Raw genomic sequence first — 56,413 nt, forward strand, 5'->3', positions numbered from 1 at the left:
ACGACGACGTTGATAGGCCGGATGTGTAAGTGCAGCGATGCATTGAGCTAACCGGTACTAATGACCCGTGAGGCTTAACCTTACAACGCCAGAGGCGTTTTTGAGAGACGCGACAGATTTTCAGCTTTGTTCACCGGATTAAGTCCAGTGGATTTTGTGCTGTGACAAGGCGGCAAATGAGACGATGTGAAGGAGCATACATGAGTATGTGACTGAGCAGCGCGAATGCAGCAACGCAGTCAGAGTGCAAAATACGCGGACGAAAACAGAATACGCCTGGCGGCTTTAGCGCGGTGGTCCCACCTGACCCCATGCCGAACTCAGAAGTGAAACGCCGTAGCGCCGATGGTAGTGTGGGGCCTCCCCATGCGAGAGTAGGGAACTGCCAGGCATCAAACAAGTGAAGAAGCCCTGAACGGAAGTTCAGGGCTTTTTTACGTCTGCAGCCAGGGCCTTTTACGCCTGAAATTCAGCCAGCCCCGCAACAACCTCCCCGCTTACCGGCCCGTTTTCAGCCAGTTTTCGATAAAATCAGTCACGATAACCGGTTGATTAATATCGAGAAGAGGGCGGTCGACCGTTAATTTCTCATCGCTGACCAGCGCAATAACGTATTCATCCAGTAAATCAGCCACTTCACCTTTGATACCCCGCCGCCACAGCGCGATTTTGGGTACAGGCTCATCTTTAAATCCTTCAACCGGTGCTGAATAATTACTCTAATTTCACCCCAAAATCCCTTTCTAATCACAAATTAGCACCTCCAACGTCATCCAATTCCCGAAACGGCTTAACACATGCTTTACTGAATCCTTTGGCATTAATTTATCGCAAGGAAATGAGGTAAGACATGACCGACTCACTACAACAAAAAGTGGCACCATCTGAATCAACGATAAACAGCAAACAACGCATCTGGGCGATTGTTGGCGCATCATCAGGCAACTTGGTCGAATGGTTCGATTTTTACGTTTACTCCTTTTTCTCACTCTATTTCGCGCATGTATTCTTCCCAGCAGGTGATACCACCACGCAGTTACTGCAAACCGCAGGCGTATTCGCGGCTGGATTTTTGATGCGCCCAATTGGTGGATGGCTGTTTGGCTACATCGCCGATCGCCATGGACGTAAGAACTCAATGCTGATTTCTGTTTGCATGATGTGTTTAGGATCCTTGGTGATCGCCTGTTTGCCAGGATACGGCGAAATCGGCGTGGCGGCACCAGTGATCCTGCTGCTGGCGCGTATGTTTCAGGGGCTGTCAGTGGGCGGAGAGTATGGCACCAGCGCCACTTACATGAGTGAAGTCGCTTTAGAAGGCCGTAAAGGTTTTTATGCTTCATTCCAGTATGTAACACTGATTGGCGGCCAGCTGTTAGCCGTACTCACCGTAGTGGTGCTGCAACAGATCCTCAGCGACGAAGAGTTGCGCAGCTGGGGCTGGCGTATCCCCTTCTTCCTTGGTGCCGTGCTGGCCGTCGTTGCACTGTGGCTGCGTCGCTCACTGAACGAAACCTCCGAGAAAAAGAACCGGGAACATAAAGATGCGGGCAGCGTTATGGGTTTGCTGCGCAATCACTCACGCGCATTCCTGATGGTATTGGGCTTTACTGCCGGTGGTTCACTGAGCTTCTACACTTTTACCACCTATATGCAAAAGTACTTGGTCAACACGGCGGGGATGGATGCGCGCAGCGCCAGTGGATTAATGACAGCTGCATTATTCGTGTTTATGTTGATTCAGCCGATCGTCGGGGCGCTTTCAGACAAGATTGGTCGTCGATCCTCGATGATGATCTTTGGTGCGGGAGCTGCGATCTGTACCGTACCGATCCTGATGATGCTGCAAAATGTGCAGAGCAGTTGGGCTGCATTTGCGCTGATTATGCTGGCGCTAATTATCACCAGCTTCTACACCGCTATCAGCGGCATTCTGAAAGCGGAAATGTTCCCTCCGGAAGTGCGTGCGCTAGGCGTCGGCTTATCTTATGCGGTGGCTAATGCGATTTTTGGTGGCTCAGCAGAGTATGTTGCTTTACTGCTGAAGAAAGAGGGAATTGAAACCAGTTTCTTCTGGTATGTGTCGGCGATGGGGGCTTTGGCCTTCCTGATTTCCCTGATGCTCCATCGCAAAGGGAAGGGCATTGCACTGTGATTATTGGCTTAAATTCCACAATGCAACGCCAGTGGCCGCTCCAGCTACATCATAACTGAGATCCTTCCAGCTCCAGCCGCTCCCTGAGGAGCGGCTGTCATATAACTCTTTTCCTACGCCAAAACTCAGCGAGAACAAAAAGCCAAAACGTAAGTTTTGCCCACGGCTTTGATGCTGATGTTGGGAGATTTCACTGCCGGCAGCAGCCAGTACGGCAGAAGAGAAGAAGTGTTCGGCTTTGTCTTTACCGGTCCAGTGATCTTGCGCCACATGCGCACATCCACTACAAAGTAAAACTATGCAGAGGATGAGCGCACGCATCGGCTAGAGTAAACGACTGATAAGACGGTCAATACGGATACGGCGTAGACGACGGATTAACTTACGTACTTTCGCCGGATAATCAGAAATACTCTCTAATTCGCGGAAGTGCTCAACCGTCGTGGTATGTTCACGAATCAGCGCCAGCTCTTTCTCGCGCTGTTCTGCCAGCTCATTCTTAGGATCGTGGATCAGCACCGCATTTTCCAAATCCAGTCGCCAGGCGCGCGGATTAAGGTTATTGCCAGTAATCATCATCCACTCGTCATCCACCCAAATACCTTTCAGGTGATAACTGTTTTCGCCGTCTTTCCACAAACGCACCGTCAGCTGACCGTTATTGACGTAGTACTGCAAACGGCTCAGAAAACGTCGCAGATTGATCTCATACAAATAGGGCAGGGCGCCGATGATCTTAAACGGCTGCTCAGGCGGGATGTAAAAGTCATTAGCCGTTTTATCTCCGACAATGATCTCGACTTCTTTACCCTGACGCAGCAGATGGATCAGGTTGCGCACCAAGATCGCTGGCAGGTTAAAGTAGGGCGTACAGAGCGTGAGTTTGCGCTCGGCGCATGGCATTAAATGGAAGATGGTTTTATTCAACAGGCTGCGTTTGCCAAGCCCCACCAGAGGGGTCACGGCGAGCGATTCATTGCCCGTATTACCGGTGAACTGATAATTGAAACTGCGCAAATCCTGACGGAACTGGCGGGTTTCATTCTTGATCTCGGGGCTTGAAGGACGCTCAGTCTGATCAAGACGATTGACTGCATCGGACTGCTTAAGATTCTCGCAAATCCACGCATACATGGTATCGGCTAACTGCGGGTTGCGGATTAGCTGATAGCGGTCATAGCGGTATCTATCATGTTGATGTAAATAAACATCGTTGAGGCTGGCACCGCTATACAGCAGCGTATCATCAATGATGAAGCCCTTCAGATGCAGCACGCCGAGTGCTTCACGCGTGTTGACGGGAATGCCATACACTGGAATAGCGATATCGGGATGCTGTGCTGCCATTTCGCAATACCAGTCGGCATTGGTCAGCCCACGTGCGGCACCAATCCTGCCACGCTGCGCGCGATGCCAATCAACCAGAATGCTGATATCCAGCTCTGGCCGTGCCTGACGCGCAGCGTAAAGCGCCTGCATAATGCCTCGCCCACCGTCGTCATTCTCAAGATAGAGTGCCGCGATGCAAATGCGTTTTTCGGCCGCAGCGATTTTCGTCAGCAGGGTCTCACGGAACTCGGCAGGCGAGTAAAGCGTGGTCACATCCGACACGGATTGTGACAGTTTAGGCAGCTGTGCGAGGTGTTGTTGGTGTTTATTACGTTTAAATTTAGACAACATCACAGTGCACTTCTTCTCTGTTCATTGCATGGCCTTTTGCCATCAAATCATGATCCTAACGGTAAATAATAACATCAACCAGCCTGATAAGGAGGATTTTTACCTTTCTGTACAGGATATCATCACGCCTCGCCGAGCGGTAAATTCAGGCTGACAATGCCATCATCCAATTGAATATTCACACGAAAATTCAGTTTTCGTGCCAGCGTAATCATGCCGGTGTTGTGTGGCATGGTGATACCGTTCAATTGTTGCAGGCCATGATCGCGCGTGTAGCGAATCATCTTTTCCAGCAATCGTCTGCCCATGCCCAGACCTTTCAGGTCGGATCGCACTAATACAGAGAACTCAGCATCAATGTTGTCGGCGTCAGAGATAGCTCGCGTCACACCAATAATTTCATCATTCCCGTTGTGCTGCCGCACAGCAACAATGGCCATCTCTCGGTCATAGTCGATTTGGGTCATGTTGGCGAGATCTTCATGCGTGAACTCATTGATCTCACTGAAATAACGATAATAGAGGTCTTCCTTCGTCACCTGAGCGATAAATGCGCGCAACTGCGGTTCATCTTCGGGCAGGATTGGACGGAACAGGCAATATTGTCCATCTTTCAACTGCACCTGCTCTTCAAGATGGTGCGGATAAGGGCGAATCGCCAGGCGTGCTTCGTTATCACCGGTAAATGGTGCCAGTTGCAGTGTGACATCCAGTAACGTGAATTCATTTGCTGAGGCCAGCAACGGATGAATATCCAGCCGCTGAATCTCCGGGCAGTCCACCACCAGGTTAGAAACCTGCACCAGAAGCTGGCTCAGGCCCGCAATATCCAGTGGACGCAACGCACTACGATTGCGCACTTTGCCGCTCTTCATCGCCTGAATCACCAGGTAACGTGCTAGCGTCATATTCAACGGGGGTAATGCCACTGCAGCCTGCTTATCCGGTTGCCACTCCACTCCGCCTTCACCCAGCATGATAATCGGACCAAACAACGGATCTTGTTCCACCACCACACGTAATTCTTGTGCGCCGGCACGGTTTGCCATGCTTTGCACCAGCAAGCCATCTATACGCGCTTGTGGATGTGTATTGCGCACACGATCAAAAATCGCCTCAGCGGCCTGCTCAACTTCCACAGCGCTGCGCAGATAAAGCATTACCCCCTGAACTTCAGACTTGTGTGGGATATCAGGTGAACGCAGCTTGAGCGCTACGGGATAGCCAATCTGATCGGCGATACTGGCGGCCTCACGGCTGTCACCCGCAATCCACGTCGGCAGCGTTGCTAATCCATAGGCTTGCAGCACCGGCTGTACTTCATGGGTATCCAGGGTGTTAATCCCCTGATCCAGCGCTTGTTGAATCAGTTGGTGCGCCTGCGCGCTGTTTTGCGTCAGGCCGATCGGTAAGGCGGGTGTTTCACGCAGTTGTTTTTGGTTACGGCGATACTCAACCTGATGCATAAATGCAGTTACGGTGCCTTCCGGTGTGCGCCAGGTGGGGATGCCGGCCTGAGTGAAAGCACGACGAGCGGCTTGTGAAGAGTATTCGCCACACCAGTTGGTGAGCAGTGTCACCTGCTTGCCGCGCGGATGTTTAGCCACGGCCGCGATAATTTGTTCCGCCGTTTCACTGGCGGGAGACACGGCGCTAGGGGCATGGATAATCATTAATGCATCGAGTTCATGGCTATCCAGCAGTTGTTCTATGCAGGCAACATAGCGCGCGGGTGTGGCATCGTCCTTGAGATCCAGCGGATTACCGCGCCCAACGCCTTCCGGCAACAATGTGGCCAAGGCTTGTAAGGTCTCATCACTCAGCGTAGCCAGTTTGCCATTACGCGCGTACAGCTCATCCAGTGCTAAGGCTGCGGGAGCTGCGCCGTTGCTGATGATCATCAATCTATCCCCTCGCAATGGACGCATATGGCTAAGCGATTCCACTGCTGAGAACAGTTCATGCGTATCCTGTACGCGCAGCAAACCGGCACGCTGAATCGCGGCATCCCATGCGGCATCCAGCCCGCTGTGGGTGCCAATCATCGCCTGTGCCTGGTGACTACGACCGCTTTTGATCACCAGAATCGGTTTATTGCGTGAGGCGCTACGAGAGGCCGAAACAAAGCGGCGCGCATCACTGAGATGCTCAAGATAGAGCAGAATAGCGCTGGTCTTACCGTCACGTGCCAGGAAATCCAGCAAATCATCAACATCAATATCCAGACTGTCGCCCAAAGCGATAAACCAGGAAAAGCCAAGGTTACGCTGCTGAGCCCAATCAAGAATGGTGTTGGATACCGCAGCTGACTGGGAAATAAAGGCGATACGCCCTTTGGCGATCGGCACCGGCGAGAAGCTGGCGTTCAGCCCCTGCCACGGCGCTAACAACCCAAGACTATTCGGGCCAAGCAGGCGAATTTGCCACTGACTGGCACAGGCTTTTAGCTCTTCCAACTGACTGGCGGGCGCGGAGAGAATGATGCAGGCTTTACAGCCTTTTTCACCCAACTGTTGCAGCAGCTCTAAATTGCGTTTTGCGTGAGTACAGATGATGGCGAGGTCAGGTGGAAAGGGCAGGCTGTCGATGTTCGGCCAAGCCAGTACGCCGCTCACGGCTTTGTACTTCGGTGTGACCGGGAGCACTGGGCCGCTGAATCCCCCCGCCAGCAGGTTACGCATCATAAAGTAGCCGGCGCGCCCCGGTTTTACCGACGCGCCAATCACCGCGATTGATTTAGGCCGTAACAGTGCTTCCAGTCCGCGTTGACTCATCATCCACTCCCGACATCAAGATTGGCATGATTGTAAACGCTTTTTAGTATGCTTGCCGACTCGTCGATCGCAGGATTTAGATTTCGCCAGGCAAAAGCGCTTCCTGATAATGCACAGGATGATGCGGTTTACCTGCCAGATAAGCGTGACGGAAATGCTCAAAATGCTGCTGTAACGCGCTTGCTGCCTCAACATCGCCAGCCTGCTCCAGCAACGCGGCGGCCACTTCAGCGGTACAGTGCTGCCCCTCGCCGTGCGCTTCCCGCAGCGTGTAGCGCGACGGTGTGGATACGTTGAGTGACATCACCGGGAACGCATCCAGCCAGGGGCTTTTGCGGAACATCTTGCGCGCTTCAGTCCAGGTGCCATCCAGCATAATAAACAGCGGCGGTTTACCGCTGGTGGGCGGGGTGGTCAGCACTTCTCGGCCTGCGTCAGCGTATGAGGCTGGGAACACCACCATCGGCTGATAATTAGCGGTTTGCACGGCTGCGAGCATCGCGTCATCAGGTTCGGTACGCGACCAGCCAAACGCCAGCGTATCAGGCAGGATATCGGCAATCAGGCGTCCGGTATTGCTCGGTTTCATCGGCTCGGTATCGAACATCACCAAGCAAAAACGGCTCCGTGCTTGCTGCGGTTGCAGCGTGGCACACAGGCAATTTTTTTGTGGCAGCAGGCAACGCTGGCAGCGCAACACGCGATTGCCACGGGCAAGAAATGGGCGTGTAGCGCGTGCTAAACGTTGCGCACGTAAGCGCAGAACGGCATTTTCAGACATAGAATCGCAGGCAGGAAAAAACGCCAGTTTAATAGAAGGCTAACGGCAAGGCCAGCACAGGGGCTGGCCTGAGGTGCTTAAAGTGATTCGTCGAGCCACTCATTAAACGGCGCTTTGGGCATTGCCCCGTTTAACATGTCGACCATCTCACCCTTTTTGAACACCATAATGGTCGGAATACTGCGGATACGGAAGCGTGAGCTGAGTGCCGGTTCGGCTTCCGTGTTCACTTTCACAAAGCGCACTTTACCGCGGCGTTCGTCAGCGACATCCTTAAAAACAGGCGCGAAGTTCACGCATGGGCCGCACCATGGCGCCCAGAAGTCGATCACCACGGGCAGATCGTCCTGTAAATATTTATCCAGCGTGGCTGCGGTGGCATTCACGACTTCACCATTGAAAAGCTCGTCGCCACAGCGACCACACTTGGCGCCATCGGCAATGCGTTCCTCGGGAACGCGATTAGTTGCCTGACAGGAGGCACATACAGTATTCATCGTCACCTCAAACCGGACCTGTAAATGTTATGATTGCCGAACATTATGAAAAGGTTGAGTGCTATGCTCAATCTGGATTGCCCAATAGGTTCAATAGTTGATAGCTAAGCTCCAGCACATCAGGTAATCTTCGCGCTCTCAATGCAGGAGGAACAAATGAACGACGAATTTAAAGGCAAAAGCGGCAAGGTAAAAGTGATGTATGTACGTGATGAGGATGGCGGTCAGAAGCCGAATCCCCGTACCGGCAAAGGCGGCCGTCCTGCTGCGCGCCAGGAAGATAATCGTCGTTCTGGTCCTCGTACTGCACGTAATAATGAAGAAGGTGGTCGCAGCAGTGCAGGTGGTCGCGGAACGCCAGCGCGTGATGCACGCAACAGCGAGCGCGGTCGCAGCTTTGGCCGTCGTGACGATCGTGGCGATGACAACCGCAGCTTCGGTGATTCACCGTGGCGCACCGTTTCACGCCCACCGGTAGCGGACGATAGCCAGATTGATGAGGCAGCGAGCAACAAGCCGGTCATCGACCCCGAGCAGATTCGCCGTCAGCGTCAGGAAGAGACGCGCGTTTATGGTGAAAATGCCTGCCAGGCGCTGTTTGCCAGCCGCCCAGAGAGCATCGTGCGTGCTTGGTTTATCCAGAGCGTAACGCCACGCTTCCGCGAAACGCTGCGCTGGTTAGCGGCCAACCGTAAAGCCTACCACGTGGTGGATGATGCCGAGCTGACTAAGGCTTCAGGCACCGAACACCACGGCGGCGTGTGCTTCATCATCAAGAAGCGTATGGGCATGGAAGTCTCTGAGTGGCTGAAAAAAGCTGATACCAAGGATTGCGTGCTGGCTTTGGAAGATGTCAGTAACCCGCACAATCTCGGTGGCATCATGCGTAGCTGCGCGCACTTCGGTGTGAAAGGCTTGTTGGTTAACGATGCTTCACTGCTGGAATCGGGTGCGGCAGTACGTACTGCCGAAGGTGGCGCAGAACATGTGCAGGCGATCAGCGGTGAAAGTTTTGCCAGCGGTCTGGAAGCCTTCCGTAAAGCGGGTTACACCATCGTGACGACTTCAAGCCATGAAGGCACGCCGCTGGCGAAAGCTGAGCTGCCAGCCAAAATGGTATTGGTGCTTGGTCAAGAGCGTGAAGGTTTGTCCGACAGCGCCTTCCAGCAGGGTGATATCAGCCTGTCGATTGGCGGTACTGGCAACGTCGAGAGTCTTAACGTATCGGTTGCGACCGGTATCCTGCTCGCCGAGTGGTGGCGTCAGAACGCATAAAATGAAAACGGGCCGAAAGGCCCGTTTTTGTTTCTACTCTTTAGTGCGCGCCACCGCCGCCACCGCCCGCACCAAATGGCGGACGTGCAAACCACACCAGAACCAGCAAAATCAAAAATACCCCCGCTGATGCCCAGAAGATCTCATTCGCTGAGATAATCAGGCCTTGATTGGTAATTTGCTGTGCAATATAGGCTGAAGCTTGCTGCTGCGTCATGCCCATGCTTTGCAGTTGGTCATACATCTGCTGAGAATTCGGGTTAAATGGATTCACCGATTCAGACAGATAGCTGTGGTGCATCGATTCGCGATCCGTCCACATGGTGGTGGTGATCGACGTACCGATTGAACCGGCCAGCGTACGCACAAAGTTCGACAGGCTCGATGCTGCTGCCATACGCTCTGGCGGCAACCCTGACAGCGTAATGGTGGTCAGTGGCATAAAGAAGCAGGCCACGGCAAAGCCCTGAATAAACTGCGGCCATGCCGACGCACCAAAATCCATCCCCGGCTCAAACGTATACGCGCGCCAGTAGAAGCACACCGCATACATAATAAAGCTGAAGGTCACGAGCCGCCGCATGTCCAGTTTGTGGGCAAAGCGGCCAATGATGGGCGACAGGATCACCGGAATGATGCCGACCGGCGCTGACGCCAAACCTGCCCAGGTGGCAGTGTAGCCGTATACCTCCTGCAGCAACTGGGGCAGCAACACGATCGAGCCGAAGTAAAGCATGTAAGCCAGACTGATCGACAAACAGCCGATAGTGAAGTTGCGCTTTTTAAACAGCGACAAATCGACAATCGGATGGTCGTCCGTTAGTTCCCACACCAACAGCACCGCCAGCGCCACCACGGCGACTACCGTGAGTACAATGATTTCCGTGGAGCCAAACCAGTCGAGTTCTTTACCCCGGTCGAGCATCACCTGCAGCGAACCAATCCCCACCACCAACAGCACCAGGCCGACGATATCAATCGGGCGGATCTCGGTTTTGGTTTCGCGTCCTCGCAACGTTTGCAGAGTCAACGCGACGACGACCACACCAATGGGAACGTTGATAAAGAAGATCCAACCCCAGTGATAGTTATCACTGATCCAGCCGCCGAGAATCGGACCGCAGATCGGCGCAACAATCACCGTCATCGCCCACAGCGAGAGTGCCACGCTGCGCTTTGCCGGCGGATAGTTATTCAGCAGCAAACTCTGTGACAGCGGAATCAATGGACCGGCAACCACACCCTGAATGATACGGAAGAAGATCAGCATCTCCAGGCTTTCTGACATGCCGCACGCCCATGAGGCCAGCACGAACAGAATGGTCGACCAGGTAAACAGCTTCACTTCACCGATACGTTTGGCTAACCAACCGGTAATCGGTATCGAGATGGCGTTTGCCACCCCGAATGAAGTAATCACCCAAGTGCCCTGTGAGTTCGAGGCACCAAGGTTCCCGGCGATGGTCGGAATCGCCACGTTAGCGATGGTGGAGTCGAGTACCTGCATAAACGTCGCCAATGATAAGGCGATGGTCATCAGGACTAACGGCGCACCCTCAAGCGGTTTTTGTGCCATGACAGCCTCCCGCGGAATTAATCGGCGTTGGCACGAACGATGTCAGTAATTAGCTTGTTAACCGGCGCAAGGTCGATTGCCAATGCGTTACTTTCATATGCCGCTTGTGGGCGCACGCTGCTTGCCAGTGTGGCACCGTCTTTATTTTGGGTATCAACTTTCACCAAGGTGGAGAGGCCAATACGCAGCGGATGGTCTGCCACTTGTTTTGCATCTAGCTCGATGCGCACAGGCAAACGCTGCACCACTTTGATCCAGTTACCGGTGGCATTCTGCGCAGGCAACAGGGAGAAGGCGCTTCCGGTGCCCATATCCAAGCCCACCACCTTACCGTGATACTCCACGTCATCACCGTAGATATCACTGATGACCGTGGCTGGCTGGCCGATACGCACACCAGAGAGTTGGGTCTCTTTGAAGTTGGCATCGATCCACAAGTTAGTGGCAGGTACCACCGCCAGCAGTGGGGTGCTGGTGGAGATCTGCGAACCAACCTGTACGCTGCGACGTGAAATATAACCATCAATCGGGCTACGAATTTCAGTACGTTGCAGTGCCAGCCATGCATCACGCAGTTCGGCAGCGCTTTGTTTGACGGCCGGTTGCTGTTCAAGGTTGGTATTCAGGATCATCGCCTGGTTAGCGTTGTACTGTTGTACTGCGACATCCAGTTGCGCTTTAGCGGTAGCAACGGCATCCCGTGAGTGCTGCAGCTCTTCACGACCAATCAGGTTTGAAGCACCCAGCGGCTCACGACGTTTCAAATCGGCTTCAGCCTGATCCAGCGCTGTCTGTTGCAGCTTAATGGTGGCTTGATACTGCTTACCGTTAATCATCAGCTGGTGCGTCTGACGCACGCTGGTTGCCAGCGCGGTCTGCGCTTTTTCAAACGCCTGCTCCGCATCGGTTTTATCCAGCGAAACCAGGACATCACCTTTCTTCACAAAGTCGGTATCATCAAACCAGACTTTGTTTACGCTACCGGAAACCTGTGCCATCACCTGCACTTGGTTGCCAGCAACATACGCATCATCGGTTTCCTGAAAGTGGCGCAACACCAAATACCAGTAGGCCAGATACGCCACACCAATCAATACAAACACGATCGCCAGCAGGATCAGCACACCTTTGCGCTTGTTCTTTTTATTAGCTGGCTGTTGCGGGCTTTGAGCCTCCGCGGTCGCACTCATGTTGTTCTCCACGTTTTCCATTTGGTCGGGATGTGTCGGTCCATCGTCACGGATGCCCGAGTCGAAAAAGCCAGCGCTTTAGACGCTGGCCGGATAAAAGGGGATTAAAATAGCGATTTCGGAAGGTGATTGTGTCGCACTTCTTGCTATTAGCGCGACAGGGAAGCGATAACCTGATCTTCATCCATTTTATCAAGACGGTTAAGCAGCTTGCGCGTAATCGCTTCCAACTGGTCCTGCTCAGAGGTGGAGAGTGAAGACCACAGATACTGCAGGCTCTGATGCTGTGGTGGCAGCAGTTGACGTAAGAATTCGTTACCTTTTTCTGTCAGATGCAGATGCAGGCAGCGACGGTCGTTATCACTCTCACGACGCTCAATCCAGCCACGTTTTTCCAGCTCATCGGCAATGCGTGTGGCATTGGTGCGTGAGGAACCCAGCGCAGAACTCAGTTCTGATGGCTGAATACTCTGGTTTTCTTGCGCGTCCAGAGTGATCAGCGCCATGAATAAGGTCTCGTTAATTCCCTGCGCCTTCAACATCTTGTTGCGGTTATCCAGCAGTTTGCCCTGCATATGCATGCACAGGCGAGTCAGGATGATTTCCTGCAACGGAAAATCTTTATGGCGGTTAGCACGGATGTTCAGCATCTGTTCAATGGGAGTAAACGAACTTTCCATTTTAAAAAAAACCTCTTAGTTGCAACTGGTATAGTAAAGATGGTGACAGATTAAGCGTAGTCATATTTTACGCCAGTGATTGTTCGTACGATCACATTGTCAGCATCTGGCGTTCCAGGTCGTTCCGTAACCCTGGGCGCATCGTCCCGACAATTCGCCATTCTTAATGGTCACATTGCCATCAATTCGCCTCGCGAAATCTTTTTATAGATAAATAATTTCGCGAGAAAAAATAACCGTGGTGAATAACTGTGCTGCTAACCATAACAAACCCAATCATCAATGAACAGTCTCACTCAATCGCTTGGGCTCGTCTTTACGCTTTCTAAACACTTTCTAAGTGGGAATTACGCCACCAAATCAATATGTTAATTAATGTTACTGTAGCGCCAGCCGTACAAACACCGTACCAGCCGAAATGATGAAATGCGTTCGCCGAAATGATTGAGCCCAACGCACCGCCAATAAAGTAACTGGTCATATAGCCGGAGGTGAGGCGATTACGTGCTTCTGGCATGTTGCGATAAATGACGCTTTGATTAGTAATGTGCACGCCTTGTACTGCCAGATCGAGCAGCAGGATCCCCATAATCAGCGCCACTAAATTGTGCGCGCCGAGCGCAGTCATCCCCCAAGACCCGAGCATGATGATTAAGCCTACGCTGGTGGTAAGTTTGGCTTTACCTTTATCAGCCAGGCCGCCAGCTTGTCGCGCCGCAAGTGCGCCAGCCGCACCAACCAACCCCAGCAGGCCAATTTCACCCTCGTTGAAGTTATAGGGGGCTGATGCCAACAGAAAGGCCATCGATGTCCACAACATGCTGAAATTTGCAAAGCTCAGGCAGCCGGTCAGGGCGCGGGTGCGTAAGACGCGATGGCTGGCATAGAGGCTGAAGATTGAGCGCAGCAGCTGCGAATAATTGAGCGTTACTGCCTGTTTATAGCGTGGTAGAAAACGCCATAGCGCCAAGGCCATCAAAATCATCAGCACGCTGGCGGTCCAGTAAACGCTGCGCCAGCCAGCAAACTGTGCCAGTGCGCCGGCTACCGTACGGGCTAGCAGAATCCCGAGCAGCAAGCCACTCATCACCGTCCCCACGACTTTGCCGCGTTTTTCCGGTGCGGCGAGTGTGGCGGCCAGCGGCACCAACAGCTGTGCGACGACGGAGAACAAACCGGTAAGCACCGTACCCAGCAACATCATCGCCAGGGAAGAGGAGAGAGCGGTGATCATCATGCCGCCAGCAGCCAGCAGGCTCATTGAGACAATCAAGGCGCGCCGTTCCAGCATGTCGCCAAGCGGCACCAGCAGCAGTAAGCCAAAGGCGTATCCAAGCTGGGCGGTAGTGACGATAAAACCCGCCAGGCTAACGGAGAGATTGAACTGATGAGCGATGGTGTCGAGAAGAGGCTGGACGTAGTAGTTACTCGCCACAGCTAAGCCCGTTGCCACGGACATCAAGGCAACTAACGCAGAATTGAGTCCCTGCTGGGGAGATTTCATAGTGGGTACAACGGGGCAATAATCATATGCGGGTAATAGTAACCCAAAAAATTATTTCAATGATGTGTTAATTAACAGGACGTACCAGTGCGTTATAGCGCACATCGTGAGAAATGACGTGTAGGACTGGGGCGCAAGCCAGCGCGGCCCAGCCCTATTTTCGGATTACTTCGCCGCCGCCTGTGCGTCTTTCACCCATTTATCAAACTCGGCCTGGTGGCCTTTAATCCAACCGTCAACGTGGCTGTTAATGTCGGCATCGGAGGCATGGCCTGCGTGCATCGCTGCGTTTTCCGCGTTGATATCAGCCAGTGGCAGTTTCATCTCCGCAAACAGTTTTGCCGCCGCCGGGTTTTTCTCAGCCCAGGCTTTGTTAGCCACGATATGCATGGTGTTGACCGGGAAGCCATAGTTCATGCCGTTAGGCAGTTTGGTATCCACTTTGCTCTGCGCGCCCGGCATGGATGAGAACGGCACCTGCAGCCACACCACATCTTTACCCGGCTTGAGCACGTCGCTGACCCAATACGGTGTCCAGGTATAATAGAGGATAGGTTTCCCCTGCTTAAAGCGGGTGATGGTGTCGGCGATCATGGCGGAGTAGTTCCCCTGATTATGCTCAACGGTATTACTCAGCTTATAGGCTTCAATCTGATGATTAATCACCGCTTCACAGCCCCAGCCTGGCGTACAGCCGGTGAGGTCGGCTTTGCCATCCCCGTTGGTATCAAATAGCTTGGCGATCTTCGGATCTTTCAGCTGTTCAATATTGGTGATGTGGTACTGCTCAGCGGTTTTCTTGTCAATCAAGTAACCTTGCGCCGCGCCGGTTACGTAGGTGCCCTCACGGTAGAACTTCTGGTCGCCACCTGCGGCGGCATACATATCATCGTGCAGCGGTTTCCAGTTGGTGGCCATAAAAGTGGCATCACCGGCCGCGATGGTGGTGTAAGCCACGTTGTAATCCACTTCACTTGGCTTATCGACGGTATAGCCGAGTTTTTCCAGCGCGCGGCTGACCAGCAGCGTCTGGAAAGTCTCTTCGGAAATGGTGCTCTGAGCGGGTTTAACCGTAATGCCTTTACCGGGCAGGTCGGCGGCGGACACGTGCGTCGCGGCAAACGTCGTCAGGACGGCGGCGAATAGAGCTGTCTTGCGCATAGTCATTCCTTATTTTACGTGTTGCGTCGGAGACGGACGGCCACGGCGGGCCGTCCAAAGAAATCAGGCTTTTTTGCTGAAGGGGCGCAGCAGCAGGCCAATTGGCCCGGTGTTGTACCAGTGGCGACTGCCGCGGCTACGGCTGTCACGACCGACCGATTGCGTCAGGCGATCGAGAATGATGGCAAGGATAACAATACCGACACCGCCGACACTGGCGAGGCCCATATCCAGACGGCCAATACCGCGCAGTACCATCTGACCAAGGCCACCAACAGCGATCATTGAGGCAATGACGACCATCGACAGCGCCAGCATCAGCGTTTGGTTTACCCCAGCCATAATGGTTGGCATCGCCAGCGGCAACTGCACTTTGAACAGCATCTGACGCGGGCTGGCACCAAAGGACTCACTCGCTTCAATGAGATCCGCAGGCACCTGTTTAATACCGAGAATGGTCAGGCGCACAATCGGCGGCAGTGCAAAGATAATGGTCACTACCACGCCAGGCACATTACCGATGCCAAACAACATCACAATCGGCACCAGATACACGAAGGCTGGGGTGGTTTGCATCGCATCCAGCAATGGGCGCACAATACGCGCGGCACGCTCACTGCGTGCTAGCCAGATACCGAGCGGCAATCCAATGATGATGCAGAACAGCAGGGCGGTCAGCACCAGCGCCAGCGTCACCATCGCCTGAGACCAGGCACCAATCATGCCGATCAGCACCAGTGAAATCAGGGTGGCGATACCCATCGCAGGTGTAGCGATCTGCCAGGCAATCAGCGCGAACAGTACAATCGCCACTGGCGCGGGCATGCCCATCAGCAGTTGCTGGAAGGCGCTGAGAATATAATCCACCGGTACGCGGATGCCCTGGAACACCGGACGGAAGTGGTTCACGACCCAATCGATGCCTTCGGTCACCCAATGATCCAGTGGGATCACCGTGTTGTGGAACGGGTCCATGATATTGAAATGTTCCGGCTTCGGTGCTGGCGCACTGCTCAGCCAGTCACTGTTACTGGCAGCCGAGGAGGCCGCATCATGCCCTGCATTGGAGGCGGCATCTGAACCTGTGCTTGAGGCATTGCCCCAGGCGTCAGCAGAACCGGCGTTCGAACTGGTACTGCTGTCTGCGGGTGCAGCACTACCGCCCCAGGGATCGCTGCTGCTGGCCGCCGCGCTGTTATCAGCCGTGGCAGGTTGCTGTGTGGTCTGGCTGGCGCTATCCCACGGATTACTGGTTTGTTCACTCATGACTGGGCTCCTTCACGATCTAAAGCGCGCAATAGCATGCTTTTGGAAATGATACCGACGTACTGATTGTCTTCACCGACCACCGGCACCGCGCAGGGCGCCTGGGCAACGTGGGAGAGCAAATCATTTAGCGAGGTATCCGCGGGAACCGCGAGCGGCATCTCAAGTAAAGCGTTATCCAGCCCTTCTCCGGCAGCTAACGCCGCCTTAAGGGAGTCAGTCGACACCACGCCGACAAACTTCTGTTTTTCCAGCACATAGCCGAATTCGCGATCTTCATCCTGCAGCAATTTGATGGCCGAGCGCGGGCCAAAGCCTGCGGCTTTACGGATCAACGCGCCAGCACTGCGGCGGGCAATATCTTTGGCACTGAACACATGGCTAATGTCGACGCCACGGAAGAAGGTGCGGACATAATCGTTGGCCGGATTATTGAGAATTTCGTCCGGCGTGCCGACCTGCACCACTTCACCACCTTGCATAATGGCAATACGGTCGCCAATGCGCATGGCTTCGTCGAGGTCATGGGAAATAAACACGATGGTACGCTGATGTTTTGCCTGCAGTTTTACCAATTCATCCTGCATTTCGGTACGAATTAAGGGATCCAGTGCCGAGAAGGCTTCGTCCATCAGCAAAATATCAGGATTGATTGCCAGTGCGCGGGCTAATCCGACACGTTGACGCATCCCGCCAGAAAGTTCGTCCGGGTAGGAATGCGCGTAATTATCCAGGCCGACCTGACGCAGCGCATCCAGCGCTTTTTCCTGACGTTCCTGTAACGGCACGCCGGCTAATTCCATGCCGAAGGCCGTATTATTCAGCACCGTCATGTGTGGCATTAATGCGAAGGACTGGAATACCATGCTGATCTTATTTCTGCGTACTTCACGCAGCTCAGCATCCGATATTTTCGCAATGTCGACACCGTCAATGATCACCTGGCCACGAGTGGGCTCGATCAGACGATTGAGAAGGCGAACCATGGTAGATTTCCCCGATCCGGAGAGCCCCATGATGACGAAGATCTCGCCTTCTTCAATGGCCAGACTGGCATTTTTGACGCCGAGTGAGAGACCGGTTTTTGCCAGAATACTCTCTTTGCTTTCGCCTTTCTCAATCAGCTTAAATGCCTTTTCGGGGTGATCCCCAAATACCTTATATAAATTCTTTACTTCGAGTTTAATTGCCATGCAGTAATTAAGTTCCCGGTTAAATGTTTAACTATTTCTTGTTGTGGTCTCGATTAAATTTAAGCGCTCTATAACCTAGCATAGTGAGAATATCTGACAACCCTAAATGGGAATATTGGCTGGGCAGACGTGGCGCGGATTGGCGATAATTCCAGTGCTCACAAGGGATGAGGGCGAATCAATTTTTTCTGAATTTTTTGTGAAATTAATGCGGTTTCAGAGTAAATGCTCGGTGAAACGGTAATAAATTGCGCTTAAGTGGGAGGAATATTGGACAAATGGCTGGCGCTAAAATGACAAAATAATGAAGTCAAAAAGGTGAAGTAATCGGGAAATATTGAGCAGTGACGCGGGGGAATATCAAGGTATCACGGGAGCGAGTCAGAACGCGCTCCCGCATTGATTTACCGGTTAGAAATTCCAGTCCTCATCTTCGGTTTCCACCGCTTTCCCCATCACATAGGAGGAGCCGGAACCGGAGAAGAAATCGTGGTTTTCATCAGCATTTGGCGACAAGGCTGAGAGAATCGCTGGGTTCACCGTCGTCAACTCCGCCGGGAACAGCGCTTCATAACCGAGATTCATCAATGCCTTGTTGGCGTTGTAGTGCAGGAAGGTTTTCACTTCTTCTGCCCAACCTACATCGCCATACAGCGCCTCGGTGTACACCACTTCGTTTTCGTACAGCGCCAACAGCAGCTCGATGGCGAATTGCTGCAACTCCTCACGGCGCGCATCATCAACGTTTTCCAGTGCCTTCTGGTACTTGTAGCCGATGTAATAACCGTGCACCGCTTCATCGCGGATGATTAAACGAATCAAATCGGCGGTGTTAGTTAATTTGCCACGGCTTGACCAGTACATCGGTAGCCAGAAACCGGAGTAGAACAGGAACGATTCCAGGAACACACTGGCGATTTTCTTCTTCAGCGGGTCTTCGGCACGATAGTGCTCCAGCACAATCTTCGCCTTGTTCTGCAACGCCTCGTTTTCTTCACTCCAGCGGTACGCCGCATCGACATCGGCGGTGTTGCACAGGGTAGAGAAAATCGAGCTATAAGAACGCGCATGCACCGCTTCCATGAAGCTGATGTTCGACAGCACCGCTTCTTCATGTGGCGTAATGGCATCTTCCATCAGACCTGGCGCGCCGATCACGTTTTGGATAGTGTCGAGCAGCGTCAAACCGGTAAACACGCGGATGGTCAGCTGCTGTTGCTGGTGGTCCAGCGACTGCCAGGCTGGCAGGTCGTTGGACAATGGCACTTTTTCCGGCAGCCAGAAGTTGCTGGTCAGACGGTTCCACACTTCGAGGTCTTTTTCGTCCTGGATTCGGTTCCAGTTAATCGCTTGAATTTGTTTAAGTTGCATAGTTTTCATCACAATGAGCAGGAGACGCAGCCCTGGACTTCGGTGCCTTGCAGCGCCATCTGGCGCAGACGAATGTAATAGAGCGTTTTGATGCCTTTCTTCCACGCATAAATTTGCGCTTTGTTGATGTCACGCGTAGTGACGTCATCACGGAAGAACAGCGTCAAAGACAAGCCCTGATCGACGTGCTGCGTGGCTTCGGCGTAGGTATCAATAATCGCTTCCGGACCAATCTGGTACGCATCCTGATAGAGATCGAGATTCTCGTTGGTCATAAACGGCGCCGGATAGTAAACGCGGCCGGTTTTACCCTCTTTACGGATCTCAATGCGCGACACGATCGGATGAATACTCGATGTGGCATGATTGATATACGAGATCGAACCGGTTGGCGGCACCGCCTGTAAGTTCTGGTTAAATAAGCCGTGTTGCATCACCGATTCGCGCAATGCCTGCCAGTCTGCCTGCGTCGGTAACGCAATGCCTGCATCGGCAAAAATCTGTGCCACACGCGCGGTGCGCGGCAGCCAGGCGCGATCCACATACTTATCGAAGTAGTGACCGTTGGCGTACTGCGATTGTTCAAAGCCATCAAAACTCTGTTTACGCTCTTGAGCCAGCAGGTTCGAGGTGCGCACCGCGTGATAGGTGACGCAGTAGAAGTAGAGATTGGTGAAATCCAGTGCCTCTTCCGAGCCATAAGCCATGCCTTCACGCGCCAGGTAGCCATGCAGGTTCATCTGACCCAGGCCCACTGCATGTGAACGACGATTGCCTTCCGCGACCGACGGCACCGAATTGATTTCGCTCATCTCAGAAACCGCCGTCAATGCGCGCACGGCGGTTTCAACGGTCTGCGCCAGATTGCGGGAATCCATCGCATGCGCGATGTTCAGCGAGCCGAGGTTACAGGAGATATCTTTGCCGACGCGACGATAGCTGAGATCGTCATGGAACTCGCTGGCGCTGTTGACTTGAAGAATCTCCGAACACAGGTTGCTCATATTGATGCGGCCGGCAATCGGATTGCTGCGGTTCACGCTGTCTTCGTACATGATGTACGGATAGCCCGATTCAAACTGAATCTCTGCGAGCGTCTGGAAGAAATCACGCGGTTTAATGTAAGTCTTGCGGATGCGATCGTCCGCCAGCATTTCCTCGTATAGCTCGCTGATGCTGATGTCGCCAAAGGCTTTACCGTAAATGCGTTCAACATCATAGGGTGAGAACAGCGCCATATCGCGATTGTCTTTGGCGAGCTGGAACGTGATATCGGGGATAACGACACCCAGTGACAGCGTCTTGATACGAATCTTCTCGTCAGCGTTTTCGCGCTTGGTGTCGAGGAAGCGCAGGATATCGGGATGATGCGCATTCAACCACACTGCGCCAGCACCCTGACGGGCACCCAGTTGGTTAGCATACGAGAAAGCATCTTCCAGCATTTTCATCACCGGAATCACGCCAGACGACTGGTTTTCGATGCGCTTAATCGGCGCACCGGATTCACGCAGGTTAGAGAGCAGGAACGCCACGCCACCGCCGCGTTTAGACAGCTGCAACGCGGAGTTCACCGCACGACCAATCGACTCCATGTTGTCTTCGATGCGCAACAGGAAACAGGACACCAGCTCACCGCGTTGTTGTTTACCGCAGTTGAGGAAAGTTGGCGTCGCAGGCTGGAAGCGACCACTTAGCATTTCTGCCAGCAACTCACGTGACAGTTGTTCGTTACCGCGCGCCAGCGTCAGTGCCACCATACAGGCGCGCTGCTCGAAGGTTTCGAGATAACGCTTACCGTCGAAGGTTTTCAGCGTATAGCTGGTGTAAAACTTCCAGGCACCCAAGAAGGTGTGGAAATGGAAACCCCAGGCATCGGCTTCATCATGCAGTTGGCAGAGAAATGAAAAGTCATATTGATTCAGCACTTCGGCTTCGTAATAACCTTCTGCCACCAGATAACGCAGGCGCTCGCCCGTCGAGGCGAACTGCACGGTATTCGGCTCAACGTGCTGCAAGAAGAACTGACGCGTGGCCTCATGATCTTTGTCGAACTGAATGCGGCCATCGGCGTCATACAAGTTCAGCATCGCGTTGAGTGCGTGATAATCCAGCTGCGTGCTGTTCAGGGTGTCTGTCGTTGCCAAAATTGGGTTACTCCCGCTTTTACATTAGCGATATCGTCGGGGGTTCCCATCAGCTCAAAGCGGTAGAGATAGGGAACCTGACATTTCTGCGCAATGATGTCGCCCGCGAGGCAATAGCCTTCACCGAAGTTGCGGTTACCGGCAGCAATCACCCCGCGAATCCCGCGTCGGTTGGCATCATCATTGAGGAATTGGATCACTTGTCTGGGCACCGCACCCCGTGCACCGCCGCCGCCGTAGCTCGGCACCACCAGGATATAGGGTTGGTCGATATTGAGACGCTGCTTGCCATCCACCGGAATGCGGCGGGCAGGCAGGCCCAGACGAGTGATGAATCGGTGCGTGTTTTCCGACTGGCTAGAGAAGTAGACCAGTGGGAACATCGCCTTATCCCCCGACAGCAGCGAGCTGGCGCAGGCTGGCAATTTTGTCAGGGCGGAAGCCGCTCCAGTGATCGTCATGCGTCATGACAACGGGTACCTGGCGATAGCCGAGGGATTTAAGATTGTCGATGGCTTCAGGCTGGGTATCGAGATTGATCAGCTGATAGTCGATACCTTTACGGTCCATAGCATTTTTTGTCGCGTTGCACTGGACACAGTTGTTTTTAGTGTAAATAATAATGCGCATGATTCGTATTTCCCTTTGATTGCGGTCAGATTGCGAGATACGAAGCAAAATCCTGTTTGCTGCGAACTTCGTCCTTGACGACATCTGGTAGCGAGTTGATGGGTTGAATACTAGATGTAGTGTTGGTGGCGGTCAAGCCCACCAGATATAGGGATTTTGTATTTTGATCTTCGGATAATCGCTAACACCAGAGATCATGCGCCTTACCGGCCGAAAAAAAATTTTGTAAAGGCGGAGGGCGTGAAATTTAGGTCAAATTTTGTGCGTATTCATTCACTACAGACACAAAAAAGCCCCGCAATCGCGAGGCTCTCTTTAAACGCTAATGACGGTTAACGGCGTGACATCAACAGCGCACCTAATACCAGCCCCACGGCTGCACCGACACCCACGCCATGCCAGGGTTTATCATGCACATAGGCATCGACCTGATAGCTGGCGTCACGCGCTGCCTGAGAAACACGGCTGTTACCGTTATTCAGTTTTGCGCGGGTTTGCTTTAGCAGCGACTGTGCTTTGCTGCGTGCGCTATCCACTTCATCTTTGGCTTCGCTGCCGTAAGATTTAAGTAATGCTTCGAGCGAATCTGCCAGCTCATTCACATCCTGATTAATATCAATGTCATCGTTTTTGCTTACGCGATTGAACATTTTTTCGCTCCCTTTGATTTAACAAGTAATACTGAGTGTAGACGAAACGTGACTAAACGCAGGCGTATGCCAGGCTTTAGGGAAATTCCGAATGTCCTGCATAGTCGCCTGTTGTAAGGTTGCGGGGCTGTGAGAAGAGAGGAGCAAGCATGTATTTACGTCCGGATGAGGTAGCGCGCGTACTGGAAAAAGCAGGGTTTGAAATGGATGCCCTGACGCCAAAAACCTACGGTTATCGTCGTGGTGACAACTATGTCTATGTCAATCGCGAAGCGCGTATGGGCCGCACGGCGTTGATTATTCACCCTACGCTGAAAGAGAAAAGTCAGCACTTTGCTGAACCCGCTTCAGAAATGAAAACTTGCGATCACTACACGCAGTTTCCACTTTATCTGATGGGGGAGTCACAAGAGCATTACGGTATCCCACACGGTTTTAGCTCGCGAATTGCGCTGGAGCGTTACCTTCAAGGCGTATTCGGCGCCTGAAAATGTGCCCCGTGATGGCGGGGCCGCACCTTTTTTGATAAATCCCTATCCTTTGCCACGTTGCAAATTGGCACGCTGGCGCGTATAACCCTGTGTCCATATAGATGTTCAGACGTCCATACGGATAAAAATAATGCAAACGCAGGAAACGCCTTCGCAGGAAAATTTTAAACGCACCATGAAAGTGCGGCATCTGGTGATGCTGTCGCTGGGGGGTGTGATCGGCACCGGACTGTTCTTCAACACCGGCTATATCATCTCAACAACCGGTGCGGCCGGCACGCTGCTGGCCTACCTGATTGGTGCGCTGGTGGTGTGGCTGGTGATGGTGTGCCTGGGTGAATTAGCTGTGGCGATGCCAGAAACCGGTGCTTTCCACGTCTATGCCGCGCGCTATCTTAGCCCTGCAACCGGCTATACGGTGGCGTGGCTCTATTGGTTAACCTGGACGGTGGCGCTCGGTTCCAGCCTGACGGCAGCGGGATTCTGCATGCAGTACTGGTTCCCGACGACCCCCGTTTGGCTGTGGTGCCTGGTGTTCTGCATCGCCATCTATCTGCTGAATATCGTCTCCACGCGCTTCTTCGCGGAAGGCGAGTTCTGGTTCTCCATCATAAAAGTTATCACCATCATCGCCTTTATTATCCTCGGCGCTGCGGCGATGTTTGGCTTTATTCCAATGAAGGATGGCAGCCCAGCACCAGGTCTGCACAATCTGACCGCTTCCGGCTGGCTTCCACACGGCACCCTGCCGATTCTAATGACCATGGTAGCGGTGAATTTCGCCTTCTCCGGTACGGAATTGATTGGTATCGCCGCTGGGGAAACGGAACAGCCACAAAAAGCCTTACCCTTGGCGATCCGCACTACCGTCGCGCGATTGATCATCTTCTTCATTGGCACGGTATTTGTGCTGGCGGCGCTGATCCCGATGGATCAAGCGGGCATCGTCAAAAGTCCGTTTGTGCTTGTGTTCGAGAAGATTGGCATTCCCTATGCGGCCGATATCTTTAACTTTGTGATCCTCACCGCCATCCTGTCAGCGGCCAACTCCGGGTTGTATGCCTCGGGTCGTATGCTGTGGTCGCTGGCAAACGAAAACACGCTGCCACGCTGTTTTGCCGGGGTAAATCGTCGCGGTATTCCAGTGTTGGCGATCACCGTCAGTATGCTCGGCGGCTTGTTGGCGCTGTTCTCTAGCGTGATCGCGCCGGATACGGTATTTGTGGCGCTGTCTGCCATTTCAGGTTTTGCGGTGGTGGCGGTATGGCTCAGTATCTGTGCATCACACTATGTGTTCCGTCGTCGCCATCTGGCGGCGGGCGGTTCGCTGCAACAGCTGGCCTATCGTGCACCACTCTATCCGCTCACGCCGATTCTTGGTTTTCTGCTGTGCCTGCTGGCATGTGTGGGGTTAGCCTTCGATCCTTCACAGCGAATTGCGCTTTGGTGCGGCATTCCATTTGTGCTGTTCTGCTATGCCGCATACCATGTCACGCATCGACGTAACCTGAAGGCCGAGGAGGCCAATGATGTCGCGTAATCCTGTCGCAGAAGCGTTAACCCAACACGACACACTGATTCTGGATGGTGCACTGGCCACCGAACTGGAGGCGCGCGGCTGCAATCTGGCAGATGCGTTGTGGTCTGCCAAAGTACTGGTGGAAAACCCTGAGCTGATTTATCAGGTGCACTACGACTATTTCGCTGCTGGTGCTAATGTGGCGATCACCGCCAGCTATCAGGCGACGCCGCAAGGTTTTGCGGCGCGTGGCCTGGATGAAGCACATGCGCTGACGCTCATTGCCGAAAGCGTTAACCTGGCAAAGCGCGCACGTGACGATTACCGTGCGGCATCCCACAGCCAAGCCGCTCTGCTGGTGGCCGGTTCCGTTGGACCTTATGGCGCGTTCCTGGCCAATGGTGCTGAGTATCGCGGTGATTACGCCTTGCCAGAAGCGGAGATGAAAGACTTCCATCGCCCGCGCGTGAAAGCCTTGCTGGATGCTGGGGTGGATCTGTTGGCGTGTGAAACACTGCCGTCGTTTGCCGAAGCGCAGGCGTTGGTGAGTTTGCTGGCAGAGTTCCCGGACAGCAGCGCTTGGTTCTCCTTCACGCTGCGTGATGCGCAACACATCAGTGACGGTACACCGCTGAGCCGGGTCGCTGAGCTGGTGAATGCCGCACCGCAGGTGGTAGCGATTGGCATCAACTGCGTGGCGCTGGAAAGTGTGACGCCGGCGCTACAAACCTTGCAGGCGTTGTGTGCCAAGCCGCTACTGGTCTACCCGAACTCTGGCGAGCAGTACGATGCCAGCAGCAAAACCTGGCATTCGGCACCTTCTGGCTGCACGCTGCATGATAAATTCCCCGAGTGGCAGCAGACAGGCGCAAGGCTGATTGGCGGCTGCTGCCGTACCACGCCACAAGATATCGCGGCGATTGCCGCCTGTTGTCAACCGCAATAAAGCGCAGAAAAGCGCCACTGATAGCGCGATTGAGGCGAGTGAAAAGCAGAAGAGGGCAGTTTAGACTGTCCTCTCTGATTCTGAAGCGGACCTGCTATGAACCTGCGACATCTACTTCCTGCCACTGCACTGCTGCTGAGTGGCTGCGCCACTATTGTTGGCACGGAAACGCAGCCGGTAAAAATCGACTCTGTGCCGCAAGGTGCGCGTTTCACCGTGCAGGATGAGACGGGACGAGCAGTGGCGCAGGGCTACACGCCACAAACCGTTGAGCTGGCGAAATCCACCGGCAATTACTTTGGTAAGAAGCACTATCAGGTGATGCTGGAGAGTCCGGGCTACGTGCCGGTGACGTTGCCGATCGAGGCCAGCGCTAACCTGTGGTATCTGCTGGGCAACATCCCACTGCTGGGTTTCCCCGGCTGGCTGCTGGTGGATCCCTTCTATGGCGGCATGTACGACCTGAAACCCGAACATCCTCAGCCGCGTTTAAACGTGGTGGGCGCGCGCGGCGGTTAATGTCGGAGGGCGGCAGAAATGGCGTGATGCCGCTCACTTAAGCCGATGAGTGCGTATTTAACCCAATGCGCATTGATGCGCACCGCATTAAAGACCGCACAAGTTTTATTGCGCAGTCGGCTTCACCATCGCCACACCGGACTTATGCTGCGCCAGGTACTGTTGCTGGAAAATGCACATACGAATGGTGTTGCGATACTCGCCGTTGATGAAAAACTCATGCTTGAGCACGCCTTCCACTTCAAATCCCAGCTTGGTGTAGATGTGAATCGCTTTCTCATTCTCCTGGTCAACGATCAGGTAGAGTTTGTAGAGATTTAGCACCGAAAAGCCGTAATCCATCGCTAATTTGGCCGCCTGGCTGGCTAAGCCTTTACCCTGATGCCCCGGATCGATAATGATCTGAAATTCAGCACGCCGATGTACATGGTTGATCTCGACCAGTTCAACCAATCCCGCTTTTAGGCCGTCATGTTCGACAACAAAGCGGCGCTCGGTTTGATCGTGGATGTGTTTGTCATAAAGATCCGATAGCTCAACAAAGGCTTCGTAGGGTTCCTCAAACCAATAACGCATCACGCTGGCGTTGTTATCTAACTGATGCACAAAGTGCAGATCTTCCCGCTCTAACGGACGCAATTTCACCGACATACGGTGTTCCTTCTGTAGAAAAGTTGGCATGAGTATAGCGCCGTCGCCAGCAGGTTGCTTTCGCACCAGTGTGGTTAACCCTGCCGTATTTATGCACCGTTGAAGTGCGAAGTTGCGCATAACGCTCCCATCAGAACAGGGTTTGACGTTCTGGCACAGCCATTGCTTGGCTTGTATAGATAAGACTATACAACCGTTGTTTTTCATCACCTTTATCAGGAGTGGAAGATGGGCAAGCCAGTGAAACACGTTGTTCTTGCATTAACCGCCGCCGTACTGTGTGCCAGTGCTATAGCAGTACAGGCAGCCGACACCAAAGTCGCTATCGGTATTTCCGGCTGGACCGGATTTGCCCCGCTGACGCTGGCCGATAAAGCCGGGATCTTTAAAAAGCACGGCCTTGATGTGGATGTGAAGATGATCCCGCAAAGCAGCCGACATCTGGCGGTAGCCTCTGGCACCATTCAGTGTGCGGCCACCACGGTAGAAACCTATATCTCCTGGAACGCGGCGGGCGTGCCGATCAAACAGATCGTTCAGCTGGACAAGTCCTACGGCGCAGATGGCCTCGCCACGCGCAGTGACATCGCCAGCATTAAAGATCTCAAAGGTAAAACCGTCGCGGTAGATGCGCCCGGCACTTCTCCTTATTTCCTGCTGGCGTGGATGCTGGATATAAACGGCATGACGATGAAAGACGTGCGTCTGGCCACCATGGCACCTCAGGCGGCGGCACAATCCTTTGCCGCGGGTCAGAACGAGGCGGCAGTGACCTACGAGCCTTATTTGTCGGTGATCCGCAATCAACCTAAAGCGGGCAAAATCCTTGCCACTACGCTCGATTATCCAATGGTGATGGATACGCTGGGTTGCACGCCTACCTTCCTGAAAGCACACCCTGATGCCGCAAAAGCGCTAGTTGCCAGCTACTACGACGCGTTAGAGATGATCAAACAGCAGCCAGACAAGTCCAATGAGATCATGGGTGCAGCGGTGAAGTCGACGGGTAAAGAGTTTGCTGAGTCGGCCAGTTACTTGCGCTGGCAAGGGCCGGAAGAGAACAAGAAATTCTTCAACGGTGAAATTGAAACCTTTAGCGAAGAGGCGGGCAAACTGCTGCTGCGTGCGGGTGTGATCAAGAAAATGCCGGATGTGAAGAGCCTGTACGACGCCAGCTTCGTGCAGTAAGCGGGAGAAAGGAGATGGAGATGAGTAAAAGCCAACCGGTGACTCCCCCTGCGTCACTGCCGGATGCCCCCGTGCGCTGGCACAACCCGCTGATGGTCCCCCTGAAAGCGATTTCGCTGCGGTTACGTATTGCCTTGGGCGTGGCCTTCTTTGTGCTGTTTATCGCGGTGTGGACGCTGGTGACGCTGGGCGGCATGGTGTCGCCCACTTTCCTCGCGGACCCGTTGACCATGCTGCAGCAAGGCGTGCTGTTGTTCACCGAGTACAACTTCTCGCTGGATATTGGCATGACGGTGATGCGCGTACTGTCGGGCTTCCTGCTGGCGGCTGTGATTGGTGTGCCGCTGGGCATCATGATGGGCGCCTACAAAACCTGGGAAGCCTTTCTCGAACCCTTCGTCTCCTTTTGCCGTTACTTACCGGCATCGGCATTTGTGCCGTTGCTGATCCTGTGGGCAGGTATTGGTGAAACGCAAAAGATTCTGGTGATCTTTATCGGCTCTTTCTTCCAGATCGTATTGATGGTGGCGGTAACGGTGAGCGGCGCTCGTCGCGATCTGGTCGAAGCGGCCTACACCTTGGGATGTTGCAACCGTTCGATTGTACGTCGGGTGCTGATCCCAGGGGCGGCACCGGGCATTGCTGAGCTGCTGCGCTTAGTGCTGGGCTGGGCATGGACTTACGTTATCGTCGCAGAGTTAATCGGATCGGAGAGTGGGATCGGCCATATGATCGTTGACAGCCAGGCGCTGCTCAACACTGGGCAGATCATTTTCGGCATCATTGTGATCGGCTGCATCGGCTTGATCTCTGACTATCTGTTCAAAGTGCTCAATCGGCGCTTGTTTGCATGGAGTACCTTGTCATGAAGCACAGCAAACTCAACGTGCGCGGTGTCGAGCGTATTTTTATCGGCCCCAAAGGCGAACAAACTCAGGCGTTGCAGCCGATCGATTATCAGGTGGAGGAGAATGACTTCATCACCATTCTCGGGCCATCGGGCTGCGGGAAATCCACGCTGCTGCGCATCATCGCCGGACTGGATACGCCCACGCGCGGAGAAATCTGGCTGGACGGTAAAAGCGTGGAAGGGCCGGGTGCCGATCGCGGCATGGTGTTCCAGAGCTACACACTGTTTCCGTGGCTGACGGTGGAAGAGAACATTCGCTTTGGTTTGCAGGAGCGCGGTATCAGTGCGGCGCAACAGAAAGAGCGCAGCGATTATTACATTCAGCAGGTGGGACTACGTGGTTTCGCGCAGCACTATCCGCGCCAGCTCTCGGGCGGCATGCAGCAACGCACCGCGATTGCCCGTGCGCTGGCCAACGATCCCAAAGTGCTGTTGATGGATGAGCCGTTTGGCGCACTGGATAACCAGACGCGTGTGATGATGCAAGAGCTGTTGCTGTCAGTGTGGGAGCAGTCGCGCAAAACCGTATTGTTCGTGACGCACGACATTGATGAAGCGATTTTTATGGCCAACAAGGTGGCAATTTTTAGCGCGCGGCCGGGCCGCATCAAGCAGGAGGTGGCGGTGAATTTTAATAATGGGCGCGATTACACCATTAAAACCTCACCGGAATTTATGGCGTTGAAGGCCGAAGTGACGGAGTCGATTCGCAGTGAAACGATGCAGGCGATGGCGCATTAAGGGGTTCAGAGGCGTAACGGCGCGCCTATTGCGCCGTTACGATTTAGCTTAACGTCTTACCCGACAATTCGTCCCAGTGCCATATGTGCCGCACGATCGCACATATGATCGATCACATCAGGATCGTGACTCACCAGCACCATGGTCAATCCATCATTCTGCTTTAAATCATTCAGCAGGTTGAGGATTTCCGCCTGCACCGACATATCCAATGCCGAGGTTGGCTCATCCAGTAACAGGATCTTCGGCTCCAGCAGCAGGGCGCGCACAATGGCTACGCGCTGACGCTGGCCGCCAGAGAGCTGATGTGGGTAACGATCCGCCAGTGCTGGATCCAGCCCAACATGGCGGAAACCGTTGTTGATGCGATCGTCGATGTTATCGCGTTTCAGCATTTTCAACGGCTCAGCCAGCGTGCGGCGCAGACGATGACGCGGGTGCAGCGAGGCATAGGGATCCTGAAACACCATCTGCACATCACGACGCAGTAGGCCGGTAAAAGCCTTGCCCGGCTGCACATCGGTGCCAGCCAGCTGCATGCTACCGCTCCAGAAAGGGTTTAATCCGGCCATCACCCACAGCAGCGATGACTTGCCGCAGCCTGATGGCCCGACCAGGCCAAAACACTCGCCCGCGGCCACCTGCAAAGAGACGTCATGCACCACGGTGCGCAGTTCATAGCCCTGCTTATGCGACACGCTCAGATTGTTTAACTCAATCATGGTCTGCCTCCAACGCAGCGCGATCCAGCACCGGTAAACGCTCGCCGTGCGTCGCTTTGCTGGGACGACACGCCCACAGCGTGCGCGTGTAAGGGTGAGTCGCATTAGAGAGTTGGGCCGCAGGCAGCGTGTCCAGCAGGCGACCTTTGTACATCACCATCACGCGATCGCAGTGTTCGGAAACCTGTTGCAGATCGTGGCTGATCAGCAGCAAGCCCATATTGCGCTGCTCCACCAAACGACGAATCAGTGCCAGCACCTGATCGCGCATCGCATGATCAAGCGCCGAGGTCGGTTCATCGGCAATCAGCAGATCGGGATCGGTGATCAAAGCGATCGCCAGCATCACACGCTGCCCCATACCGCCAGAGAGCTGATGCGGATAACGCTTCATCAACTGACGGGGATCCGGCAGACCGACCGCATCCAGCATCTCGCACACTTTCTCTTTGCGTTCGGCACGGCTCATTTTACGGTGCAGTATCAGGGGTTCTTCTACTTGCCAGCCGATAGTGCGGGTGGGATTCAGTGCGTATTTTGGATCCTGCATCACCATCGCCACTTTGCCGCCGCGCAGGGCGATCCAGTCGCGTTCGCGCAGCGCCAAGGCATCAGCACCTGCCACCTGCAAACAATCGGCTTGCAGGTGCAGTGCCGGTGACAGCAAACCCATCAGCGAACGGGCAGTCAGCGATTTACCTGAGCCGGACTCACCGACCAGTGCGACACGCTCGCGACCAATTTGAAAGGCGATATTATCCACCAGCAGTGCATCGTCACTGCGGATGGTCACCCCTTGGGCATCAATTAACAGATCATTTGGCATGACGGGTATCCAGTCGGTCGCGCAGGCCATCGCCTGTCAGGTTAAACGCCAGACTGGCGAACAGAATCGCACCGCCGGGGGCCGCAGCCACCCACCATTGGTCGAATATCACTTTACTGCCTTCCGCCACCATCGAACCCCATTCGGCCGTTGGCGGTTGTACGCCCATGCCGAGGAAACCCAGGCCAGCAGCAGAAAGAATGATGCCGCCGAGACTCAGCGCGGCGCGCACCACTGCGGTTGGCAAACACAGCGGCAGAATGTGGCCGAACATCAAACGCAGACCGGTAATGCCCTGCATGCGTGCAGCAGCGAGATAATCACTGCGACGTAGTGCCAGGGTTTCGGCTCGTGCCTGACGGGCGAACGGCGGCCAACTAGTCAGTGCCAAGGCCAAGGCACCGTTCATCAATCCCGGCCCGAGCATGGCAACCAGCGCCAGCGCAATCACCAGGTTCGGCAGAGACAGGAAAATATCAGTGATGCGCATCAGTACGCGCTCGGTCCAGCCGCCGACGTAACCGGCAGTAATGCCGACCAGCAGGCCAACCGGAATGGTCAGCACCAGAATCAGCGACACTAGCAGTAAGGTTGGGCGTGCGCCGTAGATCACGCGAGACAGTAAATCGCGGCCAAAGCCATCGGTACCGAACCAGTGCAATGCGGAAGGCGCCTGTAAACGTTGGGCGATCACTTGCGCGTTGGGATCGAAGGGGGCCAGCAGCGGGGCAAACAGTGCCATCGCCACCACAATCACCACCAGTGTCAAGCCAATGGTCAGTGAAGTAATACGCGCACGGCGACGGCGTGGTCGCACGGTTTCCAGTTCAGAGAGTTGTTGGGTCATCGGGTTCTCGGATCGGTTAACCAGGTGAGGGCATCGGCCAGGGCGTTGAGCAGGATAAAGCAACTGCCAATCAGCAGGGTCGAGCCAAGAATCGCCGGGGTATCAGAAGAAAACAGCGCGTTAGTCATGTAGCGTCCAACACCGGGCCAGGCGAAGACGGTTTCGGTTAACACCGAACCTTCCAGTAGCGTGGCGTAGGAGAGGGCAATCACGGTGATCAGCGTACCCAGCACGTTAGGGAAGATATGACGCAGCAGGATGCGGGTACGACTCGCGCCCTTCGCGCGCGCCAGAATCACATACTCTTTGCTGCTCTCTTCTAATAGCGCAGCACGCAACAAGCGTGTAATCCCTGCCATCGCCAGTAAACCGAGGATTACCACCGGCAGCCACAGGTGGGCAATCGCATTGCGGAACATCTCCGGATCGCCAGACAGCCAGCTATCAATCAGTACGAAGCCGGTTTTCGGCTCCAGCGTGTAGATCCAGATATCGTCCAGTTGTCCCGGTCCGGCGGACCAGTGCAGCACCGCGTAAAACAGCAGCAGACCCAGCAGGCCGAGCCAGAATACGGGCACCGAATAGCCGAGCAGGGAAATAAAGCGCGCCACGTTATCGATCACGCTACCCGGTTTCCACGCTGCCAGCAGTGCCAGTGCAATGCCAAACACCGCAGCAAAAATCATCGCACAGGTAGCGAGTTCAATGGTGGCCGGGAAGGTGCGCATCAAATCCGCACTGACCGGTTGGTTGGTGAGGTGCGAGAGCCCCAAATTACCCTGTGCCAGATGGCTGATGTAACGCCAGAACTGCACCAAGACAGGCTGGTCGAGTCCGAGGTCGTGGCGCACCTGCGTATAGGTGGCTTCGCTGGCGTGATCGCCGGCGATCTGTTGTACCGGATCAACCGGCGACAGGTGCGACAACATGAAAGTGAACGCTAACAAACCTATCAGCGTCACCAGCAGTGATAGCAGGCTGGTGATCAGACGGCTAAAGCGCTGCCAGAGTGGCCGGGTGAACCCGGCCTGTGAAGCAGACACTGCCATTACTTAGAAACCTGCGAGTAGTACACCATATCCGGGTTAATCCCCTGCACATAGCCTTTGAGATTGTCGCGCAGTGCAATCAGGTTACGTGCTTGCAAGCCAATCACATAGGGTGAATTCTTCAGCACTTCACGCTGCATTGCCTGATACAGCTCAACGCGTTTATTGCTGTCAGCTTCGGCGGTGGCGGCCAGCGTTTGCTTGCTCAGTTCCGGAATGTGCCAGTCAGAGCGATACGCGATAGTTTTGCTGCCATCTTCCGGGTTGTAAGCGAAGGAGGCGGCGTTGGTATTCGGATCGAAGTAGTCCGCGCCCCAGGCATTTAGCGTGGCTTCATACTGATGGGCTTTCACGCGGGTAGAGACTTCAGAACTCAGGCCTGGTTGCACTTCTACCTTCACGCCACCCTTGGCAAAACTGCCCTGCAGCGCCTGCGCGATGTCGAGGTAAGGCGGCTGGTTGCTGGTGGAGAGTTTAAAGCTGACGTTGGTCAGGCCCGCTTTCTTCAGAATCGCTTTGGCTTTCTCCGGATCGTAGCTGTAAGGCGTGTCGTTCAACGCACCGAGGAAACCTTTTGGCAGGAAGGTCTGATGCACTTCGAACTGGCCTTTCAACAGGTCGTTGGCAATACCTTTATAGTCGAACAGGTAACGAGCGGCTTCCCACAGGGCTGGATTCTTCAGCACTGGATTTTCACCCACGTTGAACTGGATGTAGTAGAGCGAGGCCATCGGAATCGCTTCGGTCTTCACGCCTGCTTTGCCCTTCAGCGCTGCGATTTGGTCCGCACCGAGGTTACGTGCGATATCGACATCGCCTTGCTCCAACAGCAGACGACGGGCAGCCGGCTCCGGTACGTTCTTGATCAGAATGTTTTTCAGCTTCGGAGCGCCAGCCGGTGACGTCGGGTTGGCGGTCAGCAGCACCACTTCATGCAATACCACTTTACGGATCTGATATGGGCCGCTACCGGCTGAGTTAGTGCCTAACCATGCATGGCCGAAGTCACCATTTTTGGCATTCGCCTGCGCGGTTTTCTCATCCACAATAGAAGAGACAGGCGCAGACAGCAGGCTCAGCACATAGGCTGGGCTGACATTGGCGCTCCAGCTGATCTGTACGTGATTGTCATCGACTTTCTTCAGGAAGGTATCAACGTTGTCTTTATTCCAGCCGAGCTGAGTCAGAATAAAGGAAGGATCGAGATTCAGTTTCACCACGCGACCGAGGGAGAAGATGACATCTTCTGGGCGCAGCGGATTACCACTGGCGAATTGCGCGCCTTTACGCAGTTCAAAAGTCAGACTGCGATTGTCACTGCCAGGTGTCCATGAGGTCGCCAGCGTCGGTTTGAGGTCGGTTGGATTGGTTGGGTCAGACTGGACCAGACGTTGGTAGATGTTAGTAAACGCTTGCACTGTGGTGAGTTCAAAGCCCTGCGCCGGGTCGAAGCTATCAGCATCATCAGTCGACTGCGCAATCACCAGCGTATCCTTTGGTGTTGCGGCCTGAGAGGAGAAGGCGGCTACCAGCGAAAGCGCCAGCAGTGAGGGAATGATTTTTTTCATGTTGTTTCCTTGCCTTAAAAAAGTAACGCGAGTTTACGAGAGCGCCGTAATGAAGAATAGTCAATTTATGGCTATGCATATGCCTTTAGGTTCTAAGAGCGACGGAACGGTTATAAGCATGTTAAATATAGTGGTATTGCCAGTGCGTCATCGGTGGGTATCACCGCTCGCATTTATCAACCAAATTACAACGGAAATTAAACTGCTTGCTTAACGAAAATAATTAACTTTACTTCGAAATGCTCAGGAATATAATGGCGCCAACTTCAAACAGGAGAATTCAGTTGGACAGTCACCCTTTTAGATGGCAACACAAGGCAAGCTGACGCGCGAATTCTTTTGTCGCTGCTTGCCAACACGGCGGGCAGCAATCCTCACCTCTCTCTGATGATTGTTCCCCTTGAACGAAGAGTAACGAGCTACTGCTCGTAGGGATTTCATCATGCACATGATTTTAAACGCACTTTTCCCTCCACCTCGATGCGCGCGCTGATTTTCAGCGTGCAGAGCTAACCGCTGTCGTCGCGCGTTTTGGCGCGTCCGTTGTCAGGCTAACTGGCAAATTCGGACCGCTTCAAGGTCGCACGTTAACGGTGAAATTGACATCGTGATCTCTCTTTCTCGTTATTTTAGCGAGCGATTTTCTTCGTCTTTTATTTACGGGAGGTAATATGGAAATTCCCGACAGGTTATTTTTAATCATCTAACGCAACGTCGTTAATTTAATTTATCCCAATTTATGTGCTCCCTGCACAGGGACTTTTATTGCCGTAAGAAATAGAGGAATGTCATCATGACTGACATGAAACTCAACCAGGAAAAAAAAGCCTGGAACAACACCGTGCGCCAACCGCGCCAGAAAACGCCACGCTATCTGATTGAAGATGAAGCGGGTTTTACCGCCGACGAAACCCTGGTGCGTCTGCGCAGTGATGCGCTCGGGCTGAGTGAACGCGAAGCCGAAGCGCGCCTGGAGGTCTATGGCCGCAATCAGGTGGAACACGATAAAGCTCCCCCGGCACTGATTCAGCTGATTCAGGCGTTCAATAATCCCTTTATCTACGTATTAATGGTGCTGGCTGCGGTGAGCTTTTTTACCGATTACTGGATGCCAATGCGTAAAGGCGAGGAGACCGATCTGACCGGTGTCATCATCATTGTGACGATGGTAACGCTCAGCGGTTTGCTGCGTTTCTGGCAAGAGTTCCGTACCAATAAAGCCGCGCAAGCGCTGAAATCCATGGTGCGTACCACCGCAACCGTGCTGCGCCGTGAATCTGCTCAGGAAGCACCGGTCAAACAAGAAGTGGATATTGCGACGCTGGTGCCAGGTGACATCATTTATCTTTCTGCGGGCGATTTGGTGCCTGCTGATGTACGCCTGCTGGATTCGCGTGACCTGTTTATCAGCCAAGCGATTCTGACCGGTGAATCACTGCCCGTTGAGAAATATGACGTTACGGGTAATGTCACCAGCAAAGGCGCTGGTGCGAGTGATCAAGGAGCTTCACTGCTTGAGCTCGGCAGCGTTTGTCTGATGGGCACAAACGTCTCCAGCGGCAGTGCTAAAGCCGTGGTGGTGGCGACTGGCGGCGAAACCTATTTTGGCAGCCTGGCAAAATCCATCGTTGGTAACCGCACCCAAACGGCATTTGACCGTGGCGTGAACAGCGTGAGCTGGCTGCTGATCCGCTTCATGTTGGTGATGGTGCCGGTTGTGCTGCTGATTAACGGCCTGACCAAAGGCGACTGGCTGGATGCCTCCTTGTTTGCCTTGGCCGTTGCCGTGGGGCTGACACCGGAGATGCTGCCGATGATCGTCAGCTCCAACCTGGCGAAAGGCGCCATCGCTATGTCACGCCGCAAAGTGATTGTGAAACGACTGAATGCGATTCAAAACCTGGGGGCCATGGACATTCTGTGCACCGATAAAACCGGTACGCTGACCCAGGATAACATCATCCTTGAGCATCATCTGGATTGTGCGGGGGTGGAAAACTCACGCGTGCTGATGCTGAGCTGGCTCAATAGCCACTATCAGAGCGGTACGCCCAATCTGATGGATCGCGCGATTCTGCGTTATGGCAAAGAACGTGTTACGGCTGACATGGGCGATTACTACGCCAAAGTGGATGAGTTGCCGTTTGATTTTGTGCGTCGTCGCGTGTCTGTGGTGGTTCGCGACCGTCGTCTCAATCAACAGATGCTGATCTGCAAAGGCGCAGTGGAAGAGATGCTGAGCATCGCCAGTGCCGAGCGTGAAGGTAAATTGATTCAGCCGCTGGACGAAAAGCGTCGTGCAGAATTGCTGGCACTGGCCCATCAATATAATGAGCAGGGTTTCCGCGTTCTGCTGGTGGCGAGCCGTGTGCTGGAGGAGCCAGGCTTGCAGCAGGCATTGAGCGTGGCAGATGAGCAAGGGTTAACCGTAGAAGGGCTGCTGACCTTCCTCGATCCGCCTAAAGAGAGTGCCGCCAAAGCCATCACCGCACTGCGCGACAATGGCGTGAGTGTCAAAGTACTGACCGGCGACAACCCGGTGGTCACGGCACGGATTTGCCAGCAGGTTGGCATTGATAGCGGCGACATCGTCACTGGCGATCAGATTGCCATGATGAGCGACGAGCAACTGGCTGACGCTGCGGCTCACAGTGCGGTGTTTGCCAAACTGACCCCGTTGCAGAAATCACGTATTTTGCGTGCGCTGCAAAAGCAAGGCCATACCGTTGGCTTCCTCGGCGACGGTATCAATGATGCGCCTGCACTGCGTGATGCCGATGTCGGTATTTCCGTCGACAGTGCAGCAGATATCGCGAAAGAGTCTTCTGACATCATCCTGCTGGAAAAGGATTTGATGGTGCTGGAAGAGGGCGTGATGAAAGGACGTGAGACGTTCGGTAACATCATCAAGTATTTGAACATGACGGCCAGCTCCAACTTTGGCAACGTGTTCTCAGTACTGGTAGCGAGCGCCTTTATTCCGTTCCTGCCGATGCTGGCGATTCATCTGCTGATTCAGAACCTGATGTATGACTTGTCTCAACTGGCATTGCCATGGGACAAAATGGACCGCGAGTTCCTGCGTAAACCACGTAAATGGGACGCACGTAATATCAAACGCTTTATGCTGTGGATCGGACCTACGTCTTCCATTTTTGATATCACGACATTTGCGCTGATGTGGTACGTATTTGCCGCCAACAAACCGGAAATGCAGTCTCTGTTCCAGTCTGGTTGGTTTGTTGAAGGATTGCTGTCACAGACGCTGGTGGTGCATATGCTGCGCACCCAGAAAATTCCGTTCATTCAGAGCCGCGCCGCGTTACCGGTACTGCTCACCACGGCGTGCGTGATGATTGCCGGCATTCTGCTGCCGTTCTCACCACTGGGTAACATGGTGGGATTGGTGCCGCTGCCTTGGGCTTACTTCCCATGGCTGGTGGCGACTTTGCTGGGCTACTGCGTGGTCGCACAGGGCATGAAAATGCTGTACATCAAACGCTTCGGTCAGTGGTTCTAATCTTATGGAGGCGTTATGCGGAAACGGAATCTCGATAAGGTGGTGTGCCATCTGCTGATAATTATGGTGGTCATCGTCGTGCTAACGTTGGTGTTTCGTTAGTCAACTAAGGGCAGGTTATCCTGCCCTTAATCATTTAAAGTCATGATAAGCCGCTTGGTAAATCCAGCGCTACGCTTGACGCCTTTTGGGTCGCCAATGAAAGGTAGAGTGAATTTGGGGGAGTCGGCGACTCTGAGCGACCAGAGTGTGTTTTCAAAAAATTTGAACTGGATGCGATTGTCGTAGAGGTTGAGTGATTCAAAAAAACCGGTTGTGTACGCATTCTCAATATGAATGATTTCCTGGACACCTTCGCCGCGTTGGCAAAGCACAATGGTAAGGGACTCTTCATAAGCGATGCCATCCGTGACAAATAGCACATATCTTTTAGGGGCGATTTCGACTGCCGCTTCCAGAACCGAGCCGGGGATGATAATGCCACTGGGCTGTTGCTCAATAAGGACTTCGCTACGCGCCTGAGCTGTTTCCGTGGCGGCGTGCCGTTCTACCAAAGAAAGATTAAAAACCTGATGCATCATCGCCATATTGCATCCTGGCTCGTGATCATAAGCCATCTACCTTTTTCTTAATCAGTTTCGAATACTCAATCTGCAGGTGGGGATCAGTGGAGAGGCAGGCGGCGATAGTTGAAATATCGCTTTGTAAGGCACTGATTGCCTCATCAAATTTTCCACGCCCGTTAATATCGAGCGATTGTGATAGGGCGACATCCATGCTGATTCCTCTCAGTGAACATTAATTGAACTTTAACAAAGCCGTGTTCAGCGACGCAACAATGAGCAATCTTTTGTGGAATACGGAAAGTAAGAATAGATTCATAAACCAGAATCTATATTAAGTATCTGATTTTATGTTTAAAGTTAAAATCAGTAGTTGAGTTGGTTTGACTTAAGGTGTGTGGTTTCTATCACTCTACTTTTTAGATATCAGACAGTTCTGAGGTGAAAATGAGCCAGTCAAAACGTGCGTTAATTATTGGTGCTTCAAAAGGGATTGGATTAGCCGTCGTGCAGCAACTGCTTGCTGATGGTTGGGACGTCACCGCCACCTATCGCAGCACTGCCGTTTCGTATCAGCATGAAAAGCTGCGTTGGCTGCCATTGGATATTACCGTTGCTACTCAGCGTGAACAGCTACTCTCGCAACTCAAGGGTGAGCAGTTTGATCGGGCGCTGATCAATGCGGGTATTCTCGGCCCGGATTCAATGGAATTGATCGCCACTTCCGATGATGAATTGATGCAACTGTTTATGACCAATAGCGTTGCGCCGGTGCGTATGGCTGAAGGCCTGTTACCCCTGCTGCAGGAAAAACAGGGTGTGCTGGGTATTACCACATCTCGTCTCGGCAGCCTGACGGAAAATGCCGAGGCGATTCGCCCTTATTATTCGGCCAGTAAGGTGGCGTTGAATATGCTCAGCCGCGCTTTGGTTCAGCAGATGGCTGCGCGGGGCACAACTTTGCTCTCATTGCATCCGGGCTGGGTCAAAACCGATATGGGAGGCGATGACGCCGACATTACTGCCGTTGAGAGTGCTCAGGGGCTGGTGGCGCAGATGGATCGGTTTGCTGGGCAGGGCGGACATCACTATGTCGATTATAGCGGTAGACAATTAGCCTGGTGATGACACTCCTGCTGGTGGTTACCAGCAGGTTATTTTACTCTTCGTCTGGCGAGTAATACTGCACGCCAATTTCAATGCGCTCGCGACCGCTGGCTACGCGATGACGGTTGCTGTCTCGCAGTGAATAGATGCAGCCGCAATACTCCTGCTGATAGAAACGCTCGCGCTTGCTGATCTCGATCATGCGTGATGATCCACCGCCTTTACGCCAGTTAAACTCCCAATACAGCATATCGGGATAGTGCGCTGCCGCCCGCACGCCGCAGTCATTGATCTGCTTCATATCCTTCCAGCGCGAAATGCCCAGTGAACTGGTGATCACCGGGAAGCCATTTTCATGTGCATACAGTGCGGTGCGTTCAAAGCGCATATCGAAACACATGGTGCAACGGATGCCTCGCTCCGGTTCCCACTCCATGCCGCGGGCCCGATCAAACCAGTTGTCTTTATCGTAATCGGCATCCACGAAAGGCACACCGAACTGCTCAGCGAAGCGGATGTTTTCCTCTTTACGCAGCTCGTACTCTTTCAGCGGATGAATGTTTGGGTTATAGAAGAAGATGGTGTAATCAATCCCAGAAGCCAGCATCGCTTCCATTACTTCACCCGAACAGGGGGCGCAGCAGGAGTGCAGCAGCACTTTGTTGTGACCGTTGGGTAACGGCAGGGGTTGGCGTTTGAAGGTGTCAGACATAAGAAAAAATGGTTAATGAGTGTTGGGCGAAGTGTAAGTCGAGATTCTGTCAGACGCAAAGCGCTACAAACAAAAAAGGCCGCAATCGCGGCCTTTCAGGATTTAATCAGAAGACATTATTCAGTGACTTTCTTCTTCAACTCGCTGGCACCTTCTTTGGTTTTATCCCAGCCTTTAGTCGCACCTTCTTTAGTGGCATCCCACCCTTTTTCAGTGCCTTCTTTGGTTTTGTTCCAGCCTTTCTGCGCGCCTTCGCTCACTTTGCTGCTGGTGCTGTTACTTTTTCCTTCAGCAGCATGTTTGGCTTTCAGCTTCTGCTCTTCGCCTTGGTGCTGTGCTTGATGCAGCTTCTCTTTGGCGGTGTTTGCGCCCGCTTGTGCGTTCGCGACGGTCTCGTCAGTTGCGTGTGTGGTAGCGGCAAACGCCGAAGAAGCCAGCAGCAGGGCAGATACAGCAATAATTGTCTTTTTCATGAATATTCCCTCATCAATCGCTCTATGAGTTATGAGCGTAGTTAACAATGGCACGCTCAGCCAGAATTGGCTCCAGGAATAAACTTAATTGAATCATTGAGGTGAGAGGGATCGAAAAGTGCGTAAGGTGGATGCTTATTGAACAGTTATTGCTGTTTACGCACTAATGGTTGAGAGGGAATTAATGTAAAGGGGCGTCAAATCCCATCAAAAATTATATACCACAGTGATTTGCACAGCCTTCTGGCTTTCTAACTTAGCGACCACAATAGTTTCTTGTGCATTTAGGTGTCGCCAGCAAACTCCTTTCACCATGCAGCTTTCTTCTTCTTTGTAACCCTTCAGTTTCAGGTAGCCATTAAGAACATTGGTTTCATCTGTACCCAAAAAGGTCATTGTGTAAACATGCGAAGCGGGTCCAGATATATTGGAGAATGTAAAACTATAGTCAGGAGAAATACGCGGAATAGTTTTTAGCACCTCAGGAGTGTAATAAGCGTATTTGTCATCTTCTTGCTCGGTGTAATGTGCGCTGCTGGCAACTCTCATTTCAATTGCAGGCCAATACCAGGCGAACAGACCCACGATGAGAAGTAAAAGCAGAGCGGCAATTTTGAACGGTCTATTCATAAATCTAAAGTGCCTCCCTGTGCTTTATCGATGAAGCTTCCATCACGTGTTGCAATGGCAACATTTCCAGAGCAAAAATCGTCATAAGGTCTGATTGTACGCATAAAATTAGGCAATTGTCCTTTGAACGGTTTTGAATGAGGGAATTTTTCCGGGTCGGGAAAGAGAATGGGTTGGAAAGCGTCATTCTTGAAGGAACCAATTGGCCCATAATAATCCCAGCGTTTAAGGGCTTCAGATTGACTCACCGGACGTATAAAGTTAAATGGATTTGGTATCGACATGACGCGATAGAAGCCCAGTAAATCCGACACGAGGTCTTCACTGCTGAACCCGCTGTCGGTAATCAGGTTTACAGGAAAGGAGCCTTGTAAGGATTCGAATTTGCGCGCGACTGCCATCATCATGGCTAGTGCAATACTGCGGCGCTCTTGGTAGGAGCGTCCTCGTTTGATTCGCCATTTGGTTAGTTTGCCAACTTTTATTAGCCCCCAAGGATCGACCATGGACTGGGAATAGGTGACTGTGTAATTTTCCCGACTGGAAGCTTCACCGTAATTGATCTTGCTCATCAACATTCTGATATCCGTACCCTGAGCATGGCCCAGATCAATCCACCCTAGTACTTCTGTATAAACCAAACCATACAAAGAGTTAGCAGCATCTCTTCCATCGATTATTTCACTTCGTTTGCTCATTATTCACTTCCCTTTCCATGGGTAAAATATTTCAGTGCCTTAATTTTCTCTATGGTCGGATTTATAACAGCTATGAATTGCTAAGTTCAATAGTGGAACGCCTAACAAAAGTTATATTAATTAGCTGGGTGGCGGTTAATTAAGAAGTCTTGTAACGAGTCGTTTTAGTACGTGGTGCAACTCGCGAGGTCATTTGGTGTTGAGTTCATGAGGTGTTTTCCCACCTTATTAAAATAAGGTTTGAGGTGTATTTGTAGTGAATGTGTGATTCAGACCATTAATGTCGGTTCTAATGCTTTCTTATTTGAATGCAGCAGGTTAGTTTTTCTGGCCAGGATCATTAGAACATAAACTCAAGGAAATGAAATAGTGAGCAAGCTTGTTGAGATTCTGCAATATCGCTTGAAGCCGGGAACCGGTGAATCCTTCCATCAAATCATGCGTGATATAAGCGTTCCACTCCATTACCAGCAGGGTATAGATGTTATCGCTTTTGGTTGTTCTCGCCACGACGCAGATAGCTACTACCTGCTACGCGCCTTTGAAAGCGAAGCACAAATGCAATCTGTACTAGAAGATTTCTACGCTAGCGAAGCATGGCAAAGGGGGCCAAGAGAGAAGGTTATTGAGCGGATTGAGATCAGCCTTAAATCTTTGCTCTTACTTCCGAAAAGTGCGATAGATGAGATAAGAAAAGGCTTCGAGGTGAGCGAAAGAGAGTACCAACTCTGACAAGCTGCGGTTTAATGTTGAGCGTTTTCGATAGATATGCGCCATTAGGTTAGCCAGCCACAGGCTGGCTACATTACTCTTCGTCGCGCTCTTTTGCCGCTCGTTGACGTTCATAGTACTCATCTTCTGCAGAGATGATTTCATCCAGCAGTGAATCCATATCTACGTCGTGGACTTCTTCGACAAACTGACCGGTCAATACGGTTTCAGGCGTTAACTTACCGTCTTCGAACAACTGCCAGATTTCTTTGGCATAGCGCGTTTTTAATATCTGCGGAGCGAACTGGCCGTAGTACTCGGTGATGTTATTCACATCGCGTTCAAACATCGATTCGGCGTGATTGTTGGCAGCAGCATCCACCGCTTGTGGCAGATCGATGATGACTGGGCCATGCTCATCTTGCAGCACGTTAAATTCCGACAAATCGCCATGCACAATACCGGCACATAGCATGCGCACGATATTGCGAATCATGGTGGCGAAATCAGTTAACGCTTCCTGTTCTGACAAAATTACATCGCTAAGGCGCGGCGCCACAGCGCCGTCAGCATCGGTGACCAGCTCCATTAAGAGTACGCCGTCCAGACACAGATGCGGCTCCGGCACGCGAACGCCTGCTTTAGCCAGACGAAATAGCGCATCGACTTCTGCGGTATGCCAGACTTCTTCTTGCTGTTTACGTCCGAATTTTGAACCTTTCTGCATCGCACGTGCACTGCGGGAGTTGCGAACTTTACGTCCTTCCTGATACTGCACGGCTTGCTTAAAGCTGCGCTGTGAGGCTTCTTTGTAAACCTTAGCGCACTGCACTTTATCACCGCATAGCACGGTGTAGACGTCAGCCTCCTTGCCACTTTTCAGCCGCTGAAGCACGTCATCAATCAGGCCATCATCGACCAGGGGTTGGATTCGGTTTGGAATTTTCATGCGGCTTTATACCTTATTTCAGGTGCTTTTCGCATCAAGAAGATGGGGTATAACATGAGAAAAGCCAAGCGAGTGGCTTCAATGAGGGCGTTGCGCCAGAATACTGCTCAATCTCATTTCTCTGATGAGATCTGACGAACTGTCCTGAGAAATTCACGAGGGCTGGTTTCCCAAAGCTCCGGCGAGAAATCAAACCCATATCGCTTCTCAAATTCTTCTTCAACACCATCACCATAGGCGGAGATAAAATCATCAACTTCTTCAACGAGATCATCGAGCATCCATTCTGGTGCTGACCTTTTGAATAGCTTAATTATGTCTTCTATCGTGTCTTCGCCCTCATTTATGATATCGGCGTCTTGGTTGAAATAACCGAAAATCAGCTGGTCAAGAAAGTGGAAGTTTTGCATTCGTTAATCCAGTAGGTTCAGTGCGAAGCACAGCGCAGTTGCTCTCGCCAATTCAAGTGAGTTCATGATAAGCGCGAGCCCGCCAAACTGGCGGTTACTTGCAGTTCTGACTCCGTTACTGTTTTATCAGCAAAAGCGGCAGCAAGTTGAACAGGTGACATGGCAATCTTTAAGCCATCATCCATTGCGCCTCCTTGTGTGGTTAAAAGATAAACAAAATATGTGCATTCACTTGTGTGATACGGGCGCTTTATGAAAACAAAAAATAATAGTAGTAAAAGGTGTCCGCGTTGTTACAACGATGAGCAGGTCAATTGCTAGGTTTACTATCTATAGATTTGATGAGTAGCTCAAGGCCATCACAATCATAGAGAACGTAGTCCGCTTCCTTAGGTCACGCGGATTGTATTTCTTTGACGGAGGGAGGTGTGTCTTGCCATTGCCGTGTTTTCAAAGTTTAGGCACCTCAAAAACAATAAAGCTTTATGAGGTGTCTAAAAGGTTCGAATTTAATTAGTTGGGTTCAGACTTCGCGGGACAAAATGAAGGCACAAAAAAGCCCGCAAGGCTTTCACCGTGCGGGCTTTTAGGACTTCATCAGATGACTCTGGTGTCACCGATGGAGAATTTTGGTGGAGCTGGCGGGAGTTGAACCCGCGTCCGAAATTACTACACCGTCGGCACTACATGCTTAGTCAATCTTTACATTCGCCGGCCAGCTGCGGACAGACACGCCACTGACAAACTAGCCTGATTAGATTTAGTGCTTCAACCCCAGGCAAGGCATCCACACGATCTCTTTTGGGTTTGACCTCTCTTGATCCCCGTCTTAAGAGCGGAAGCTAGGGAGAGAGGGCTTCAAAGCAGGTTATTAAGCTGCTAAAGCGTAGTTTTCGTCGTTTGCGACTATTTTTTTGCGGCTTTTTACGAGGCAAACCGCCCCTCGGCATGCTCCTAAGGCTTCACAATCCCGTCGAGTCCAGAATCAGCCCCAAGAAACTCTAATACTACAGAAAGATGACGGACGAATCCAGTGCTTAACGCTTTGAATTCTTCATAATACGTGCTTTATCCATCTTCCATTCACGTTCTTTCACGTCGTCACGCTTGTCATGTTCTTTCTTACCGCGTGCCACGCCAATTTTCAGCTTGGCCCAGGCGTTTTTCCAGTACATCGACAGTGCTACCACGGTGAAGCCTTCACGGTTAACGCGGCCGTAGAGCGAATCGAGTTCACGCTGTTTCAACAGCAGTTTGCGGCTGCGCGTGGGATCACAGACCACGTGTGTTGACGCAACGGCAAGCGGCTGAAAGGTAGAACCAAACAGATAGGCTTCGCCATCGCGCAGCAAAATGTAGCTGTCGCTGATATTGGCTTTACCGGCGCGGAGTGATTTAACTTCCCATCCTTGTAACGACAGACCTGCTTCGAACTCTTCTTCAATGAAGTATTCGTGGCGAGCGCGTTTATTGAGGGCAATAGTGGCTGAACCGGGTTTGTGAGCTTTTTTCTTTGTCATAGTGCGGCGTAGTCTACATCACTCAGTCTGTGGGCGCATCCCCCTGTCCTGGGGGCGGTAAAAAACACTCTATTTTAGCACAGCTGGCAAACCCGTGAATTTTGTTTAGTGTCTGAAAATGGTATTATTCAACGGTTTTGTGATGAACAGGAACCATTATGGCCCAGATTAGCCGTTCGGCGTTGGTCCCCTATAGCGCTGAGCAGATGTACCGCCTCGTCAATGACGTTGATGCTTATCCTGAATTTTTGCCAGGTTGTACCGGCAGCCGTGTGTTAGATAACAGTGGAAATCAGATGACAGCAGCGGTAGATGTCTCAAAAGCGGGTATCAGTAAAACCTTTACTACGCGCAATACCTTAATCAGCAATCAAAGTATTTTGATGCAATTGGTCGACGGTCCATTCCGTAAGCTGACCGGTGGATGGCACTTCACGTCACTGGGCGATGATGCCTGTAAGGTAGAGCTGAGTCTCGACTTTGAATTCACCAATATGTTGGTGGAAATGGCGTTCGGCCGCATTTTCAAAGAGCTGGCAAATAGCATGGTGCAGGCGTTTTCTCAGCGCGCCAAAGAGGTTTACCGTGCCTGATATCAGTGTTGAAGTGGTTTATGCGTTGCCCGAAAAGCAGTATTCGCGCTCTGTTTCGCTGGATGAAGGCGCAACGGTAGAGCAGGCGATCAAAGCATCGGGATTATTATCACTGCGCAAAGACATTGATTTGACCAGCAACAAAGTCGGTATTTTTAGTCGCCCGGTAAAACTGGGTGATGTGGTGCAGGATGGCGATCGTGTCGAAATCTATCGTCCATTGATTGCCGATCCAAAAGAGATGCGTCGCCAGCGAGCGGAACGTTCGGCAACCAACAAGTAACGAAATGGCAGGCACAAAAAAAGGCGCTCAGGCGCCTTTTTTATTGCCGCTCACTTAGCCTTCTGAGCCAGTGAGTTTCGGTTTGTTGTCGATATTGGTCAACGTACCGTTGCTGTCGAAGGTCAGCGTCAGTGTCTGCTGTTTAACACTTTCGTGACCTGGTTCCTGACGGAAGACGTAGTACCAGACGTTGCTGCCAAACGGATCATGCATCATCGGTGTGCCTAGCGTGTAGGCTACCTGCTGCTGCGTCATGCCGGTGTGAATCTTCGAAACATCGTTGGCGACCAGGTAATTCCCCTGATTGATATCCGGACGATACACAACGCGCTCAAGGGTGGAACATCCGGCGGTCATCATCAACATTACCACTGCCGCGGCAGTCAGCGTTTTACAGCGCATCTATACATTCCTTTTCTGGGGCCAAACGCCTTTCATCAGGCAGTTTTGTTGCCATCAAAATCTGAACTCTGCTTACGGCAGGCTTTATTATGGCGATATAACTGCCGATGATAATAAACCTTTGTCCTATTGGAAACCTCTACAGAGCAAGCATATGACCATTGAGCCACAAAAAAGTGCGGTATCAGGCTGCTAAAAGTTCTTTGGCGTTGGCCAGGGTATTGCGCGTGACTTCGCTACCACCCAGCAAACGCGCAAGTTCTTGCAGACGCGCACGTTTATCCAACGGCTGCATATGGGTTTCTGTCATCGCGCCATCGGTCTCTTTACTGACGAAGAAGTGCTGATGCCCGCAACCCGCCACCTGAGGCAAGTGCGTTACGCACATGACCTGCGTTGATTCGCCAAGCTGACGCAACATCTGACCCACTACGGCTGCGGTAGGGCCGCTGATGCCCACGTCGACTTCATCGAAGATCATCGCAGGTGTTTCCATTTTCTGCGCAGTAATCACCTGAATAGCTAAAGCGATACGGGAAAGCTCACCACCAGATGCCACTTTACCCAGTGGTTGCAATGGCTGACCTGGGTTGGTGGTCACACGGAAATCGATACGGGTCGCGCCTTCTGCCGTCAGCTGATCGGCATTAAATTCCAGCACAATGGCGAATTGGCCGTGTGGCATAGAGAGCGTGCGCATGCTTTGGGTGATCAGCTCGCTCAACTCCTGTGCGGCGTGTTCGCGCAACTGATGCAGCTTTTGCGCACAAGCCGATGCTGCCTGGTGATGTACCACCACTTCGCTTTGCAGTGTTTCTTGATCGCTCTCTTGCTGTGACAGCAGCTCAGCTTCATCCAGCAACTGCTGATACAGCACCGGTAGGCTTTCAGGTGAAACGTGATGTTTACGGGACAAGGCGATCTGGCGTGACAAGCGCTGTTCCAGTTCATGTAAGCGATTGGGATCGAGATCCAGGCGCTCGCAATAATGACGCAATTCATCGCTGGCTTCGCTCAGCTGAATCGCTGCTTCTTCCAGCAGATTGAACACACCGCTCACTTTGTCGTCCAGCGTCACCAGCTCGCCGAGCATGTTGCGCGCGCTATAAAGCAGGCTTTGCAGGTTGGTGTCATCGCTATCGGCGAGGATTTGCAGTGCTTGCTGGCTGGTCGAGAGCAGTTGACCGCTGTTGGCGAGACGCTTGTACTCTTCATCAATCTGTTCAAATTCGCCCGGCTGTGGAGCGAATTCGTTGAGTTCTTTCAATTGATATTGCAGCAGCTCACGGCGTGCTTCACGCTCCTGCGACAGCTGCTGATGCTGCGCCAGCGCCCGGCAGCTTTGATGCCAACGCTGATAGTGCTGACGCATGTCGGCCAGCAGATCGTCATGTGCGGCATACGCATCGAGCAGATGTTTTTGATGTTCCGGTTTGAGCAACAACTGATGCGCATGCTGGCCATGAATTTGGATCAGTAGTTGACCCAGTTCACGCAGCTGCGACAGGGGAACGGCGGTACCGTTGATGAAACCACGTGAACGACCATCAGCACTGATCACGCGGCGCAGCAGACACTCTTGGCCTTCATCCAGCTGATTATCGACCAGCCAACGCTGGGCTGAAGGGGAGGCTTTCAACTGAAAACGCGCGCAGATATCGGCGCGACTGGCACCCTGACGCACCATATCTGCTTCAGAACGACCACCCAGGCACAGGCCCAGCGCGTCAATCGCGATAGATTTACCTGCGCCGGTTTCCCCCGTGATCGCTGTCATCCCACGATGAAAGTCGATCTCCAGTTCACGAACGATAGCAAAGTTACTGATGGTCAGTTGTGCCAGCATGGAATCACCTGTATGTAAAAACAGATATGGTTTTTCATACAGTATAAACTGGTTTTTTATACAGTAAAGTGGCTGGCGATGATTTTCAGAACAATTTTTTCGACCAGCCTAGCTTTGAGCTTAAAGTATTAAAATAGTTATAGTTTTTCGGGTGAATCAAGTTGAGGTGATGGGCGCTACGTCGAATCAACACATCCTCACCTTCCTGAATCGGTAAGGCAATCTGGCTGTCACAGCTGATCTCCAAATCACTGCGCAGTGATGAGAAACGCAGGCGAATCGTGCTGCTGCTATTGATGACAAGTGGTCGGGCAGAGAGCGTGTGCGGGAACATCGGCACGATGGCAATCGCATCCAGTGACGGCGTAAGAATCGGGCCACCAGCAGAGAGCGAATAGGCGGTTGAACCGGTTGGTGTTGAGATGATCAACCCATCTGAGCGCTGTGAAAACGCAAAGACCTCATCGATATACACCTCGAATTCAATCATATGAGCGACTTTCCCTGGATGCAGCACCACTTCATTGATGGCGCTGCCAATGCGTGGTGAGCAGTCTTCTTTGCACACCTGCGCTTCCAGCAGGAAACGGCTCTCAACGTGGTACTCACCTTCCAGCACATCATCCAATTGCTGCTGCGCGTTATCAGGATCCAGATCGGTAAGAAACCCCAGATTGCCGCGGTTGATACCAATCACTTTGATGTCATAACGCGCCAGCACGCGCGCCGCACCCAACATATTACCGTCACCGCCGACCACTACGGCCAGATCGGCGCGTTGGCCAATCTCTGCCAGGCTGCCGGTTTCCACATCTTTCAAATTCAATTCGCGGGCAATTTGCTGCTCGACGATCACCTCATAGCCTTTTGCTGTCAGCCAGCGCCAGAGCATTTCATGAGTGGTTAACGCAGTAGGATGGCGCGGATGGCCTACAATCCCAATGCAGTTAAAGTGTTTGTTCATTTAGCAGGTGTTCCTCATAAGCCAAAACGGCCAGGCAATGTGATGGGTTCACTTGAAACCGTCAAACTGATCCCCATAATAAGCCAACCAGCGAGATGAATGTGCAAAACGCGGAGAAATTCATGAGTAGTAAAGAACAGAACACCCCAAACGAGCAAGTCTCAGACGAAATTCAACAGGATCAACAGCACGTGGACGCAGAGACGGCAACTGAGGTGGATCCGCGTGATGAGCGTATCGCGCAACTGGAAGCGGAATTAGCCCAGTCGCAGACCGGCGTGCGTGATGCACAGCTGCGCGCTCAGGCGGAGATTGAGAATATCCGTCGCCGTGCCGAAATGGATGTGGAAAAGGCGCATAAATTTGCGCTGGAAAAATTTGCCAATGAACTGCTGCCAGTGATCGATAGCCTGGAGCGCGCGTTGGAAGTGACTGATAAAGACAATACCGAACTGGCTTCGATGATCGAAGGCATTGAGCTGACGCTGAAGTCTCTGCTCGGTGCGGTGCGCAAATACGGCGTTGAAGTGGTTGGCGAAACCAATGTACCGTTCAACCCTGACGTGCATCAGGCGATGTCGATGATTGAATCGGAAGACATGGCACCTAACCACGTTCTGATGGTGATGCAGCGCGGTTATACCCTCAATGGTCGCCTGCTGCGTCCTGCAATGGTCGCAGTGACCAAAGCAAAAGGCTAACTTGCCTTGCTGAATACAAAAACGGCCGCTGATTGCGGCCGTTTTTATTTCTACGGCAGAACGGGCATCCAGTCGATGGGCGTTTGGCCGGACTGGCTTAACAGCGCATTCGCTTGTGAAAAGTGTTTGCTGCCAAAAAAACCGCGGTGGGCTGAAAGCGGGGAAGGGTGCGGTGCTTTTAAAACATGGTGGCGCTGGGTATCGATAATGCTGCCTTTCTTCTGAGCATGCGAACCCCACAGCAGGAAAATCACCCCTTCACGATGTTGATTGATCGCGCTAATCACATTGTCCGTAAAGGTTTCCCAGCCGAATCGCGCATGGGAATGCGCTTTGCTGGCTTCTACCGTCAGCACGGTGTTTAACAGCATCACACCTTGTGTGGCCCAGCTTTCCAGGAAGCCATGCTGAGGCCGCGTAAAGCCCGGTATATCCTTCTCCAATTCCTTATACATATTCAGTAGTGAAGGGGGGGTAGCAACGCCGGGAAGCACAGAAAACGCCAGACCATGAGCCTGATTAGGGCCGTGATAAGGATCCTGGCCCAGGATCACCACCTTAATATCGCCCAGTTCCGTCAGACGGAAGGCGTTGAACACGTCTTTCTGCGGTGGATAAACGGTCACACCTGCTGCGCGTTCGTTGGCTACCGCTTTTAACGTTTCGACGAAGTAAGGTTTTTCTTTCTCTTCAGCCAGCACGTCGTGCCAGGTCAGCTTCTCAGCCATCTTTAACTCCCTGCAAAAATTTGCGTCTAGCTTAACGTGTCGCACGCGGCAGCAGAAGGGCAAAAATAATTTGATAAAATGCAGAAAAAGTTTTCATCCGTAGTGGATATAAATCAATTTGTTAGCGTGGGCGCGTATTTCGCTGGCGAGCATAGTTGATACAGGTCAAAACGGTGGCAAACCCGCGATGGTATATCAATGTGTCAGATCAATGGATACACCGCGCGATAGGAAACATCGCGCACTTAAGCCCTGGAGGTCACTATGATTACCGGTATTCAAATTACTCAGGCCAATAACCCACAGCTGCTGAGCTCATTTTGGTTGCTGGATGATGAGAAAGCAGAAGCCCGCTGCCTGTGTGCAAAAGGCGATTTCACGGAAGATCAGATCGTTGCAATTAGCGATCTGGGCGAGATTGCTTACCGTGAAATCCCGCTGGAGCAGAAAGCTGAGGTTCGTATTGAAGGCGGCCAACACCTGAACGTCAACGTGCTGCGTCGCGAAACTCTGGAAGATGCGGTTAAGCATCCGGAGAAATATCCTCAGTTAACCATTCGTGTTTCTGGTTACGCGGTGCGCTTCAATGCGCTGACCCCAGAACAGCAGCGTGATGTCATTACCCGTACTTTCACTGAAAGCCTGTAATTGATCGGCTGACGAAAAGATACGCAGTTTTAAAGGCCGCACCGATTCAGCTCGGTGCGGCCTTTTTGCGTGTGTTACCTTCAACCAGACGGTACAGAACAGCGATTGCGAGAAAAAGCGCAATGGAAGCCCGATTTACGATACTTAATGATAAAAAAAACGCCTCAAGCGAGGCGTCTTTATTGTGCATGTGCTGATTTATTCCGCACTGCTCTCTGGTGTGCTACTGCCGCTTGGCTTGCGACGTTTGCCGACGTTTTTGGTATCACGATGGCGTTGTTTAACGCGCGGTTTTTCGGCTTCTTTCTCTTTCTGCTCTTTACGTTTCGCGAGCACTTTTTTCGACGGTTTTCCCGTGGTTTTCGCACTCGGCGCACGCGATTCAGGACGCAACTCCTCAATCACACGGGCTTTCACAGGCTCATTAATGTAGCGCGTGATTTTCCCCAACAGCAGGTGGTCATGTGCCTCGACCAGCGAGATAGCCGTACCTTTACGACCCGCACGAGCAGTACGGCCAATACGATGCAAATAGACATCGGCGGTACGCGGCAAATCGTAGTTAATGACATGCGTGACATCTTCAATATCAATACCACGAGCCGCCACATCGGTGGCAATCATGACGTTGACGCGGTTTTCGTTGATGCGTTTAATCGCTTCGTTGCGGTTAACCTGCACCATCTCGCCTTCCAGATAGCTGGTGCGAATGCCGGCTTCATGCAACCACGTCACCAGTTCATGCAGACGCTCACGCTTGCGCACAAAGACAATCACGCGCTTCGCTTCGGGTTGCTTTAACAGATGCACCAGCAGCTTGGTTTTATGCTCGAGGTTGTCCGCGCGGTAATACCACTGCTGAATCTTTTTGCGTTCGCTTTTGCTGGGATCCGCCTCTATGGAAACGGGATCGTTGAGCAGGCGCTCGGCAAAATCTTTGATGTTTTCGCCTTCCAGCGTGGCGGAGAACAGCAACGTCTGTTTGCGCCAGCGGGTTTCAGCGGCGATGGTTTCAATATCCTGCGCGAAGCCCATGTCGACCATGCGGTCGGCTTCATCCAGAATCAGCGTTTCTACAGCGCGGCAGTCAAAGTTTTCTTCTTTGATGTACTGCAGCAGGCGACCGGTGGTGGCCACTACGATGTCCTGGTTTTCGCTGAATACTTCGGCGTGGTTCATATAAGCCACACCACCAGTGATGGTGGCGATATCCAGGTGCGTGTGTTTAGCCAACTCACGTGCGTGATCGGCAACCTGCATCGCCAGTTCGCGGGTTGGCGTGAGGATCAGAATACGTGGCGGGCCCGATTTTTTGCGTGGGAAGTCGAGCAGATGCTGTAAAGCGGGCAGCAGAAAAGCAGCGGTTTTCCCCGTTCCGGTTGGCGCCGAACCCAGAACGTCACGGCCTTCCAGCGCGGCAGGAATGGTCTCAGCCTGAATGGCAGTGGGGCGCGTGAAGCCTTTTTCCTGCAGCGCTTGCAGCAGGCTTTCGTCGAGTTCGAGTTCGGAGAATGTGGTTACGGTCATGGTCTACCTCAGTTTGGGGCGCTGATTATAGACAGAACAGACATAATCTTCATCTGTTTGTGTAAGACAGGTGAAGGTGAATTCCCTTCAGGACCACGTTACACTCCCCGCAGTAATAAATTCAATGGTAGTGAAGTATGTCTCAGGACCCGTCGCAGTTGCGGCCGATGTTAAGAAAAGATGGTTTTACCTTTAAGCAATTTTTTGTGGCGCATGACCGTTGCGCGATGAAAGTGGGGACCGATGGCGTGTTACTTGGCGCCTGGGCACCGGTGGCCAATGCGCGTCGCATCCTGGACATAGGCTGCGGCAGCGGTTTGATTGCACTGATGTTGGCGCAGCGCACACCAGAACAGGTGCAGTTGGATGCGGTGGAGCTGGACGCCAGTGCAGCAAACCAGGCGGACGAAAATGTACAGGCTTCACCTTGGGCCGATCGTATTACTGTGCATCAACAAGATATTGTCAGTTGGAGTGAGCAGTGTGAAAAACGCTACTCACTGATTGTCAGCAATCCGCCATTTTTCGCGCCGGGTACGGCTTCTGCCAGCACCGAACGAGACAATGCCCGCAGTACTGCCACACTGGATCATCCTACGCTCTTGCGCTGCGCTGCACAGTTAATTGAAGAAGAGGGACTATTCTGTGTGGTATTGCCAGAAGAGTCAGGAGAGAAGCTCATTTCTCTGGCGCTGGCGGAAGGCTGGCACCTGCGCTACCGCTACGATGTTGCCGCTTACGCACAACGTCCTCCAAATCGTCTGGTATTAGGTTTTTCACCCACGAAGGGGGAAACGTTGCTGGAACGTCTCGCCATTCGTGATGAGGATAAGAGCTATTCGGCAGACTGGCTGAGTCTGGTCACGGATTTCTATCTGTTTAGATAGTGAGGCGGCAGGAGTTGCGTGGGGTGCGCTTCAGCAAGCTGTTCGGGATAGTCTGGCGTGTAATGCAGGCCACGGCTCTCTTTCCGCTCCAGCGCACAGCGCACCATCAGCTCAGCCACCTGCACCAGATTGCGCAACTCCAGCAGGTTATTCGATAAACGGAAGTGTGCGTAATACTCGTCGATTTCCTGCTGCAGTAAATTAATGCGGCGCAGGGCACGCTCCAGACGCTTGGTAGTACGCACTATCCCCATGTAATCCCACATAAAAAGACGTAATTCATGCCAGTTGTGCTGAATGACGACACGCTCGTCGGCATCATCAACACGGCTTTCATCCCATGCGGGCAGCTGTTCCACCGCAGCGACATCTGGCAAACGACGGATCATGTCCTCTGCGGCTGACCAGCCATATACCAGACACTCAAGCAGTGAATTCGACGCCATACGATTGGCACCGTGTAGCCCGGTATAACTGACTTCGCCTATAGCGTACAGCCCATCGACGTCGGTTCGGCCTTGCTGATCGACCATGACGCCACCGCAGGTGTAGTGCGCGGCAGGCACAATCGGAATGGGATCTTTGGTCAGGTCCAGCCCAAAAGTCAGCAGCTTTTCGTAAATCATCGGGAAGTGTGCACGAACGAAACTCTCCGGTTGGTGACTGATATCGAGGTACATGCAATCCACGCCTAAGCGTTTCATTTCATGATCGATAGCGCGCGCCACGATATCACGCGGGGCTAATTCGCCGCGCTCGTCAAAGTCCGGCATAAAGCGTGTACCATCTGGACGCAACAGCCATGCACCTTCTCCGCGCAGAGCTTCGGTCAGCAGGAAATTTTGCGCCTGGGGATGGAATAGACAAGTAGGGTGGAACTGGTTGAATTCCAGGTTCGCCACGCGGCATCCTGCTCGCCACGCCATGGCAATACCATCACCGGAAGCGACATCCGGATTGGTGGTGTACTGATAGACTTTTGCTGCGCCACCGGTTGCCAGTACCACTGTACGTGCACGGCAGGTTTCCACCTGTTCGCGATTACGATTCCAAATCCATGCGCCCACGACCCGACGTTTCCCCGGCAGGCCAAGTTTATCGGACAGGATCAAGTCCACGGCGTTGGTGCGCTCAATAATGCGGATGTTGGGATGGCTTAACGCCTGGCTCACCAGCGTGGTTTCGACAGCACGGCCTGTTGCATCAGCGCTGTGTAGAATACGGCGGTGGCTGTGGCCGCCTTCACGCGTCAGGTGGTAGCGTGTTTCGCCATCAGGTTGTGGCTCTCTATCAAAAGCCACGCCATTATCAATCAGCCACTGCACACAATGACGCGCGTTGCTGGCGATAAAATTCACGGTATCGCGCTCACACAAACCTGCGCCAGCAATCAGGGTGTCTTCGACGTGCGATTCAATGCTGTCAGTTTCATCAAACACCGCAGCGATTCCGCCTTGTGCATACAGCGTCGACCCTTCATTGACCTGTGCTTTGCTCAGCACAGTGACTTGATAATGAGGGGCCAGACGCAGCGCAAGCGACAAGCCAGCCGCACCGCTGCCCACAATCAATACATCACATTGGTAATCAGGTATCGATGTCATGGTGTTTAATTTACTAAACAAAAGGTGACCCGAGCATAAGCCCGGATGAGGATTGTGTGAAGTATTTTGAACAAATTACGCCGTAAAATTATTCAGGCAGACGAGATAGTCACGCGATTTCAGTCAGTTATGTCTGAAAATAGGTATATCGTGTTTTTTATACCAAACACTCTGAAAATTCAGGTAATAAAGATGAAAAATAGGGCGTCATAAGGTACTCTGCCAGCGATTATCGGTGCCGCAAAAGACACCAACGGCGTGGCAAGTCGCTACACTGAAAGACAATCAACAAAAATGATGTCGTGGTTCCGATACGGAAAATATCTGGTCGTAATGAACTTCAGGCCAACATATGACTCTAAGCGCATGCTTGCTCAGAACAATGAGATGTGCTGGCAGTTCACTTACGCATAAAAGAGATTTGGGGAGA

57 protein-coding genes, 2 rRNA genes, 1 other RNA gene and 1 pseudogene are annotated in these 56,413 nt (G+C 52.6%); 19 read left to right on the forward strand and 42 right to left on the reverse strand.

Annotated features, from left to right (window positions below; all coding sequences use genetic code 11):
• Together F3J38_RS25125 and rrf are read left to right on the forward strand one after the other, a co-directional pair.
• Window positions 1-82: ribosomal RNA gene (locus tag F3J38_RS25125) — 23S ribosomal RNA — on the forward strand; the annotation flags it as partial.
• Window positions 83-275: 193 nt separating this feature from the next.
• Window positions 276-391: ribosomal RNA gene (rrf, locus tag F3J38_RS25130) — 5S ribosomal RNA — on the forward strand.
• Window positions 392-497: 106 nt separating this feature from the next.
• Here rrf and F3J38_RS25135 read toward each other — a convergent pair.
• On the reverse strand, window positions 498-635 hold the full coding sequence (locus F3J38_RS25135) for a P-loop NTPase family protein (protein ID WP_167143545.1): 138 nt from the start codon (window positions 633-635) through the stop codon (window positions 498-500).
• A gap of 215 nt (window positions 636-850) precedes the next feature.
• Here F3J38_RS25135 and F3J38_RS25140 point away from each other — a divergent pair, with 215 nt between their 5' ends.
• On the forward strand, window positions 851-2,155 hold the full coding sequence (locus F3J38_RS25140; protein ID WP_167143548.1) for an MFS family transporter: 1,305 nt from the start codon (window positions 851-853) through the stop codon (window positions 2,153-2,155).
• Here the strand turns inward: F3J38_RS25140 and F3J38_RS25145 are convergent, their stop codons facing one another.
• The 5 genes from F3J38_RS25145 to trxC form a co-directional block, all read right to left on the reverse strand.
• On the reverse strand, window positions 2,156-2,476 hold the full coding sequence (locus tag F3J38_RS25145) for a YfiM family lipoprotein (protein WP_167143551.1): 321 nt from the start codon (window positions 2,474-2,476) through the stop codon (window positions 2,156-2,158).
• A 3-nt stretch (window positions 2,477-2,479) separates the two neighbouring features.
• On the reverse strand, window positions 2,480-3,835 hold the full coding sequence (gene pssA, locus F3J38_RS25150; protein ID WP_167143554.1) for a CDP-diacylglycerol--serine O-phosphatidyltransferase: 1,356 nt from the start codon (window positions 3,833-3,835) through the stop codon (window positions 2,480-2,482).
• A 122-nt stretch (window positions 3,836-3,957) separates the two neighbouring features.
• Entirely contained in the window at window positions 3,958-6,609 is a 2,652-nt protein-coding gene (locus F3J38_RS25155; protein WP_167143776.1) for a bifunctional acetate--CoA ligase family protein/GNAT family N-acetyltransferase, read from the reverse strand.
• 76 nt (window positions 6,610-6,685) lie between these two features.
• Complete coding sequence (locus F3J38_RS25160; protein WP_167143557.1) at window positions 6,686-7,390, reverse strand: tRNA-uridine aminocarboxypropyltransferase; 705 nt, start codon at window positions 7,388-7,390, stop codon at window positions 6,686-6,688.
• Between the two features lie 77 nt (window positions 7,391-7,467).
• Entirely contained in the window at window positions 7,468-7,887 is a 420-nt protein-coding gene (trxC, locus tag F3J38_RS25165; protein ID WP_038645267.1) for a thioredoxin TrxC, read from the reverse strand.
• A 156-nt stretch (window positions 7,888-8,043) separates the two neighbouring features.
• On the opposite strand from trxC, the gene F3J38_RS25170 reads away from it, so the two are divergent.
• Complete coding sequence (locus F3J38_RS25170; RefSeq protein WP_167143560.1) at window positions 8,044-9,162, forward strand: tRNA/rRNA methyltransferase; 1,119 nt, start codon at window positions 8,044-8,046, stop codon at window positions 9,160-9,162.
• Window positions 9,163-9,202: 40 nt separating this feature from the next.
• Here the strand turns inward: F3J38_RS25170 and emrB are convergent, their stop codons facing one another.
• The 12 genes from emrB to F3J38_RS25230 form a co-directional block, all read right to left on the reverse strand.
• Window positions 9,203-10,738, reverse strand: coding sequence for a multidrug efflux MFS transporter permease subunit EmrB (emrB, locus tag F3J38_RS25175; RefSeq protein ID WP_058959188.1), 1,536 nt, complete (start codon window positions 10,736-10,738; stop codon window positions 9,203-9,205).
• Between the two features lie 17 nt (window positions 10,739-10,755).
• Window positions 10,756-11,928, reverse strand: coding sequence for a multidrug efflux MFS transporter periplasmic adaptor subunit EmrA (gene emrA, locus F3J38_RS25180; RefSeq protein WP_167143563.1), 1,173 nt, complete (start codon window positions 11,926-11,928; stop codon window positions 10,756-10,758).
• A 149-nt stretch (window positions 11,929-12,077) separates the two neighbouring features.
• Window positions 12,078-12,608: a transcriptional repressor MprA gene (gene mprA, locus F3J38_RS25185; RefSeq protein ID WP_034825472.1), complete on the reverse strand. Its 531-nt coding sequence runs from the start codon at window positions 12,606-12,608 to the stop codon at window positions 12,078-12,080.
• A gap of 325 nt (window positions 12,609-12,933) precedes the next feature.
• Window positions 12,934-14,112 (reverse strand): MFS transporter, encoded by a 1,179-nt coding sequence (locus F3J38_RS25190; RefSeq protein WP_167143566.1) that lies wholly within the window; start codon window positions 14,110-14,112, stop codon window positions 12,934-12,936.
• A 165-nt stretch (window positions 14,113-14,277) separates the two neighbouring features.
• Window positions 14,278-15,273 (reverse strand): glycine betaine/L-proline ABC transporter substrate-binding protein ProX, encoded by a 996-nt coding sequence (gene proX / locus F3J38_RS25195; RefSeq protein WP_167143569.1) that lies wholly within the window; start codon window positions 15,271-15,273, stop codon window positions 14,278-14,280.
• 63 nt (window positions 15,274-15,336) lie between these two features.
• Window positions 15,337-16,539, reverse strand: a complete 1,203-nt coding sequence (proW, locus tag F3J38_RS25200; protein ID WP_167143572.1) for a glycine betaine/L-proline ABC transporter permease ProW — start codon at window positions 16,537-16,539, stop codon at window positions 15,337-15,339.
• Window positions 16,536-17,732, reverse strand: coding sequence for a glycine betaine/L-proline ABC transporter ATP-binding protein ProV (gene proV, locus F3J38_RS25205; protein ID WP_167143575.1), 1,197 nt, complete (start codon window positions 17,730-17,732; stop codon window positions 16,536-16,538). The genes proW and proV overlap by 4 nt, the downstream gene beginning before the upstream one ends.
• Window positions 17,733-18,143: 411 nt before the next feature.
• Entirely contained in the window at window positions 18,144-19,103 is a 960-nt protein-coding gene (gene nrdF / locus F3J38_RS25210; protein WP_167143578.1) for a class 1b ribonucleoside-diphosphate reductase subunit beta, read from the reverse strand.
• Between the two features lie 8 nt (window positions 19,104-19,111).
• The gene (gene nrdE, locus F3J38_RS25215; protein WP_167143606.1) at window positions 19,112-21,250 is read right to left on the reverse strand and encodes a class 1b ribonucleoside-diphosphate reductase subunit alpha; all 2,139 of its coding nucleotides are present in this window, start codon (window positions 21,248-21,250) and stop codon (window positions 19,112-19,114) included.
• On the reverse strand, window positions 21,229-21,633 hold the full coding sequence (gene nrdI / locus F3J38_RS25220) for a class Ib ribonucleoside-diphosphate reductase assembly flavoprotein NrdI (RefSeq protein ID WP_167143609.1): 405 nt from the start codon (window positions 21,631-21,633) through the stop codon (window positions 21,229-21,231). The genes nrdE and nrdI overlap by 22 nt, the downstream gene beginning before the upstream one ends.
• Before the next feature lie 4 nt (window positions 21,634-21,637).
• A complete protein-coding gene (locus tag F3J38_RS25225) occupies window positions 21,638-21,880 on the reverse strand; it encodes a redoxin NrdH (protein WP_038645282.1) in 243 nt (80 codons plus the stop codon).
• Window positions 21,881-22,212: 332 nt separating this feature from the next.
• The gene (locus F3J38_RS25230; protein ID WP_034825483.1) at window positions 22,213-22,530 is read right to left on the reverse strand and encodes a DUF883 family protein; all 318 of its coding nucleotides are present in this window, start codon (window positions 22,528-22,530) and stop codon (window positions 22,213-22,215) included.
• A 149-nt stretch (window positions 22,531-22,679) separates the two neighbouring features.
• Between F3J38_RS25230 and F3J38_RS25235 the strand changes: the two genes are divergently transcribed.
• From F3J38_RS25235 to F3J38_RS25250, 4 genes are all read left to right on the forward strand, one after another.
• Window positions 22,680-23,018, forward strand: a complete 339-nt coding sequence (locus tag F3J38_RS25235; RefSeq protein ID WP_167143612.1) for a DUF2002 family protein — start codon at window positions 22,680-22,682, stop codon at window positions 23,016-23,018.
• Window positions 23,019-23,151: 133 nt separating this feature from the next.
• Window positions 23,152-24,561 (forward strand): S-methylmethionine permease, encoded by a 1,410-nt coding sequence (gene mmuP, locus F3J38_RS25240; protein WP_167143614.1) that lies wholly within the window; start codon window positions 23,152-23,154, stop codon window positions 24,559-24,561.
• A complete protein-coding gene (gene mmuM / locus F3J38_RS25245; protein ID WP_167143780.1) occupies window positions 24,551-25,486 on the forward strand; it encodes a homocysteine S-methyltransferase in 936 nt (311 codons plus the stop codon). Before mmuP ends, mmuM begins: the two co-directional genes overlap by 11 nt.
• Window positions 25,487-25,582: 96 nt before the next feature.
• The gene (locus tag F3J38_RS25250) at window positions 25,583-26,005 is read left to right on the forward strand and encodes a hypothetical protein (RefSeq protein WP_038645291.1); all 423 of its coding nucleotides are present in this window, start codon (window positions 25,583-25,585) and stop codon (window positions 26,003-26,005) included.
• Between the two features lie 105 nt (window positions 26,006-26,110).
• On the opposite strand, the gene speG is transcribed toward F3J38_RS25250, so the two are convergent.
• The gene (gene speG / locus F3J38_RS25255; RefSeq protein ID WP_167143617.1) at window positions 26,111-26,656 is read right to left on the reverse strand and encodes a spermidine N1-acetyltransferase; all 546 of its coding nucleotides are present in this window, start codon (window positions 26,654-26,656) and stop codon (window positions 26,111-26,113) included.
• A 228-nt stretch (window positions 26,657-26,884) separates the two neighbouring features.
• Between speG and F3J38_RS25260 the strand changes: the two genes are divergently transcribed.
• The 3 genes from F3J38_RS25260 to F3J38_RS25270 are packed head-to-tail and all read left to right on the forward strand — an operon-like array spanning window position 26,885 to window position 29,495.
• Complete coding sequence (locus F3J38_RS25260) at window positions 26,885-27,844, forward strand: ABC transporter substrate-binding protein (protein ID WP_167143620.1); 960 nt, start codon at window positions 26,885-26,887, stop codon at window positions 27,842-27,844.
• A gap of 20 nt (window positions 27,845-27,864) precedes the next feature.
• The gene (locus F3J38_RS25265; RefSeq protein WP_167143623.1) at window positions 27,865-28,713 is read left to right on the forward strand and encodes an ABC transporter permease; all 849 of its coding nucleotides are present in this window, start codon (window positions 27,865-27,867) and stop codon (window positions 28,711-28,713) included.
• Complete coding sequence (locus F3J38_RS25270) at window positions 28,710-29,495, forward strand: ABC transporter ATP-binding protein (protein WP_167143626.1); 786 nt, start codon at window positions 28,710-28,712, stop codon at window positions 29,493-29,495. Before F3J38_RS25265 ends, F3J38_RS25270 begins: the two co-directional genes overlap by 4 nt.
• Window positions 29,496-29,551: 56 nt before the next feature.
• Here F3J38_RS25270 and F3J38_RS25275 read toward each other — a convergent pair whose 3' ends face one another.
• The 5 genes from F3J38_RS25275 to F3J38_RS25295 are packed head-to-tail and all read right to left on the reverse strand — an operon-like array spanning window position 29,552 to window position 34,507.
• Window positions 29,552-30,217, reverse strand: coding sequence for an ABC transporter ATP-binding protein (locus F3J38_RS25275; protein WP_167143629.1), 666 nt, complete (start codon window positions 30,215-30,217; stop codon window positions 29,552-29,554).
• Window positions 30,210-31,043, reverse strand: coding sequence for an ABC transporter ATP-binding protein (locus tag F3J38_RS25280; RefSeq protein WP_167143632.1), 834 nt, complete (start codon window positions 31,041-31,043; stop codon window positions 30,210-30,212). Before F3J38_RS25280 ends, F3J38_RS25275 begins: the two co-directional genes overlap by 8 nt.
• Complete coding sequence (locus F3J38_RS25285; RefSeq protein ID WP_167143634.1) at window positions 31,033-31,890, reverse strand: ABC transporter permease; 858 nt, start codon at window positions 31,888-31,890, stop codon at window positions 31,033-31,035. Before F3J38_RS25285 ends, F3J38_RS25280 begins: the two co-directional genes overlap by 11 nt.
• Window positions 31,887-32,939, reverse strand: coding sequence for an ABC transporter permease (locus tag F3J38_RS25290; RefSeq protein WP_167143636.1), 1,053 nt, complete (start codon window positions 32,937-32,939; stop codon window positions 31,887-31,889). The genes F3J38_RS25285 and F3J38_RS25290 overlap by 4 nt, the downstream gene beginning before the upstream one ends.
• Window positions 32,939-34,507 carry an ABC transporter substrate-binding protein gene (locus F3J38_RS25295; RefSeq protein ID WP_045815851.1) on the reverse strand — a complete coding sequence of 523 codons (1,569 nt, stop codon included), beginning with the start codon at window positions 34,505-34,507 and terminating at the stop codon, window positions 32,939-32,941. Before F3J38_RS25295 ends, F3J38_RS25290 begins: the two co-directional genes overlap by 1 nt.
• A 793-nt stretch (window positions 34,508-35,300) precedes the next feature.
• Here F3J38_RS25295 and mgtA point away from each other — a divergent pair.
• Entirely contained in the window at window positions 35,301-38,027 is a 2,727-nt protein-coding gene (gene mgtA / locus F3J38_RS25300) for a magnesium-translocating P-type ATPase (RefSeq protein WP_167143639.1), read from the forward strand.
• Window positions 38,028-38,155: 128 nt separating this feature from the next.
• Here mgtA and F3J38_RS25305 read toward each other — a convergent pair whose 3' ends face one another.
• On the reverse strand, window positions 38,156-38,614 hold the full coding sequence (locus tag F3J38_RS25305) for a hypothetical protein (protein WP_167143642.1): 459 nt from the start codon (window positions 38,612-38,614) through the stop codon (window positions 38,156-38,158).
• A gap of 19 nt (window positions 38,615-38,633) precedes the next feature.
• Entirely contained in the window at window positions 38,634-38,804 is a 171-nt protein-coding gene (locus F3J38_RS25310; protein WP_167143645.1) for a hypothetical protein, read from the reverse strand.
• Between the two features lie 233 nt (window positions 38,805-39,037).
• On the opposite strand from F3J38_RS25310, the gene F3J38_RS25315 reads away from it, so the two are divergent.
• Entirely contained in the window at window positions 39,038-39,715 is a 678-nt protein-coding gene (locus tag F3J38_RS25315; protein WP_167143648.1) for an SDR family oxidoreductase, read from the forward strand.
• Between the two features lie 34 nt (window positions 39,716-39,749).
• Here F3J38_RS25315 and F3J38_RS25320 read toward each other — a convergent pair whose 3' ends face one another.
• The 4 genes from F3J38_RS25320 to F3J38_RS25335 form a co-directional block, all read right to left on the reverse strand.
• On the reverse strand, window positions 39,750-40,409 hold the full coding sequence (locus tag F3J38_RS25320; protein ID WP_167143651.1) for an epoxyqueuosine reductase QueH: 660 nt from the start codon (window positions 40,407-40,409) through the stop codon (window positions 39,750-39,752).
• A 116-nt stretch (window positions 40,410-40,525) separates the two neighbouring features.
• The gene (locus F3J38_RS25325) at window positions 40,526-40,882 is read right to left on the reverse strand and encodes a KPN_00521 family repetitive protein (RefSeq protein WP_167143654.1); all 357 of its coding nucleotides are present in this window, start codon (window positions 40,880-40,882) and stop codon (window positions 40,526-40,528) included.
• A gap of 207 nt (window positions 40,883-41,089) precedes the next feature.
• Window positions 41,090-41,512, reverse strand: coding sequence for a hypothetical protein (locus F3J38_RS25330; protein WP_167143657.1), 423 nt, complete (start codon window positions 41,510-41,512; stop codon window positions 41,090-41,092).
• Window positions 41,509-42,210, reverse strand: a complete 702-nt coding sequence (locus tag F3J38_RS25335) for a hypothetical protein (protein WP_167143660.1) — start codon at window positions 42,208-42,210, stop codon at window positions 41,509-41,511. The genes F3J38_RS25330 and F3J38_RS25335 overlap by 4 nt, the downstream gene beginning before the upstream one ends.
• 369 nt (window positions 42,211-42,579) lie before the next feature.
• On the opposite strand from F3J38_RS25335, the gene F3J38_RS25340 reads away from it, so the two are divergent.
• Window positions 42,580-42,942, forward strand: a complete 363-nt coding sequence (locus tag F3J38_RS25340) for an NIPSNAP family protein (protein ID WP_370661742.1) — start codon at window positions 42,580-42,582, stop codon at window positions 42,940-42,942.
• Between the two features lie 73 nt (window positions 42,943-43,015).
• Here F3J38_RS25340 and F3J38_RS25345 read toward each other — a convergent pair whose 3' ends face one another.
• From F3J38_RS25345 to smpB, 6 genes and pseudogenes are all read right to left on the reverse strand, one after another.
• Window positions 43,016-43,870, reverse strand: a complete 855-nt coding sequence (locus F3J38_RS25345) for a PA4780 family RIO1-like protein kinase (protein ID WP_167143663.1) — start codon at window positions 43,868-43,870, stop codon at window positions 43,016-43,018.
• Window positions 43,871-43,983: 113 nt separating this feature from the next.
• A complete protein-coding gene (locus F3J38_RS25350; protein WP_167143666.1) occupies window positions 43,984-44,280 on the reverse strand; it encodes a contact-dependent growth inhibition system immunity protein in 297 nt (98 codons plus the stop codon).
• A 62-nt stretch (window positions 44,281-44,342) separates the two neighbouring features.
• The gene (locus F3J38_RS28295) at window positions 44,343-44,465 is read right to left on the reverse strand and encodes a hypothetical protein (protein ID WP_255463840.1); all 123 of its coding nucleotides are present in this window, start codon (window positions 44,463-44,465) and stop codon (window positions 44,343-44,345) included.
• Window positions 44,466-44,602: 137 nt separating this feature from the next.
• Window positions 44,603-44,734 (reverse strand): annotated as a pseudogene (locus F3J38_RS28220) (integrase); the annotation flags it as partial.
• A 176-nt stretch (window positions 44,735-44,910) separates the two neighbouring features.
• Window positions 44,911-45,273: a transfer-messenger RNA gene (gene ssrA, locus F3J38_RS25360) on the reverse strand.
• 44 nt (window positions 45,274-45,317) lie between these two features.
• A complete protein-coding gene (smpB, locus tag F3J38_RS25365) occupies window positions 45,318-45,800 on the reverse strand; it encodes an SsrA-binding protein SmpB (RefSeq protein WP_167143669.1) in 483 nt (160 codons plus the stop codon).
• A gap of 158 nt (window positions 45,801-45,958) precedes the next feature.
• Here smpB and F3J38_RS25370 point away from each other — a divergent pair, with 158 nt between their 5' ends.
• Together F3J38_RS25370 and F3J38_RS25375 are read left to right on the forward strand one after the other, a co-directional pair.
• Window positions 45,959-46,393, forward strand: a complete 435-nt coding sequence (locus tag F3J38_RS25370) for a type II toxin-antitoxin system RatA family toxin (RefSeq protein ID WP_084936479.1) — start codon at window positions 45,959-45,961, stop codon at window positions 46,391-46,393.
• Window positions 46,386-46,676 carry an RnfH family protein gene (locus F3J38_RS25375; RefSeq protein WP_167143672.1) on the forward strand — a complete coding sequence of 97 codons (291 nt, stop codon included), beginning with the start codon at window positions 46,386-46,388 and terminating at the stop codon, window positions 46,674-46,676. The genes F3J38_RS25370 and F3J38_RS25375 overlap by 8 nt, the downstream gene beginning before the upstream one ends.
• Window positions 46,677-46,730: 54 nt before the next feature.
• On the opposite strand, the gene bamE is transcribed toward F3J38_RS25375, so the two are convergent.
• The 3 genes from bamE to nadK form a co-directional block, all read right to left on the reverse strand.
• Entirely contained in the window at window positions 46,731-47,078 is a 348-nt protein-coding gene (gene bamE / locus F3J38_RS25380) for an outer membrane protein assembly factor BamE (protein WP_167143675.1), read from the reverse strand.
• Between the two features lie 184 nt (window positions 47,079-47,262).
• Window positions 47,263-48,924 carry a DNA repair protein RecN gene (recN, locus tag F3J38_RS25385; RefSeq protein ID WP_167143677.1) on the reverse strand — a complete coding sequence of 554 codons (1,662 nt, stop codon included), beginning with the start codon at window positions 48,922-48,924 and terminating at the stop codon, window positions 47,263-47,265.
• Between the two features lie 85 nt (window positions 48,925-49,009).
• Entirely contained in the window at window positions 49,010-49,888 is an 879-nt protein-coding gene (gene nadK / locus F3J38_RS25390; RefSeq protein ID WP_167143681.1) for an NAD(+) kinase, read from the reverse strand.
• A 122-nt stretch (window positions 49,889-50,010) separates the two neighbouring features.
• Here nadK and grpE point away from each other — a divergent pair, with 122 nt between their 5' ends.
• Window positions 50,011-50,589 carry a nucleotide exchange factor GrpE gene (gene grpE / locus F3J38_RS25395; RefSeq protein ID WP_167143684.1) on the forward strand — a complete coding sequence of 193 codons (579 nt, stop codon included), beginning with the start codon at window positions 50,011-50,013 and terminating at the stop codon, window positions 50,587-50,589.
• A gap of 50 nt (window positions 50,590-50,639) precedes the next feature.
• Here the strand turns inward: grpE and ung are convergent, their stop codons facing one another.
• Entirely contained in the window at window positions 50,640-51,317 is a 678-nt protein-coding gene (ung, locus tag F3J38_RS25400) for a uracil-DNA glycosylase (RefSeq protein ID WP_167143688.1), read from the reverse strand.
• A 264-nt stretch (window positions 51,318-51,581) separates the two neighbouring features.
• On the opposite strand from ung, the gene grcA reads away from it, so the two are divergent.
• Window positions 51,582-51,965, forward strand: coding sequence for an autonomous glycyl radical cofactor GrcA (gene grcA, locus F3J38_RS25405; protein WP_167143690.1), 384 nt, complete (start codon window positions 51,582-51,584; stop codon window positions 51,963-51,965).
• A gap of 198 nt (window positions 51,966-52,163) precedes the next feature.
• On the opposite strand, the gene srmB is transcribed toward grcA, so the two are convergent.
• Window positions 52,164-53,492, reverse strand: coding sequence for an ATP-dependent RNA helicase SrmB (gene srmB / locus F3J38_RS25410; protein WP_167143693.1), 1,329 nt, complete (start codon window positions 53,490-53,492; stop codon window positions 52,164-52,166).
• A 137-nt stretch (window positions 53,493-53,629) separates the two neighbouring features.
• On the opposite strand from srmB, the gene trmN reads away from it, so the two are divergent.
• Complete coding sequence (gene trmN, locus F3J38_RS25415; RefSeq protein ID WP_167143697.1) at window positions 53,630-54,379, forward strand: tRNA(1)(Val) (adenine(37)-N(6))-methyltransferase TrmN; 750 nt, start codon at window positions 53,630-53,632, stop codon at window positions 54,377-54,379.
• Here trmN and nadB read toward each other — a convergent pair.
• Complete coding sequence (gene nadB / locus F3J38_RS25420) at window positions 54,364-55,983, reverse strand: L-aspartate oxidase (RefSeq protein ID WP_167143700.1); 1,620 nt, start codon at window positions 55,981-55,983, stop codon at window positions 54,364-54,366. The two genes, trmN and nadB, sit on opposite strands and share 16 nt — an antisense overlap.
• Window positions 55,984-56,413 lie beyond the last annotated feature (430 nt).

Source organism: Candidatus Pantoea formicae, from assembly GCF_011752625.1.
Classification (GTDB): Bacteria; Pseudomonadota; Gammaproteobacteria; order Enterobacterales; family Enterobacteriaceae; genus Pantoea; species Pantoea formicae.

Coding starts and splice junctions, on each gene's coding strand:
- F3J38_RS25140 (WP_167143548.1), top strand. CDS start 851: ATGACCGACTCACTACAACAAAAAGTGGCACCATCTGAATCAACGATA.
- F3J38_RS25145 (WP_167143551.1), bottom strand. CDS start 2,476: ATGCGTGCGCTCATCCTCTGCATAGTTTTACTTTGTAGTGGATGTGCG.
- pssA (WP_167143554.1), bottom strand. CDS start 3,835: ATGTTGTCTAAATTTAAACGTAATAAACACCAACAACACCTCGCACAG.
- F3J38_RS25155 (WP_167143776.1), bottom strand. CDS start 6,609: ATGAGTCAACGCGGACTGGAAGCACTGTTACGGCCTAAATCAATCGCG.
- F3J38_RS25160 (WP_167143557.1), bottom strand. CDS start 7,390: ATGTCTGAAAATGCCGTTCTGCGCTTACGTGCGCAACGTTTAGCACGC.
- trxC (WP_038645267.1), bottom strand. CDS start 7,887: ATGAATACTGTATGTGCCTCCTGTCAGGCAACTAATCGCGTTCCCGAG.
- F3J38_RS25170 (WP_167143560.1), top strand. CDS start 8,044: ATGAACGACGAATTTAAAGGCAAAAGCGGCAAGGTAAAAGTGATGTAT.
- emrB (WP_058959188.1), bottom strand. CDS start 10,738: ATGGCACAAAAACCGCTTGAGGGTGCGCCGTTAGTCCTGATGACCATC.
- emrA (WP_167143563.1), bottom strand. CDS start 11,928: ATGAGTGCGACCGCGGAGGCTCAAAGCCCGCAACAGCCAGCTAATAAA.
- mprA (WP_034825472.1), bottom strand. CDS start 12,608: ATGGAAAGTTCGTTTACTCCCATTGAACAGATGCTGAACATCCGTGCT.
- F3J38_RS25190 (WP_167143566.1), bottom strand. CDS start 14,112: ATGAAATCTCCCCAGCAGGGACTCAATTCTGCGTTAGTTGCCTTGATG.
- proX (WP_167143569.1), bottom strand. CDS start 15,273: ATGCGCAAGACAGCTCTATTCGCCGCCGTCCTGACGACGTTTGCCGCG.
- proW (WP_167143572.1), bottom strand. CDS start 16,539: ATGAGTGAACAAACCAGTAATCCGTGGGATAGCGCCAGCCAGACCACA.
- proV (WP_167143575.1), bottom strand. CDS start 17,732: ATGGCAATTAAACTCGAAGTAAAGAATTTATATAAGGTATTTGGGGAT.
- nrdF (WP_167143578.1), bottom strand. CDS start 19,103: ATGCAACTTAAACAAATTCAAGCGATTAACTGGAACCGAATCCAGGAC.
- nrdI (WP_167143609.1), bottom strand. CDS start 21,633: ATGTTCCCACTGGTCTACTTCTCTAGCCAGTCGGAAAACACGCACCGA.
- F3J38_RS25225 (WP_038645282.1), bottom strand. CDS start 21,880: ATGCGCATTATTATTTACACTAAAAACAACTGTGTCCAGTGCAACGCG.
- F3J38_RS25230 (WP_034825483.1), bottom strand. CDS start 22,530: ATGTTCAATCGCGTAAGCAAAAACGATGACATTGATATTAATCAGGAT.
- F3J38_RS25235 (WP_167143612.1), top strand. CDS start 22,680: ATGTATTTACGTCCGGATGAGGTAGCGCGCGTACTGGAAAAAGCAGGG.
- mmuP (WP_167143614.1), top strand. CDS start 23,152: ATGCAAACGCAGGAAACGCCTTCGCAGGAAAATTTTAAACGCACCATG.
- mmuM (WP_167143780.1), top strand. CDS start 24,551: ATGTCGCGTAATCCTGTCGCAGAAGCGTTAACCCAACACGACACACTG.
- F3J38_RS25250 (WP_038645291.1), top strand. CDS start 25,583: ATGAACCTGCGACATCTACTTCCTGCCACTGCACTGCTGCTGAGTGGC.
- speG (WP_167143617.1), bottom strand. CDS start 26,656: ATGTCGGTGAAATTGCGTCCGTTAGAGCGGGAAGATCTGCACTTTGTG.
- F3J38_RS25260 (WP_167143620.1), top strand. CDS start 26,885: ATGGGCAAGCCAGTGAAACACGTTGTTCTTGCATTAACCGCCGCCGTA.
- F3J38_RS25265 (WP_167143623.1), top strand. CDS start 27,865: ATGAGTAAAAGCCAACCGGTGACTCCCCCTGCGTCACTGCCGGATGCC.
- F3J38_RS25270 (WP_167143626.1), top strand. CDS start 28,710: ATGAAGCACAGCAAACTCAACGTGCGCGGTGTCGAGCGTATTTTTATC.
- F3J38_RS25275 (WP_167143629.1), bottom strand. CDS start 30,217: ATGATTGAGTTAAACAATCTGAGCGTGTCGCATAAGCAGGGCTATGAA.
- F3J38_RS25280 (WP_167143632.1), bottom strand. CDS start 31,043: ATGCCAAATGATCTGTTAATTGATGCCCAAGGGGTGACCATCCGCAGT.
- F3J38_RS25285 (WP_167143634.1), bottom strand. CDS start 31,890: ATGACCCAACAACTCTCTGAACTGGAAACCGTGCGACCACGCCGTCGC.
- F3J38_RS25290 (WP_167143636.1), bottom strand. CDS start 32,939: ATGGCAGTGTCTGCTTCACAGGCCGGGTTCACCCGGCCACTCTGGCAG.
- F3J38_RS25295 (WP_045815851.1), bottom strand. CDS start 34,507: ATGAAAAAAATCATTCCCTCACTGCTGGCGCTTTCGCTGGTAGCCGCC.
- mgtA (WP_167143639.1), top strand. CDS start 35,301: ATGACTGACATGAAACTCAACCAGGAAAAAAAAGCCTGGAACAACACC.
- F3J38_RS25305 (WP_167143642.1), bottom strand. CDS start 38,614: ATGGCGATGATGCATCAGGTTTTTAATCTTTCTTTGGTAGAACGGCAC.
- F3J38_RS25310 (WP_167143645.1), bottom strand. CDS start 38,804: ATGGATGTCGCCCTATCACAATCGCTCGATATTAACGGGCGTGGAAAA.
- F3J38_RS25315 (WP_167143648.1), top strand. CDS start 39,038: ATGAGCCAGTCAAAACGTGCGTTAATTATTGGTGCTTCAAAAGGGATT.
- F3J38_RS25320 (WP_167143651.1), bottom strand. CDS start 40,409: ATGTCTGACACCTTCAAACGCCAACCCCTGCCGTTACCCAACGGTCAC.
- F3J38_RS25325 (WP_167143654.1), bottom strand. CDS start 40,882: ATGAAAAAGACAATTATTGCTGTATCTGCCCTGCTGCTGGCTTCTTCG.
- F3J38_RS25330 (WP_167143657.1), bottom strand. CDS start 41,512: ATGAATAGACCGTTCAAAATTGCCGCTCTGCTTTTACTTCTCATCGTG.
- F3J38_RS25335 (WP_167143660.1), bottom strand. CDS start 42,210: ATGAGCAAACGAAGTGAAATAATCGATGGAAGAGATGCTGCTAACTCT.
- F3J38_RS25345 (WP_167143663.1), bottom strand. CDS start 43,870: ATGAAAATTCCAAACCGAATCCAACCCCTGGTCGATGATGGCCTGATT.
- F3J38_RS25350 (WP_167143666.1), bottom strand. CDS start 44,280: ATGCAAAACTTCCACTTTCTTGACCAGCTGATTTTCGGTTATTTCAAC.
- F3J38_RS28295 (WP_255463840.1), bottom strand. CDS start 44,465: ATGGATGATGGCTTAAAGATTGCCATGTCACCTGTTCAACTTGCTGCC.
- smpB (WP_167143669.1), bottom strand. CDS start 45,800: ATGACAAAGAAAAAAGCTCACAAACCCGGTTCAGCCACTATTGCCCTC.
- F3J38_RS25370 (WP_084936479.1), top strand. CDS start 45,959: ATGGCCCAGATTAGCCGTTCGGCGTTGGTCCCCTATAGCGCTGAGCAG.
- bamE (WP_167143675.1), bottom strand. CDS start 47,078: ATGCGCTGTAAAACGCTGACTGCCGCGGCAGTGGTAATGTTGATGATG.
- recN (WP_167143677.1), bottom strand. CDS start 48,924: ATGCTGGCACAACTGACCATCAGTAACTTTGCTATCGTTCGTGAACTG.
- nadK (WP_167143681.1), bottom strand. CDS start 49,888: ATGAACAAACACTTTAACTGCATTGGGATTGTAGGCCATCCGCGCCAT.
- grpE (WP_167143684.1), top strand. CDS start 50,011: ATGAGTAGTAAAGAACAGAACACCCCAAACGAGCAAGTCTCAGACGAA.
- ung (WP_167143688.1), bottom strand. CDS start 51,317: ATGGCTGAGAAGCTGACCTGGCACGACGTGCTGGCTGAAGAGAAAGAA.
- grcA (WP_167143690.1), top strand. CDS start 51,582: ATGATTACCGGTATTCAAATTACTCAGGCCAATAACCCACAGCTGCTG.
- srmB (WP_167143693.1), bottom strand. CDS start 53,492: ATGACCGTAACCACATTCTCCGAACTCGAACTCGACGAAAGCCTGCTG.
- trmN (WP_167143697.1), top strand. CDS start 53,630: ATGTCTCAGGACCCGTCGCAGTTGCGGCCGATGTTAAGAAAAGATGGT.
- nadB (WP_167143700.1), bottom strand. CDS start 55,983: ATGACATCGATACCTGATTACCAATGTGATGTATTGATTGTGGGCAGC.